Below are 55,455 nucleotides of genomic sequence, written 5' to 3'. Positions count from 1 at the left end.
TGCTGCAGGAAGCCGGTTTCGACCAACATGAACTTGCCGGCTTGCGGGCGTCCGGCGCCGTCGGCTAAGCTGGACCGGTGACACCCACCCACCACACCGTCGCGATCCAGCAGGTCCGCATGATCCTGCAGGGGACGCGGCAGCGCGGTGTGGACGAGGCGAGCGTGCTGGCTCGTGCGGGCATCACCCCGGCGCTGCTGGAGTCTCCCCTCGCCCGCGTCTCCCAGCAGCAGTACGCGCTGCTGATCCGGGTACTGCGCCGGGCCCTGCGCGACGAGCTATGGGGTCTGACCTCGCGCCCGGTACGGCCTGGCAGCTTCGGCCAATGCATGAAGCAGCTGGTGCGCTGCGCCACGCTGGGCGAGGCGCTGCGCAGCGGCTTCGCGTTCTACGACCTGCTCATCGACGATTTCGTGGCGCGCTTGTCCGTGCGCGGCGAACTCGCGCAAATCCAGTTCGTGCTGCGGCGCGAGTCCGACGAGCGGCTGGACTACGCCATCAAGGCCTTCATGCTGTTCACGTTCGGGGCTGCCTCATGGCTGGTGGCACGCCGGGTCCCGGTGCTGGGCGTGGACTACACCGCAGCGCAATTCGGCACGGACACCTCGCGCGTCTACCAGGCCCCGATCCGCTACGGCCAGCCCCACGTGGGGCTGTCGTTCGAGGCCCATTGGCTGGACTTGCCGGTGGTGCAGACCGTGCAGAGCGTGCGCGAGTTCCTGGCCGGCGCGCCCGCCAATCTGATCGTCAAATACCGCGACACCAGCAGCCTCACGGACCGCATCCGGCGGCTGCTGCGCAGACGGCTGGGCGAGGAGCTGCCTTCATTGGAGGAAGTCGGTGACGCATTGGCCGTGACGCCGCAGACCTTGCGGCGGCGCCTGCGTGAAGAGGGCCGCGGCTTCCAGCAGATCAAGGATGAGCTGCGCCGCGATGCCGCGATCGAGTTCCTCACCAACACGCGCCTGCCGCTGCTCGACATTGCCAACGAAGTGGGCTTCTCCGAGGCCAGCACCTTCCACCGCGCCTTCAAGAACTGGACCGGTGTCGCGCCCGGCGAGTACCGCCATTCGCACGGCCATGCGGAAGGGTCTCAGGGTCAACCCTGAGCTGTAGCCTTTCGCCAATCGCTTTGGCCTTTCCCGCCATTGGTGTCGCGGGACCCAGCACCTAAGCTGGCCGCATCTTTCACTCTTGCGGCAAGTCATCGTGTACCTCACCCAGGGCCTGCACCGTTCCCTGCAGCGCCACTCCGGCAAGACCGCGCTCGTGCATCTGGCTGACGGCATCGAGCGGCGGCACAACTTCGCCGAGCTGCTGAGCAACGTGGCTCGGCAAGCCGCGGCGCTGCGCCAGTTCGGCGTTGGCAGCGGCGACCGTGTCGCCCTGCTCGCGCCCAATACCGACGAGCTGGTCCAGGCTCTGCTGGCCTGCTGGTGGCTTGGCGCCGTTGCCTGTCCGCTCAACATCCGTTGGAGCGGGCTCGAACTGGCATATGCGCTCACCGACAGCGAGGCCTCGCTGCTGCTGGTGGACGAGTCACTCGAGGCACCGGCGTTGGAAACGGCGACGCCCAAGCTCTCACTGAATGAGTTCGCGGTGGCCGCCCGAGCGCTGCCGCCGCTGGCGGACACGCGCACCGGCGGCGATGCGCTGGCGGCTATCCTCTACACCGGTGGCACCACCGGCCGCTCCAAGGGCGTGATGCTGTCGCACGCCAATTTCTGGACCGCGTCGATGACGCGAGGCGCCGAGTTGAACAACTCGCCGGAATCCGTGACCTTGCTGGTCGCGCCACTGTTCCACGTGGCGGGCCTGGGCCGGCTGATCGGGCAGATGGTGGTGGGTGGCGGCTGGGTGACCATGCCACAGTTCCGCGCGCCGCGCGTGCTGGAGGCCATCGAGCGCTACGGCGTGAGCGACATCATCGCCGTGCCCAGCATGCTCCAGTCACTGCTGGACGACCCGGCCTTCAATGCCGGCCGCCTGCAGGGCCTGGCCCGCATCGCCTTCGGCGCCGCGCCGATGCCACCGGACCTGCTCGACCGAGCGCTCGCCGCCTGGCCGCAGGCCGAATTTTTCCAGGCCTATGGCATGACGGAGACGGCTGGCGCGCTGTGCATCAACCTGCCGGCCAACCACCGGCCCGAAGCACGGGCGCTGGGGCGGCTCAATTCGGTGGGGCGCCCCGGACTGGGCGCGGAAATTATCATCTCCGATGAGCACGGCCGCGAGCTGCCGCGCGGCGAAGTCGGCGAGATCCTGGCACGCGGCCCGATGGTGATGCAGGGCTACTGGCGCCAGCCCGAGGCCACGGCCGAAACGCTGCGGGACGGCTGGCTGCACACCGGCGATGGCGGCCGGATGGACGCCGACGGCTACCTCTTCATCGTGGACCGCATCAAGGACATGATCATCAGCGGCGGCGAGAACATCTACAGCGCCGAGGTCGAGGCGGCGCTGCGCAGCCATCCCGCCGTGTCGCAGGCCGCCGTGATCGGCGTGCCCGATGCGCGCTGGGGCGAGGCCGTGCACGCGGTCGTGGTGCTGCAGCCCGGCACCTCGGAGCAGGCATCCGAGCTGGTCGAAACCCTGCGAGCCTGGTGCAAGACGCGCCTGGCGGGCTACAAGTGCCCGCGCAGCATCGCGTTTGTCGAGTCACTGCCGATGTCGGCCGCCGGCAAGGTGCTGAAGAACGCCCTGCGCGAGGCGCACCGCGCATGAAGCCCGTGGCCGCCAGCGCGGACCCGCGCAACGTCTTCGCCGCCGTGCCCTTCATGCAGATGCTGGGCGTGCGGCGCGAGTTCTCCGAAGGCGGACGGGCGCGGCTGGTGCTGGAGGCGCGGCCGGAGTTCGGCAACGTGATCGGCGCGGTGCACGGCGGCGTCATCGTTACGCTGCTCGACGTGGTCATGGCCAGCGCCGCCGTTTCCCGCCGCAACTTCGAACGCACCGCCGTCACGCTCAACCTGGATTCCAGCTTCATCGAGCCGGGCCGCGGCACGCTGACGGCCGACGGCGAAGTGATCGCCCACGACGACGGTGTCGCCTGGTGCCGCGCCACGGTCACCGATGCCGGCGGGCGCGCCATCGCCCTGGCGCACGGCTCGTTCCGCTACCTGCCGCTTCCCTGAACTTCATTCCACCCACAGGAGTATCTATGAGCCCCCACGTTCACCTTCGTTCACTGCCCCCCGAGGGGGCGCATGCCTCCCTAGAGGCGGCTCGTCGGGAGGCATGACCATGCCCATCACCTCACCTCTGCGCCGCCGCGAAGTCCTGGGCGGCCTGCTCGCCATCGGCGCCGTGGTCGGGGCCGGTTCCGCGCTCGCAGCGGACCCGTTCCCCAGCAAGCCGATCACCTTGATCCTGCCCTTCCCCGCCGGCGGCTCCTTCGACCCGATCTTCCGGTCGCTGGCCAACGCGGCTTCACAGGACCTCGGCCAGCCCGTGGTCCTGATGCACAAGCCCGGCGCCGGCGGAGTCACCGGCACCGCGGGGCTCGCGACGATGAACGAAGCCGATGGCTATACCCTGGCCGTGATGCACAACTCGGTGATCCGCGCGCCCCTGGTGCAGAAAGTGACTTGGGATCCGCTGCGCGACTTCACTTACCTCATCGGCCTCGCCGGTCTGACCACCGGCGTCACCGTCGCCGCGGACGCACCCTGGAAGAGCTTGCCGGAATTGCTGGAGGACGCGAAGAAGCGTCCCGGCGCGCTCAGCTGGGGCAACGTGGGCGCCATCAGCGTCAACCGGATCTATGCCGAGCGGCTGGCCAAGATGGCGGGCACGAAGTTCAACATGGTCCCGTTCAAGGGCGGCAGCGAAAGCTTCCAGGCGCTGATCGGGCGCCACCTGGACGTGTACGGCGACCCCGGCTTCGGGCCCCAGGTGCAGGGTGGCAAGGCCCGCCTGCTGGCGACGTTCACTGCGCAGCGCCTGAAGCGCTACCCCGATGTGCCGACGGTAAAGGAGCTAGGCTGGGACCTCGTCATCGAATCGCCGGTGGGGCTGGTGGCGCCGAAAGGCCTCGACCCGAAAATCACCGCACGCCTGCAGGCCGCATTCAGCAAGGCTGCATCGGACCCCGCCTACCTGCAGCAGCTCGAATCCTTCGACATGCAGCCCAACGTGATCAGCGGCCAGGCCTACGCTGCCTATGCGCGCGGCCAGTTCGAGCGCGAACAGAAGATGCTGGCGGAAATCGGCTTCAAGCCGGAATGAGGACTGGAAGCATGGATTTCTCCGCCTTCAACTTCAGCGGCCGCCACCTGTTCGTGGCCGGCGGCTCCAGCGGCATCAACTTCGGCGTGGCCCAGGCCTTCGCCCGGGCCGGCGCGCGCGTCAGCCTGATCAGCCGCTCGGCCGACAAGGTGGCCGCGGCGGCGGCCCAACTGGAGACGCTCGGCACGCAGGCCCTGGGCATCGCGGCCGACGTGCGCCAGCCCGACGCGGTGGAACGCGCGCTGGCCGCGGCACGCGAGCGCTTCGGCCCGATCGACGTGCTGCTCTCCGGCGCCGCAGGCAACTTCCTTGCCCGCGCACTGGACATGTCGCCGAACGCCTTCAAGACCGTGGTCGACATCGACCTGCTGGGCAGCTTCAACGTGGCTCGCCTCGCCCATGCGCACCTGCGCAAGCCGGGCGCCTGCGTCATCCAGATTTCCGCCGGACAGGCTTTCACGCCCACGCCGTTCCAGGCGCACGTGTGCGCCGCCAAAGCGGGCGTGGACATGCTCACTCGGGTGCTGGCGCAGGAATGGGGTGCCGAGGGCATCCGCATCAATTCCATCGTGCCCGGCCCCATCGCCGACACCGAGGGGCTGCAGCGCTTGGCTCCCACTCCGCAAACCATGGAGGCCATGGCGCAGCGCGTGCCCCTCAAGCGCCTGGGGCGCATCGAGGACATCGCGCGCATAGCCATGGTGCTGGCCAGCGACTGGGGCTCCTATATCACCGGCGCGGTGATCCCGGTGGACGGCGGCCTGGCACTCACCGGCCCGCGCGACTTCACGGCGGCGGCGGAAGCCAGCCGCAGGACCGGCACATGAGGGCCTTGGTCGAGCCATCGCCGCGGCCCGGCTCCGAACTGCCGCGCAGCGGCCGCAACCGCCATGTGCCGTTCACCGCCCACTTGGGCATCCGGGTCGACAGCGCGCAGGATGGCGAAGCGCGGGTGTCCATGGACCTGGCACCCCACCTGCTGAACAACCATGGCGCGGGCCATGGCGGTGTGCTCATGACGCTGCTGGACATTGCCATGGCGAACGCCGCGCTATCGAAGATCGACTACGCGCGCGAGGTTGTCACGGTGGACATGCACGTGGGCTTCATGGCGGCCACATCCGGATCGCTGGTGTCCATAGGCCGCGCTTCGGGCGGTGGCCGCTCGATCTGCTTTTGCGAGGCTTATGTGGAGGACGGCGAGGGCCGGCGGGTGGCCCAGGCCATGGGCACTTTCCGTTACCGCGATCCCGAATCGAAATAGACACCATGGGCGCGGCAGAGATCGGCGTGATTTCCCGCCAATCCGATTCATCATTTCTGCCATTCGCGCCCGCAATCCCGCGGCCTAGACTCCGCCGAATCGAGACAGGCGCGCCCACATGCGGCAGCGCGATGCACAGGAGACACGATGAAATATGACGGGTCGAGCGGGCCGCCGCGAGCGGTGACACTGCTGCAGGTGCAGGACGTGACGCTGCGCTTCGGCGGCGTCATCGCGCTCGACGGCGTGTCGTTCAATGTCGAGCAGGGCCAGATCTGCGGCCTGATCGGTCCCAATGGCGCCGGCAAGACGTCGCTGTTCAATTGCCTCTCGCGCCTGTACGCCTGCGAGGGCGAAATCCGTTTCGCGGACCAGTCTCTCGCGCAGCTGCCGCGGCACCGCATGGCGGGCGTGGGCATCGGCCGCACCTTCCAGAACCTAGCGCTGTTCCGCAGCCTCACGGTGCGGCAGAACGTCCTGATGGGCAGCCATTGCCGCCGGCGCGCGGGCTTCCTGGCGCACGCGCTGCGCCTGCCCGCCGTGGCGCGCGAGGAAAGGCTTGAGGGACAGCGCGCGGACGAACTGATCGAGCTGCTGGCGCTCGGGGACGTCGTTCATGTACCGGTGGCGCAGCTGCCCTTCGGAACGCAGAAGCGAGTCGAGCTCGCGCGTGCATTGGCGGCCTCGCCTAAGCTGCTGTTGCTCGATGAACCGGCATGCGGGCTCAATCACGAGGAGGTGGAGCAGCTGGCCTCGCTGATCCGCCGGCTGCGGCAGCGCTTCGCGCTCACGGTGCTGCTGGTGGAGCACCACATGGGCCTGGTGATGGCCCTCTCGGACAAGATCGTCGCGTTGAACTTCGGCCGCAAGATCGCTGAAGGCACGCCCGCCGAAGTGCGCCGCCAACCCGAGCTGATCGAAGCCTATTTAGGAACGAAAGCATGAGCGAAATTCTGCTTGACGTGCGTGGGCTGGAAGCGGGCTACGGCGCCACCCGCGCGCTGTTCGGCATCGACGTGCAGGTGGGCGCGGGCTCGATCACGGCGCTGCTGGGCGCCAACGGCGCGGGCAAGACGACGACGCTGCGCGCCCTGTGCGGCCTGATCCGCCGGCAGGGCCGCATCACACTCGCCGGCCAGCGCATCGACGGCATGGCCACGGAGGACATAGTGCGGCTGGGCGTCGCGCATGTGCCCGATGGGCGCGGCACCTTCACCGGGCTCACCACCGAGGAGAACCTGCGCATGGGTGCCTGCACGCGGCGCGACAAGGCAGGTGTGCGTGAAGACTTCGAGCGCTTCTACGAATACTTTCCACGGCTCAAGGAGCGACGCCACCAGCAGGCAGGCACGCTGTCCGGCGGCGAGCAGCAAATGCTGGCCATCGCGCGTGCGCTGATGCTGCGGCCCCGGCTGCTGTTGCTGGACGAGCCTTCCTTCGGGCTGGCGCCGCTGATGGTGCAGGAGATCTTCCGCATCATGCGACGCATCCGTGAAAGCCAGAACGTCGCGATCCTGCTGGTGGAGCAGAACGCCGCCCTCGCGCTGGAGCTGGCCGACACCGCCTATCTGCTGGAGACCGGCCGCATCGTGCTCGCCGGGCCGGCCGCCGCGGTGCGCAGCAACGACGCCGTGCGCAACGCCTACCTGGGTGGAGAACAATCCCTATGAACGCATTCGCCTCGCAGCTGCTGGCGGGCCTCGCCACCGGCGGCATCTACGCCAGCATGGCGCTGGCCCTGGTGATGATCTACCGCAGCACGCACCACGTGAACTTTGCGCAGGGCGAGATGGCGATGTTCTCCACCTTCATCGCCTCGATGCTGATCCAGGCCGGCTGGCCGTATTGGGCAACGTTCTTCGCGACGGTGGTGTTCGCCTTCGCCATGGGCGCGGTGATCGAGGCGGTGCTGATCCGGCGCCTGCGCGATGCGCCGGTGCTGTCGATCGTGGTCGTGTTCGTCGCGCTGCTGGTCATCCTGCACAGCCTGGCGGGAGGGCTGTTCGGCTACGCGATCCGGTCGTTTCCGAGCCCATTCGCGGAGACGGCCTGGTACGGCAGCAGCCTGCTGTCGCCGCACCAGATCGGCGCCATCGGCGTCACGCTGCTGATGCTGGCACTGGTGTACGTTTTCTTCCGCTATTCCCCGCTGGGCCTTGCCATGCGGGCCACGGCAGAGAATCCAGTCTCCAGCCGCCTCGTCGGCGTGCGGGTCAACCGCATGCTGGCACTGGGCTGGGGCCTGGCCGGCGCCATCGGCGCGGTTGCCGGAATGATGATCGCGCCGGTCGTGTTCCTCGATGTCCACATGATGTCCGGCGTATTGCTCTATGCATTCGCCGCGGCCGTGCTGGGCGGCGTCGGCAGCGCGCCGGGTGCGGTGGTTGGCGGCTTCATCGTCGGCGTGCTCGAGAACCTGCTGGGCACCTATGTGGTCGGGGCGGAGCTCAAGCTCTCGGTCGCACTGGTACTGATCATCGGCGTGTTGGTAGCGCGCCCGTCCGGCCTGTTCGGCAAGGCCATCGTGGTGAGGGTCTGAACATGGGACAACGAACGCTCCTGGCCGCGTTGGTCGGCGCCGCCTGCGCGCTGCCTTTCATCCTGCCCAGCTATATGGTGTTCCAGCTCACCATGGTGCTGGTCTATGCGCTGGCCCTACTGGGGCTCAACCTGCTGATCGGGTTCAACGGCCAGATCTCGCTGGGGCACGGCGCTTTCTTCGCGCTGGGCGCCTATACGGCGGCCATGCTGATGGAACACGCGGGCTGGCCTTACTGGGCAACCCTGCCCGCCGCGGCCCTGCTGGGCGGCGTGCTCGGCTATCTGTTCGGCCTGCCCGCGCTCAAGCTCGATGGCGTGTACCTGGCACTGGCCACTTTCGCGCTCGGCGTGGTCACGCCGCAATTGCTCAAATACAAGGGCGTGGAAGCCTGGACCGGCGGCTCGCAGGGCCTGGTGCTGCAGAAACCCGACGCCCCGTTCGGCCTGCCGCTGGACGCGGACCAATGGCTGTACTTCTTCTGCCTGAGCGTCGCGCTGGCCCTGTTCGCCGTCGCCCATAACCTGCTGCGCGGCGCCATGGGCTTGAACCTGGTCGCGGTACGCGACCACCCGATTGCAGCCGAGGCCATGGGCGTGGACAACGCGCGCATCAAGTCCATCACCTTCGGCATCTCGGCGCTGTACACGAGCGTGGCCGGCGCGCTCTCGGCGATAGCGGTGCAGTTCGTGGCACCCGACAGCTTCAATGTCTTCCTGTCGATCACGCTGCTGGTGGGTGCCGTGGTCGGGGGGCTGACTTCGCTGTCCGGCGCGCTGTTCGGCGCGGTGTTCATCCAGTTCGTTCCGCGCTTCGCGGAAGAGATATCCAAGGCCGCGCCCTGGGCCGTGTACGGCGCCATCCTGGTGGCGCTGATGCTCGTGTGGCCGGCCGGCGTGGCCGGCGGCATTGCGCGGCTGCGCGCCCGGTATTTTTCAAGGAGACAAGCATGAAGACCATTGTTCTCGCACTCACGGCGGCCCTGGCTCTGGCCTGCGGCAGCGCCGCGGCCCAGAAGAAATACGATCCCGGTGCCTCGGACACCGAAATCCGCATCGGGCAGACCATGCCCTACAGCGGGCCGGGTTCGATCTACGGTGAAGTGGGCAAGACCCAGGCGGCATACTTCCGCATGGTCAACGACCAGGGAGGCGTCAATGGCCGGAAGATCAACTTCCTGAGCCTGGACGACGGCTACTCGCCGCCCAAGACCGTCGAGGGTGTGCGCAAGCTGGTGGAGCAGGAGCAGGTACTGCTGCTGTACGGCATGTTCGGCACGGCCACCAACAGCGCGGTGCATCGCTATCTGAACACCAAGAAGGTCCCACACCTCCTGCTGCTGACCGGCGCCTCCAAATGGAACGACCCGAAGAAGAACCCCTGGAGCATGAGCTTTTACCCGGACTACTCGTCCGAGGCGAGGGTCTACGCACGCCAGGTCCTGGAGACCAAGCCGAACGCCAAGATCGCCGTGCTGTACCAGAATGACGACTACGGGCGCGACTACCTCAGGGGCTTCAAGGAAGGCTTGGGAGCCAAGGCCAAGGCGATGATCGTGGCCGAGGCCTCGTACGAGCTCACCGACCCCACGGTCGACTCGCAGATCGTGCAGCTGCGCGGATCCGGCGCGGACGTGCTGGTCAGTTTCAGCACCGCCAAGGCCGCAATCCAGACGCTGCGCAAGGTGCACGACACCGGTTGGAAACCGACCCACTACCTGGCGCAGGGCGCCGCGCTGATCGGTGCGGTGTTCAATCCGGCGGGCCCGGAGAAGGCTGTCGGCGTCATCTCCACCGCCTATTCCAAGGACCCGAATGACAAGCAGTGGGAAAACGATGCCGCTTACCAGGAGTGGCTGGCCTTCATGAAGAAGTACCGGCCCGAGGCCGACTTGCGCCTGGGCTCGCATGTCTATGCCTACTCCAGCGCGCGGCTGATGGCGGAGATCCTGCGCGCCTGCGGCGACAACCTCACGCGCGACAACGTGCTGAAACAGGCCGCTTCGATCAAGGCCGTGCAGCTGCCGATGTTCCTGCCCGGCGCGGTTGTGAGCAGCGCGCCGGACGACTACCGCCTCATCAAGTCCCTGCAGCCGGTCGTCTTCGACGGCAAGCGCTGGAACAACCTGGGCAGCTTTGTCTCCATTTTTTAGGACAGCATCATGCATCCCTCGTTCAAGAAGCTGCGCTTGCCGGTCATCGCCGCGCCGCTGTTCATCATCAGCACGCCGCGCCTGGTAATCGCGCAGTGCAAGGCCGGCATCGTCGGCTCGATGCCGGCGCTGAACGCGCGTCCCGCCGAGCTGCTGGACGAGTGGCTGGCCGAGATCACCGAAGCGCTGGCCGCGCACGACCGCGCCCATCCGGAGTCGCCGGCAGCCCCTTATGCCATCAACCAGATCGTGCACAAGAGCAACGACCGGCTGGACCGCGACATGGAAGTCTGCGCCAGGTACAAGACGCCGATCATCATCACCTCGCTGGGCGCGCGCCCCGAGATCAACGATGCGGTGCACGGCTGGGGCGGCATCGTGCTGCACGACGTGATCGATGACCGCTTCGCCCGCAAGGCCGTGGAGAAGGGCGCCGATGGCCTGGTCGCGGTGGCCGCGGGTGCCGGGGGGCACGCGGGCACCACCAGCCCGTTCCCGCTGGTGCAGGAAATCCGCCGCTGGTTCCAGGGGCCGCTGGCCTTGAGCGGTGCCATCGCGTCGGGCGACGCCATCCTGGCCGCGCAGGCGGCAGGGGCGGACTTCGGCTACATCGGCTCGGCCTTCATTGCCACCGAGGAGGCCCGCGCCGACGAGGCGTACAAGCAGATGATCGTGGAGAGCAGCAGCCGCGACATCGTCTATTCCAACCTGTTCACCGGCGTGCACGGCAACTATCTGCGAGGCTCCGTCGTGCGGGCGGGGCTGGATCCCGACGCGCTGCCGCACAGCGACGCCAGCAAGATGAATTTCGGCACCGACCGCGTCAAACCCTGGAAGGACATCTGGGGCTGCGGCCAGGGCATAGGCGCGATCGACGAAGTGCTGCCCGCCGGGGCGTTGGTGGCGCGGCTGCAGCGCGAATACCGGGCGGCGCGCGAACGCCTGAGCCTGGAGGCACTGGCATGTACCTGACGCAGGGCCTGCACCGCGCGCTCCAGCAGCATCCGGGGGCCGTGGCCACCGTCTTCGGCCAGCGCCGCACCAGCTTCTCCGTACTGGCGGGCCGCGTCGCCCGGCTGGCCGGCGCGCTGGCGCGGCTCGGCGTATCGGGCGGCGACCGCGTCGCGCTGCTGGCGCAAAACAGCGACCGCTATGTCGAAGGCCTGCTCGCCGCCTGGTGGCTGGGAGCGGTGGCCTGCCCTCTGAACACGCGCTGGAGCGCGCCCGAGATCGCCTATGCGCTCAACGACTGCGGCGTGCGCGCGCTGGTCGTTGACGACACTTTCGTGCCTTTGGTACCCGGGCTGAAGACCTTGGCGCCGGAGCTCGGCCCGATCATCCACGCCGGTGAACAAACCACGCCTGCCGGACTGCTGGCCTGGGAAGACCTGATCGCCGATGGCGAGCCACTGGAAGACGCCCGCCCCTGCGGCGAAATACTGGCTGCAATTCTCTACACCGGCGGCACGACCGGCACGCCCAAAGGCGTGATGCTGTCGCACGCGAATTTCTGGATCTCGTCGGTGGCGCGCATGGCCGAAGTGCCGAACCCGGCCCGCGCCGCGACCCTGCTGGTGGCGCCGCTGTTCCACGTCGCGGGGCTGGGGCGTGTGGTATCGCAGTTCGTGACAGGATCGACCAGCGTGCTGCTGCCGGCGTTCCGCCCCGAGGCCGTGCTCACAACGCTGCAAGACGAGAAGGTCACGGACGTTGTGCTGGTGCCCAGCATGCTGCAGATGCTGCTGGACCACCCCTCCTTCCCGTCGTGCAACCTGCGCCACCTCGACCGCATCATCCACGGCGCGTCGCCGATCTCGCCCGGGCTGCTGGAGCGCGCGATGAAGGCGCTGCCGGACTGCGGGTTCCAGAGCGCCTACGGCATGACCGAAACCGCAGCCACGGCCTGTAGCAACGGGCCGTACCGCTGGCGCGACGGCATTTCGCTGGGACCGCGTGAGCTGGCCGCGGGGCGTGTGTGCTATGGCAACGAAGTGCGCGTGGTCGATGCCGACGGCCGCGAAGTTCCGCGCAACACGGTGGGCGAGATCACGATCCGCGGCGCCAACGTCATGCAGGGATATTGGAGCAAGCCAGCAGAGACCCGCGCCGCCTTGCGCGATGGCTGGCTCGTCACGGGCGACGGCGGCTTCATGGACGACGCCGGTTACGTGCACATCGTCGACCGCGTCAAGGACATGATCATCAGCGGCGGCGAGAACGTGTATTCCGCCGAGGTCGAGGGGGCGTTGTCGCGCCATCCTGCGGTGGCAGCCTGCGCCGTCATCGGCATCCCAAGCGCCGAATGGGGCGAAGCGGTGCACGCCATCGTCGTGCTGCGACCGGGCGAGTCGACCAGCGACGAGGTGCTTCGCGCGCATTGCCGCGGCAGCCTGGCCGGCTACAAATGCCCCAAGAGCATCGAGTTTCAAGATGCCCTGCCGCTGTCGCCGGCAGGCAAGGTGCTGAAGACCGTGCTGCGCGAGCCGTTCTGGCGCGGCAGTGCGCGACAGGTCAACTAAAGAGCCGGGCCGCAGCGCTGCACGGCCTGATTGTTTCTGCCAATCGCTTTGGTCCGTTCCGCGATTGAGCCATCGAGGCCAAAGACGGAGACTTCTTCCCATCGGCCACACCCTTTCAGGAGTATCGAATGACACGTATGCAGCGCCCCGTCCACGTGGTCGGCGTGGGCATGATCCCCTTCACCAAGCCGGGCGCCAGCGATCCGTACACGGTCATGGGCGCGCGGGCCGCCAAGCTGGCGCTGGATGATGCCGGTGTGGACTACTCCCTCGTCCAGCAGGCCTACGTCGGCTACGTCTACGGCGACTCGACCGCTGGCCAGGCCGCCATCTACGGCGTGGGCCTGACCGGCATCCCGGTCTTCAATCTCAACAACAACTGCTCGACCGGGTCCAGTGCGCTGTTCCTGGCGCGCCAGGCCGTCGAGAGCGGCATGGTGGAATGCGCCATCGCGCTGGGCTTCGAGCAGATGCAGCCGGGCGCGCTGAAAGGCGCCTACGACGACCGGCCCTCGCCGATGGCCCGCTTCGCCGAAGTGATGAAGGACAAGCAAGGTTTCGATCCCGCCACGCCACGTGCCGCGCAGTTCTTCGGCGGCGCCGGCCGCGACTACATGGCGCAGTACGGCATCCGCAAGGACACCTTCGGCCGCATCTCGGTCAAGGCGCGCCAGCACGCCGCGCGCAACCCGCTGGCGGTGTTTCGCCAGACGCTGACGCTGGACGAAGTGATGGCCTCGGCCCCGGTGTTCGATCCGCTCACCCGCTTCCAATGCTGCCCGCCGACCTGCGGCGCGGCCGCCGCCATCGTCTGCTCGGCGGAGTTCGCGAAGAAGCACAACCTCGACATGCGCGTCGTCATCGCGGCACAGGCCATGACCACCGACACGCCCTCCACCTTCGAGAGCGGCGACATGCGCAAAGTGGTGGGCTACGACATGACGGTAGCGGCCGCGAGGCAGGTGTATGAAGCAGCCGGTATCGGGCCCGAGGAGCTGGATGTGGTGGAACTGCACGACTGCTTCACCGCCAACGAGCTGATCACCTATGAGGCGCTGGGCCTGACACCCGAGGGCACGGCCGAGCGCTTCATCATCGAGGGCGACAACACCTACGGCGGCCGCGTGGTCACCAACCCCTCGGGCGGGCTGCTGTCCAAGGGCCATCCCCTGGGCGCAACCGGCCTGGCGCAGTGTTCGGAACTCGTGTGGCAACTGCGCGGCCAGGCCGAGCAGCGCCAGGTGGAAGGTGCGCGGTTGGCGCTGCAGCACAACCTGGGCCTGGGCGGCGCCTGCGTGGTGACGCTGTACCAAGCCGTCTAGAGGTCCGCGATGATCGACAAGCAGTACATCGGCCATACGCTGCCACCGTTCCAGGTCAACGTGGAACCAGGGCGGCTGCGCTTCTACGCCAAGGCCACAGGCCAGACCGACCCCATCTACCTCGACGAGGAAGCGGCGCGCGCCGCCGGCCACCCTGGCCTGCCGGTGCCGCCCACGTTCCTCTTCTGCCTGGAGATGGAGTCGCCCAACCCCGCAGCCATTCGCGAATTGCTGGGCATGGACTATCGCCGGCTGCTGCATGGCGAGCAGGGCTTCAGCTACTACGCCATGGCCTACGCCGGCGACAAGCTGAGCTTCAGCCAGCAGATCGCCGACATCTACGACAAGAAGGATGGCGCGCTGGAATTCGTGGTGCGCAAGACCCGCGTGACCAACCAACGCGCTGAACTGGTCGCGGAACTGCGCTGCGTATCGGTGGTGCGCAATGGCTAATCCCATCCAACGACTCCCCTCGTGGGACGCCCTGCAAGCCGGCGATGCATTGCCGCCGCTGGAGCTGCCGCCCATCTCGCGCCTGGACCTGGCGCTGTATTGCGGCGCCTCGGGTGACCACAACCCGATCCACGTGGACATCGACTTCGCGAAAGCCGCCGGCATGCCCGACGTGTTCGCGCACGGCATGCTGTCCGCGGCCTGGCTCGGGCGATTGCTCACCAACTGGGTCCCGCAACAGGCCATCCGTTCGCTGGCCCTTCGCTTCGTTGCCATCACCCATGTGGGCGAACGCATCACCTGCACCGGCACTGTCGCCGAGAAATTCGCGCAGGACGGACAACCTTATGTGCGCCTGCGCCTGGCCACCACCAGCCAAACCGGCGTCCAGAAACTCACCGGCGAGGCGCTGATCGCCTGGCCGCAACACTGAAAGTAGCATCCCATGGACAGAAAACTCGAAGGCAAGGTGGCGCTGGTCTCCGGCTCCGGCCGCGGCATCGGCCGCGAGATCGCCCTCAAGCTGGCCGGCGAAGGCGCCCGCCTCGTCATCAACGACCTGGATGCCGAACCGGCGTCGCAGGTCGTGGCCGAGATAAAGGCCGCGGGCGGCCAGGCCGTCGCGTGCGCCGGCAGCGTGACCGACAGCGGTTTCGCCGATCGCTTCGTCGCCACTGCCCTGGAGGTTTTTGGCGGGATCGACATCGTCGTCAACAACGCGGGCTACACCTGGGACAACGTGGTGCAGAAGATGACCGACGAGCAGTGGGAAGCGATGCTGGCGGTGCACCTCACGGCGCCGTTCCGCATCCTGCGCGCCGCCTCGGCCTTCATCCGCGACGCCGCGCGGCGGGAATCCGAGGCAGGCCGCGACGTTTTCCGCAAAGTCGTCAACATCTCCTCGACCTCGGGCGTGTACGGCAACGCGGGCCAGGCCAACTACGCGGCGGCCAAGGCCGGCATCAACGGCCTGACCAAGGCCATGGCCAAGGAATGGGGCCGCTACAAGGTCAACGTCAACAGCGTCGCCTTCGGGCTGATCAAGACGCGTTTGACCGAGGCAGACGCCGAGGCGGGGGCCAGTATCGACATCGCCGGCCAGCAGATCCGCGTGGGTGTGAACCCGCAGATCCTGAAGAATGCCGAGGCCATGATTCCGCTGGGCCGCGGCGGCACGCCCGAGGAAGCCGCGGGGGCGGTGTACCTGTTCTGCATTCCCGAATCCAACTACGTCAGCGGCCAGGTGCTGGTCTGCGGAGGCGGGCGGCCGTGACTGGAGTGACGCGCGCGTGGATGAACGAAGAGCTGGAGATGCTGCGCGACAGCGCGCGCCGCTTCTTCGAGCGCGAGTGCGTGCCCAACGAGATGCGCTGGCGCGCGCAGCACCATGCCGAACGCGAGATCTGGAACAAGGCCGGCGCGGCCGGCCTGCTCTGTGCGGCCGTGCCGGATGAGTTCGGCGGCGGCGGCGGCAACTTCCTGCACGAGGCGGTGATCTGCGAGGAGCAGATGTACACCATGTCGCAGGCCTTCAGCAACAACGTGCACAGCGGGATCGTCGCGCACTACATCCTGGCCTATGGCACGCAGGCGCAGAAAAAGCGCTGGCTGCCGAAGATGGCCACGGGGGAGCTGGTCGCCGCGATCGCCATGAGCGAACCCGGCACGGGCAGCGACCTGCAGCGCATCCGCACCCAGGCCACGCTCGAAGGCGAGCATTGGCGCATCCGGGGCGCCAAGACCTTCATCACCAATGGCCTGCACGCCAACCTGATCGTGGTGGCTGTGAAGACGGGCAGCGAGGCGGGCGCCAAGGGCATCTCGCTGCTGGTGCTGGAAGCCGAGGGCGCCGAGGGCTTCCGCCGCGGGCCGCTGCTGGACAAGCTGGGGCAAAAGACACTGGACACCTGCGAGCTGTTCTTCGACGACGTGAAGGTCCCGGCGAGCCACCTGCTGGGCGAGGAAGGCCGGGGCTTCGTGCAGCTGATGCAGCAGCTGCCGCGCGAGCGCATGCTGATCGCCGTGGGCGCGGTGGCGACGATGCGCCGCGCGCTCGACGAAACCCTCGCGTATGTGCGCGACCGCCAGGTATTCGGCCAGCCCCTGATGGCGCTGCAGAACACGCGCTTCAAGCTCGCCGAATGCGAGACGCAGGCACGCGCCGCGCAGGCCTTCGTGGACGACTGCATCGCGCGCCTGATGAAGGGCGAGCTGGACGCCACCACGGCCGCCATGGCCAAGTGGTGGACCACGGACACCTGCTGCCGGATCATCGACGAGTGCCTGCAGCTGCACGGCGGCTACGGCTTCATGAACGAGTACCCCATCGCCCGCCTGTACGCCGACATGCGCGTGACACGCATCCTGGGCGGTGCCAACGAGGTGATGAAGGAACTCATCGCCCGGGCTTTGGAGAAGAGATGACGACTCGGGCCGGCGCCCCTCATTTCCGCTTCTGGCCCAAGGGCGTGGCCCGCGATCTGCTCGTGCCTCGGACCACGTTGCCCGAGTACCTGGACGTGGCGGCGCGACGTTACCCGGACAAGCCCGCCATCGTCTATTGCGGTTCCAAAACCACCTACGCGCAGCTCAAACAGCAGGTGGACGCGGTGGCTGCGTTCTTGCAGCGATGCCTGGGCGTGGCCCCGGGCGATCGGGTGCTTCTGGCCAGCCAGAACTGCCCGCAGTTCGTGGTCGCCTTCTATGCCATCCTGCGCGCCGGAGCGGTCGTCGTGCCCGTCAATCCGATGAGCAAGGCGGCTGAGGTGCGCTACTACGCGCAGGACAGCGGTGCGCGCGTCGCATTCGTCGCGCAGGAGCTGCTGCCGAACCTGGACCCCGACGCGTTCGAAGTCGCCATCGTCCACGCCTACAGCGATGCCTTGGGGCCCGATCGCATGGCGGACGAAGTACCCGAATGGGTCGCGATCCCGCGCCAGCCATTGCCCGGCCCGCGGTTCCATGGCTTCGATGAAGCCCTGGCCTGCGTGCCCATCGGCGCGGCGTTGCAGCGCGATCCCGAGGACTTGGCAGTCCTGCCGTACACCTCCGGCACCACCGGCCATCCCAAGGGCTGCATGCACACGCACGCCACGGTGCTGGCCTCCCTCGCCTCCTCGCAGGTGTGGAAGGGCTTGAACGCCGAGACAGTGGTGCTCGCCGTGGCGCCCCTGTTCCACATGCTGGGCCTGCAGAACGGCATGAACATGCCCATCGTGCTGGGCGCGACGGCTGTGATGATGCCGCGCTGGAACGCGGCCGTGGCGGCACGGCTGATCGAGCGCCATCGCGTCACGGTCTGGACCGCGCCACCGGCGATGGTGTTGGACTTGTTCTCACAGCCCCAGACGCAGCAGCGCGATCTCTCCAGCCTCGCCCTGCTATCCGGCGGAGGTGCGGCCATGCCCGAGGCGGTATCGGCCATGCTGGCGCAGCGCTACGGCCTCTCGTACAACGAAGCCTATGGACTCAGCGAAACCGCCGCCTTCCTGCATGCGAACCCGCTGGCGCGCGGCAAGCGCCAGTGCCTGGGCATTCCCACGCAAGGCGTTGATTCACGCATCATCGATCCCGCCACGTTGAAGGAATTGCCGCAAGGCGAAGTAGGCGAGCTGGTGACCCACGGCGAGCAGGTCATGAAGGGCTACTGGAACAAACCCGAGGCGGACCGGGAGTCCTTCGTCGAGATCGAAGGCAAGCGCTTCTTTCGCACCGGTGACCTGGCCATGATGGACGAGGAAGGCTACTTCTTCATGCGCGACCGCTTGAAGCGGATGATCAACGCATCGGGCTACAAGGTCTGGCCGGCCGAGGTGGAAAGCGCCATGTACGAACACCCCGCGATCCACGAGGCCTGCGTCATCGCCGTGCCGGACGGCAAGCGCGGCGAAACGGTGAAGGCGCTGGTGGTGCTCAAGCCCGCTTTCCGCGGCAACGTCAGCGAGCACCAGCTCGTCGATTGGGGCCGCGAGCGCATGGCCGTCTACAAGGCCCCGCGCATCGTTGAATTCATGGACGCCCTGCCGAAATCCGGCACCGGCAAGATTCTTTGGCGCGAATTGCAGGAGGCGCAGCAGCGCGCCGCCCAGGAGGCAACAACATGAGCGACAACCCCTTTCGTTTCGAGCGCCATGGCGCCACCGCGCTGGTCACCCTCGACAGCGCGGCCAGCCGCAACGCCCTGACCAAGCCCATGCGTGAGGGCCTCGCGCAGGCTGTGGCGCAGGTCAAGGCCGATCGCGACATCCGCGCGCTGGTGCTCGCAGGCGCCAACGGCTCGTTCTGTGCCGGCGGCGACTTGCGCGGCATCTCCGCGGCCTCGCAACTGGAGAGCGACGGCTGGCGCGAGCGCATGTACGCCACGCAAGGCATCTTCCGCGAGCTCCTCACGCTCGATCGCCCGGTCATCGCAGCCGTGGACGGCGCCGCCTATGGCGCGGGTTTCAGCCTGGCGCTGACCGCGGATTTCGTTCTGGCGACCCCACGGGCGCGCTTCTGCCTCTCGTTCATGCGGATTGGGCTGGTGCCGGACTGTGGCGCCACCTACACCTTGCCTCGCATCGTTGGCGCCCAACGCGCCCGGGAGCTCATGTTGTCCGCTCGCGAGGTGACTGCCCGGGAGGCGATGCAACTGGGCATCGCGATGGAACTGCACGAAAGCGCTGAGCTGCTGCCGCGCGCGCTGGCGCTGGCGGGCAGTTTCGCCGCGGCCTCACCGCTTGCCGTGAGCCTCGTCAAGCGCATCGCCGCCGACCCGGGCGCCATGGAAGCAGCTTTCGAAGCCGAGGCCAACGCCCAGGCGCTGTGCTTCCAGACTACGCCGCACCGCGAGGCGGTACGCCAATTCCTGGACAAGCAACCTCCTGCATTCCAGTGGCCGAACCCTCACCCCAATCCTCTCCCGCAAGCGCGAGAGTGAGCAAACAAGGAGAAATGAAATGAGCAGCAACACCCCCATGCTGGACGGCAAGGTCGTCCTGGTCACCGGCGCCGGCGGCGGCATAGGCCGCGACATCGCGCTGGCCATGGCGCGCGAAGGCGCGAAGGTCGTCGTCAACGACATCGGCGCATCGGTCGCCGGCGAAGGCAGCGACACCGGGCCGGCCCAGGCCGTGGTGAATGAGATCAAGGCGGCTGGCGGCAGCGCCGTCGCCAACACCGACAGCGTGTCGGAAGCGGCGAGCGCGGCGCGCATGGTAGGCACGGCGCTCGAAGCGTTCGGCCGCCTCGACGTGGTCGTCAACAACGCCGGGATCCTGCGCGATCGTATCTTCCACAAGATGAGCCCCGAGGAATGGGATGCGGTCATCAGGGTCCACCTGTACGGCAGCTTCCATGTCAGCCGCGCCGCGGCCACGCATTTCAAGGAACAGGAAAGCGGCTGCTACATCCACATGACGTCCACCTCGGGCCTGGTGGGCAACCTGGGCCAAGCCAACTATTCGGCGGCCAAACTGGGCGTCGCGGCGCTGTCCAAGTCCATCGCCCTGGACATGCAGAAGTTCAACGTGCGATCCAACTGCATCTCGCCCTTCGCCTGGAGCCGCATGATCGGCTCGATCCCGACGGAAACGCCGGAAGAGCAGGCGCGGGTGGATCGTTTGAAGCAGATGACGCCGGCCAAGATCGCGCCCCTGGCGGTGTGCCTGGCCAGCGATGCGGCAAGCGACGTCAATGGCCAGATCTTCGCCGTGCGCAACAACGAGATTTTCCTGATGAGTCAGCCCAGGCCGGTGCGTTCGGTGCATCGCAGCGAAGGCTGGAGCCCGCAGACCGTCGCCAGCCACGCGCTGCCGGCGCTGAAGGCCAGCTTCTACGACCTGGACCGCTCCGCCGACGTGTTCAGCTGGGATCCGATCTGAAGCGAGCACACCATGACTGAACCCCAAGGCGTACAAGCCTTTCACCAACTCGAGCTGGACGCCGGCCGCTTCCTGATCCAGCGCTGCGGCGGCTGCGGCAAGCATGTGTACTTTCCACGTGAACTGTGCCCCCACTGCGGCGGCAGCGCCCTGGAATGGGCGCTGCCGCAAGGCAGCGGGACCGTGTATGCCGTCACAACCGTCCGGCGCAAGCCCGCCGATGGCGGCGACCTCAACGTGTCGCTGATCGACCTGGACGAAGGCGTGCGCCTGATGAGCCGCGTGGACAACCTGCCCGCGGACCAGGTGCGCATCGGCCAGCGCGTGAAGGCGCGCGTACAGGTCAAGGACGGCCGCGGCTTGGTGCTGTTCGACGCCGTTGGAGCCGCATCATGACCAACGACTTGAAATCGCTGCGCGGCGGCGCCGCCATCACCGGTGTGGCCACCTTCGGCTGCGGCGAAACACCCGGCTTCACCGACATCGAACTGCTCGCCCGCGCCGCGCGCGCCGCCGTCGCCGATGCCGGCCTGAAGATGAGCGACATCGACGGCCTGTGCACCGCCAGTGCTTCATCCACGATGTGGGGCTTGCCGGTTGTGGAATACCTGGGCCTGAACCCGCGCTACATCGACACCACCATGCTGGGCGGCAGCAGCTTCATCGCGCATCTGCTGCCCGCCATGCAGGCGGTCCGCTCGGGGCAGTGCAATGCAGTGCTGGTCTGCTACGGCAGCGCGCAACGCAGCGCTACCTTCGGCCGGCGCGAGATCGTCGCGGCCCGCCGATTCCTGGACCCGCAGCCCTACGAGCATCCGTATGAGCCGATGTTCCCGATCTCGGCCTATGCGCTGGCCGCGTCGCGCCACATGCACGAGTTCGGCACCACGCGCGAGCAACTGGCGCAGGTGGCGGTCGCCGCGCGGGCCTGGGCCCGCCTGAACCCGGAGGCTTTCATGCGCGATCCGCTCAGCGTCGGAGACGTGCTCGCGTCGCGCATGGTGTCGGACCCGCTCACGGTGCGCGACTGCTGCCTGGTCACCGATGGCGGCGGCGCCTATGTGCTGGTCAGCGCCGAGCGCGCCAGGCATCTGCCGCGCAAGCCGGTCTACGTGTTGGGCAATGCCACCGCCGTCTGGAACCGCCAGATCTCCTCGATGCCGGACCTCACCGTGACGGCCGCCTGCCAGTCCGGCCGCGAAGCCTTCGCGATGGCCGGACTGTCGCCGAGCGACATCGACGTGGTCCAACTCTACGACGCCTTCACCATCAACACCCTGCTGTTCCTGGAAGACCTGGGTTTCTGCCCCAAAGGCGAAGGCGGGCGCTTCGTCCAGGACGGCGCCATCGCGCCCGGCGGCAAGCTGGCGGTGAACACCAATGGCGGAGGCCTGTCCTGCGTGCATCCAGGCATGTACGGCATCTTCGCCCTGATCGAGGCTGTGCGCCAGCTGCGCGGCGAGGCCGGCGAGCGTCAGGTCCGGAATGCGCGCACGGCGCTGGCCCACGGCAACGGCGGCATGTTGTCCAGCCAGGCGACAGCGGTGCTGGGCACCGAAGAAGTACTGTGAAGACCAACCCTGTCATCCCGGGCTTGACCCGGGATCCATCGTGGAGTGCCAGGCACGCCGCTGTGGATTGCGGATCGAGTCCGCAATGACAAACCCGAGGAGCACAAATTGATCCGCGACCCCGACACCCTCAACGCGCTGCTCGACGCCGTCAACCGCTTCGTGCGCGAGCGCCTCGTTCCCGCCGAAGCCGAAGTAGCCGAAACCGACGAGATTCCCGCCGACATCGTGCGCGAGATGAAAGAGCTTGGCTTGTTCGGCCTGACCGTGCCCGAGGAGTACGGCGGGCTGGGCGTGACCATGGAGGAAGAAGTGATGGTGATGCTGGCCATGGGCCAGACCTCGCCCTGCTTCCGCTCCTTGTTCGGCACCACGGTGGGCATCGGCTCGCAGGGCATCCTGTTCGATGGCACGGAAGCGCAGAAGAAGAAGTACCTGCCGCGCCTGGCTACCGGCGAACTGATCGCCTCGTTCGCGCTCACGGAGCCGGACGCGGGTTCTGACGCGGCCTCGCTGCGCACCACCGCCATCCGCGATGGCGATCACTACGTGGTCAACGGCACCAAGCGCTTCATCACCAACGCACCGCACGCCGGCATCTTCACGCTGATGGCGCGCACCGACCTTGAGGACAAGGGCGCCGGCGGCGTTTCGGCCTTCATCGTGGAAGCGAGCACGCCCGGCATCAGCATCGGCAAGAAGGACAAGAAGATGGGCCAGCGCGGCGCCCATACCGCCGACGTTATCTTCGAGAACTGCCGCGTGCCCGCCAGCCAGCTGATCGGCGGCAAGGAAGGCCAGGGATTCAAGACGGCGATGAAGGTGCTGGAGAAGGGCCGTATCCACATCGCCGCCATTTGCGTGGGCGTGGCTGAGCGCATGCTGCGTGACGCGCTGAACTACGCCATCGAACGCAAGCAGTTCGGCCAGCCCATCGCCGAGTTCCAGCTGGTGCAGGCCATGCTGGCCGACAGCCAGGCGGAGCTCTATGCCGCGCGCAGCATGGTGGTCGACGCCGCGCGCAAGCGCGACGAGGGCCTCAACGTGGCCACCGAAGCGTCCTGCTGCAAGCTGTTCGCGTCGGAGATGTGCGGCCGGGTGGCCGACCGCGCCGTGCAGATCTTCGGCGGCGCCGGCTACATCAGCGACTACGGCATCGAGCGCTTCTACCGGGACGTTCGCCTGTTCCGCCTCTACGAGGGGACCAGCCAGATCCAGCAGGTCGTGATCGCCCGCAATATGGTGCGCGAGGCGACACGTTGACCTTCCAACCACAGAGGAGACAAGCCATGGGAATTTCCCGCATCCGCCGCGCCTGCGCCATAGGCGCCCTGGCCGCGCTCGCCCCTTTCGGCGGCGTATTCGCGCAAAGCACTCCCTACCCCTCCCAGGCCATCAAGTTCGTCGTGCCGTACCCGGCCGGTGGCGCCACCGACACGCTGGCGCGCACCGTCGCCCAGAAGCTCCAGGAGGCCTGGGGCCAGCCCGTGGTGGTGGAGAACCGCGCGGGCGCCGCCGGCACCATCGGCAACAGCCTCGTGGCGAAGGCGAATCCCGACGGCTACACCGTGCTGGTGGCCATCACCGCCCTGATCCAGCAGCAGTCGTTGATGGACAAGCTGCCGTACGACCCGCTGAAGGACTTTGCTCCCGTGACGCTCATCGCGCGCAGCCCCAGCATGTTCGCCGTGCCGCTGGACTCGCCGGCCAAGAGCCTGAAGGAATTCATCGCGATGGCGAAAGCCAGCCCGGGCAAATACAGCTATGGCACTTATGGAGCGGGCACCTCGTCCCACATCCAGGGATCGCTCCTGAACATGCAGGCGAGCCTGGACCTGGTGCACGTGCCGTTCAACGGCGCGGCGCCGCTGGTGACCAACCTGGTGGGCGGCCAGCTTCCGTCCGCCTTCATCGACAGCGCCTCGGCGCGGCCGCACCTGAAGTCGATCCGCCCCCTGGCCGTCACCGGCACGCAGCGCATTCCCGGCATGCCGGACGTGCCGACCTTCGCCGAGCTGGGCTACCATTCTTTCGATCCGTATGGCTGGTTCGGCCTGTTCCTGCCCGCCGGCGCGCCGGCGCCGGTGGTGCAGAAGCTGTCCGACGAGGTCAACCGCATCCTGCGGCTGCCGGACGTGACCGCGAAGATCGAGGCCCTGGGCTTGCAGGTCGCCGGCGGCAAGCCGGAGGAAGTTCAAAAGATCGTGCGCAGCGACGCCGGGGTCTACGCCAAGATCATCAAGGACGCGAACATCCGGCTGAGCCAGTAGCCTCGTCAGAGGTTCATCTGGCGAGCCGTGCCGCGATTGACGCGACATGGCCCCCCTGGAAGCGCGCCCGGCCAGGAGGGCGCAGGGGGAAGGCGCAACCGCTGAGATCCTGGCCATCCGACACAACCGTGCCTGGTGCCATTGCTTTCATCTGCCCCCTTGAAAGCCGGCCAAAAGCCCTTATCATTAGCACTCGCTGGAGAAGAGTGCTAACAACACCTCCTCCTCGACAAGTTATTAAGCGCTAACTTCGTTGGCGCTTTTTGATGTCCCTCAGTTTCAAGTCAAGGAGATGCAATGAAACTTCGCCCCCTGCACGATCGCGTGATCGTCAAGCGTATCGACAGTGAAACCAAAACCGCCTCGGGCATCGTCATCCCCGACGCTGCCGCCGAAAAGCCCGACCAGGGTGAAGTTGTGGCCGTGGGCCCGGGCCGCAAGACCGACAAGGGCGACCTGATCGCTCCGAACGTCAAGGTGGGTGACCGCGTCCTGTTCGGCAAGTACAGCGGCCAGACCGTCAAGGTCGAAGGCGACGAACTGCTGGTCATGAAGGAAGATGACCTGTTCGCGGTCGTCGAAGGCGCTCCCGCCGGCCTGAAGAAGGTCGCCTGATTCCCTTTCGAATCCGCGATCCGTTCAACAATTTTTGAGGTAGCAACATGGCAGCAAAAGACGTAATTTTCGGCGGCGACGCCCGCGCGCGCATGGTCGAGGGTGTGAACATCCTGGCCAACGCAGTCAAGGTGACCTTGGGCCCCAAGGGCCGCAACGTGGTGCTCGAGCGCTCCTTCGGCGCCCCCACCGTGACCAAGGACGGCGTGTCCGTGGCCAAGGAAATCGAGCTGAAGGACAAGCTCCAGAACATGGGCGCGCAGATGGTCAAGGAAGTCGCTTCCAAGACCAGCGACATCGCCGGTGACGGCACCACCACCGCCACCGTGCTGGCCCAGGCCATCGTGCGCGAAGGCATGAAGTACGTGGCCGCCGGCATGAACCCGATGGACCTGAAGCGCGGCATCGACAAGGCTGTGACCCAGCTGGTCGACCAGCTGAAGAAGGCCTCCAAGGCCACGACGACCTCCAAGGAAATCGCCCAGGTCGGCTCCATTTCGGCCAACAGCGACGAAGCCATCGGCAAGATCATCGCTGACGCGATGGACAAGGTCGGCAAGGAAGGCGTGATCACCGTCGAAGACGGCAAGTCGCTGGAGTCCGAGCTGGAAGTCGTCGAAGGCATGCAGTTCGACCGCGGCTACCTGTCGCCCTACTTCATCAACAACCCCGAGAAGCAATCGGCGCTGTTGGACAACCCCTTCGTGCTGCTGTACGACAAAAAGATCAGCAACATCCGCGACCTGCTGCCCATCCTGGAGCAAGTTGCCAAGGCCGGCCGTCCGCTGCTGGTGATCGCCGAGGAAGTCGAAGGCGAAGCCCTGGCAACCCTGGTGGTCAACACCATCCGTGGCATCCTGAAGGTCGTGGCCGTCAAGGCTCCGGGCTTCGGCGACCGCCGCAAGGCCATGCTGGAAGACATCGCCATCCTGACGGGCGGCAAGGTCATCGCTGAAGAAGTGGGCCTGACGCTCGAGAAGGTGACCCTGGCCGACCTGGGCCAAGCCAAGCGCATCGAAGTGGGCAAGGAAAACACCACCATCATCGACGGCGCCGGCGCCGGCGCCGACATCGAAGCGCGCGTCAAGCAGATCCGCGTCCAGATCGAGGAAGCCACCAGCGACTACGACCGTGAAAAGCTGCAAGAGCGCGTGGCCAAGCTGGCCGGCGGTGTTGCGCTGATCAAGGTCGGTGCCGCCACGGAAGTGGAAATGAAAGAGAAGAAGGCTCGCGTGGAAGACGCGCTGCACGCCACCCGCGCTGCAGTTGAAGAAGGCATCGTGGCCGGCGGTGGCGTTGCGCTGCTGCGCGCCAAGCAAGCTGCCGGCGCCATCAAGGGCGACAACCCCGACCAGGACGCCGGTATCAAGCTGGTGCTCAAGGCCATCGAATCGCCCCTGCGCGAAATCGTGGCCAACGCCGGTGGCGAGCCGAGCGTGGTGGTCAATGCCGTGCTGAACGGCAAGGGCAACTACGGCTTCAACGCCGCCAACGACACCTATGGCGACATGATCGAAATGGGTATCCTGGACCCGACCAAGGTGACCCGTACGGCGCTGCAAAACGCCGCATCCGTCGCTTCGCTGATGCTGACGACCGAAGCCATGGTGGCCGAGGCTCCGAAGGACGAAGCCGGCGCGGGCGGCATGCCTGGCGGCATGGGCGGTATGGGTGGCATGGGCGGCATGGATATGTAAGCCCAGTTCACTGCAAAAACGCTACGCGTTTTTGCAGTGGCTAGTCAGTGAAAAAGGCCGGGAGACCCGGCCTTTTTCATTGGCGGGGGCGCTGCATGTTATTGCGCGCCCCGAAGACAAGAAGGGCCGCTTTGCGGCCCTTTTTTATTGCTGGCCGGGGGCGACGGCCGCGGTCACTGGTGCGTCGGCGGGCGGGGGGCCGTACTGGTTGCTTTCAGGCTGGCCGGGTTGCGCCGCCCAGTAGATCAGGATGGCCCAGCCGATGAGGGGGATAAAGCCCAGCAGTTGCAGCCAGCCGCTCTTGCCGATGTCGTGGAGGCGGCGCGAACCCGCGGCCAAGGTGGGCACCAGCATGGCCAGCGAAAACAGGCCGCCGAGAACCGGGACGATCATGTTGAGGATGATGCCCACCACGACCTGCGCGAGGATGAACCACCAGAATTCGGGCCGCGCTGCCCGTCCGTTGAAATCGGCGTACTTGGTCAGGCAGGTCCGGACCGCTTTTTGAATGTCTTCCATTTCCAATGCTCCTCATGTCAGGCGAATCGCCCGCCTGCATGATATGCAGAAGCGGTGACTAGCGATAGAGCCGGCGCAGCAGCCCGGCCGTCGATGCATCGAGCCCGGAGACATCCCCGCTGTCCAGCCGCGGCGCGATGTCCTTGGCCAGCACCTTGCCGAGCTCGACGCCCCACTGGTCGAAGCTGTTGATGCCCCAGAGCGATCCGCTGACGAAAACGCGATGCTCGTACAAGGCCAGAAGCGCGCCCAGGCTGCTGGGGTCCAGCCGTTCCAGCAGGAAGAAGGTGCTGGGCCGGTTGCCGGGAAAGTGCTTGTGGCCGCCCTCGGTCGCCTTGCCGCTCATCAGCGCCTGGGCCTGCGCCAGCACGTTGGCCAGCAGCTGCGAGTGATGGCCGGGCAGGTCGTGCAGCGCCTGCTTCACGGCGATGAACTCCACCGGCACGACGTCCGTGCCCTGGTGCAGCATCTGGAAATATGCATGCTGGCCATTGGTGCCGGGCTCGCCCCACAGCACCGGCGAGGTCGCCATGGAAAGCAATCCGCCTTGCGCATCGACGCGCTTGCCGTTGCTCTCCATTTCCAGCTGCTGCAAGTAGGCCGGCAAGCGGCGCAGCGCACTGTGATACGGCGCGATGCTGCGGCTGGTGAAGCCGTGGAAGTTGCGGTACCAGAGGTCGAGCAACCCGAGGCGCACCGGAAGATTGCTGGCCAGCGGCGCGGTGGCGAAGTGCCGGTCCATCTCGTGGGCGCCCGCCAGCAGCTGGCGAAAACCGGCAGCGCCGATGGCGATCGCGATGGGCAGCCCGATGGCCGACCACATCGAATAGCGCCCGCCCACCCAGTCCCAGAAGCCGAAGGTGGTGGCGATGCCGAACTCGCGCGCCGCGGCCACGTTGGTGGTGAGCGCCGCGAAATGTCGCGCGACGTCCGTCCCGCCCTGGCCCTCGAACCAAGCGCGTGCCGACCGCGCGTTGGTCATCGTCTCGATGGTGGTGAAGGTCTTGGATGCAATGAGGAATAGCGTGCTCTGCGGCTGCAACTGGCGCAGCACGCCGGCGAGTTCATGGCCATCGACGTTGGAGACGAAGTGGAACCGCTTGCCCGGCAGCACGAATTCGGCCAGCGCGGCCACGGCCATCTGGGGACCCAGGTCGGAGCCGCCGATTCCGATGTTGACGATGTCCGTGATCGCCGTGTCGCCGCGCACCTGTTCGGCATAGGCCAGCATCGCGTCCAGCGTGGCATGGACCTCCGCCGCATCGGCGTCGCGGCTCGCACCCTTGGGCACGCGCAGCAGCCAATGCTTGACGGCTCGCTGCTCGGTGTTGTTGATGGGCTCGCCGGCGAACATGGCGTCGCGGTGGTCCTCCAGCCGGCACTCGCGCGCCATGTCCAGCAGCAAGGCCTGGGTCGCGGTGTCCACCAGGTTCTTGGACAGGTCGGCGAACACGTGGGGCGCTTGCTGGCTCAGGGCCTCGAAGCGGTCCGCGTCGGACCGGAACGCTTCGCGCAGGTCCAGTCGCCCGCCTTTGCTTTCGAAATGCTGCCCCAATGCACCCCACGCCGCCGTCTGGTCGCAGCGCGGCCGCGTCATAGCTGCCACCATGGTCAGGCCCCCTTCATCAGTTGTTCGAGTTTCACGGCATCCGCGGCGAAGGCGCGTATGCCTTCCGCCAGTTTGTCGGTCGCCATCGCGTCCTCATTCAACGCGTAGCGAAAACCGGCTTCGTCGTAGTTGACGGGCTCCAGCGCCATCGCGCGGGCCTGCTCAGGAACGAGTGCGCGGCTCACGGGGTCATCGGACGCGGCCAGCTGGGCCAGCAACTCCGGGCTGATCGTCAGCAGGTCGCAGCCGGCCAGCGCCAGGATCTGCTGGACGTTGCGAAAGCTGGCGCCCATGATCTCGGTGGCAATGCCGAAGTGCTTGAAGTGCTGGTAGATCTGGCGCACCGAGCGCACACCGGGATCGTTGGCGCCCGCGCTCGCCGCTTCGTCCCAGGCGCTGCCGGCGGATTTCTTGTACCAGTCGTGGATGCGGCCCACGAAAGGCGAGATGAGCTGCACCTTGGCCTGTCCGCAAGCCACCGCCTGGCAAAAAGAAAACAGCAGTGTCAGGTTGGTATGGATGCCGCGCTGCTCGAGTTTTTCCGCCGCCTGGATGCCTTCCCAGGTGGCGGCCACCTTGATCAGCACGCGGTCGACGTGCACGCCCTCGGCCTGGTACAGCTCGATGATGCGTTCGGCCCGGGTCAGCGAGGCCATGGTGTCGAAGCTCAGGCGCGCATCGACCTCGGTCGAGACGCGGCCGGGAATGATCGAAAGGATTTCGCAGCCGAAGCGCACCAGCAACCGGTCCATCGCTTCGTCGAGCGGCCGGTTGCCGAAGCGGGCCATGGTGTCCTTGAGCACAGGCGCGTAGTCGGCCTTCTGCACCGCCTTCAGGATCAGCGAGGGATTGGTCGTGGCGTCCTGCGGTTTGAACTGGGCAAGCTGCTTGAAATCGCCGGTGTCCGCCACCACGGTGGTGAACTTCTTGAGCGCATCGAGTTGATTCATGGCGCCCATTATCGGCGCGGCTGCCCGGCCGGCGCGCGGTGCATTCAGACACGTTAAGCGTAATCCGATTACGCGACCCGCTTGCCGGGCACCGTAAGCTGCCTTGGTTGAGCTGATTGGAATTCTCCAACGACTGAAACTAAGTTACATTACCGCTTCACCTTTCGCATCCGACCATGAGCTTTGACCTTGTCCTGTTCGGCGGCACCGGCGACCTCGCCTGGCGCAAGCTGATGCCCGCGTTGTTCCAGGCCTTTCGGCATGGAACGCTGCCCGAATCCGGCCGCATCATCGGCGTCGCGCGCGACGATTTGAGCGACCAGCAATACCGCGCGCTGATCCGCACGCGTTTCGACGAGGTCGATCTGGCCAAGCGACCCTCCCCCGAGGAATTCGATCGCTTTGCCGCACTGCTGCATTTCCTGCGCATGGATTTGTCGCGGCCCGATGACTACCAGCGGCTGGCGAACACCTTGCGCCAACGCCAGGCCGATACGGTGGTCATGTATGTCGCCACCGCTCCCTCGCTTTTCACGGCGGTGTGCGAGCAGGTTGCCGCCGCCGGGCTGAACACGCCCAACACCCGGATCGTGCTGGAAAAGCCCCTGGGCCACGACCTGGCGTCCAACCGCGCGATCAACGAGACCGTGCGCCACGTGCTGAGCGAAAAGCAGATCTTCCGCATCGACCACTACCTGGGCAAGCCCTCGGTGCAGAACCTGTTCGCGCTGCGCTTTGGCAACGCCCTGTTCGAGCCGTTGTGGCGGCGCGAGAACATCGCCAACATCCAGATCACCATCGCCGAGGACCTGGGCGTGGAAAACCGCGGGGCGTTCTACGACCAGACCGGAGCATTGCGCGACATGGTGCAGAACCATGCACTGCAGCTGGTCTGCGCCCTGGCCATGGAGCCGCCCATCAACGCCCACGCCGACGCGATCCGCGACGAGAAGCTCAAGGTGCTGCGGTCGCTCAAACCCTGGACCAGCGAGACGCTGGACCAGAACGTCATCCGCGGCCAGTACACGGCCGGCGTTGTCGCGGGCGAAGTGGTGCCCGGCTATCGCGAGGAGCCGGGCGTCAATCCGCAGAGCACCACCGAAACCTTCGTTGCCCTGCGGGCCGAGATCGCCAACTGGCGCTGGGCCGGGGTGCCGTTCTATATCCGCACCGGCAAGCGGCTGGCAGGGCGCGACGCGCGCATCGTGGTGAACTTCCGGCCCGCGCCGCATGCGATCTTCCGCACCCCGAACGGTGCGGCCAACCGGCTGGTGATCCGCCTGCAGCCCAAGGATGGACTCGAGTTGCACCTGCTGGCCCAGGGACAGGACAACCGCCAGCATTCGCGGAGTGCGATCCAGTCGCTGACACCCGTCCACCTCGACCTCGATTTCGACAAGCGTTTCGGCTCCGAACGAGTCGGCGCCTATGAGCGCCTGCTGCTCGACGTGATCGATGGGCGCCTCAACCTGTTCGTGCGCAGCGACGAGCAGGAAGAGGCCTGGCGCTGGGTCGAACCCATCCTGGAGCACTGGCGCGCCGATGCCTCCGGCCCGCGCCCTTATGCCGCGGGCACCTGGGGCCCGGCCGCGGCCAGCGCGATGATCGCGCGCGACGGCCATTGCTGGAGCGAAGAGTGCTAGACCGCATCAAGGCTTCGCTGCCTTCCCTCGCCCCTGCGGAGCAGCGCGTCGGCCGGCTGGTGCTGGGTGACCCACGCGCCTTCGCCAACCTTCCCGTCAGCGAACTCGCCGAACGGGCCCATGTGAGCAAACCGACCGTGGTGCGCTTTTGCCGCAGCATCGGCTACGACGGGCTCTCGGATTTCAAGCTCAAGCTGGCCGGCAGCGTGAGCGAGGGCGTGCCCTTCATCCACCGCAGCGTGGACGCCGACGACAAGACCAGCGACGTGCTGGTGAAGGTCGTCGACAACACGGTCGCCGCCTTTCTGAAGTATCGCAACGATGCCTCGAGCTTTGCGATCGAGAAGGCGGTGGAAGCGCTGGCAGCCACCTACAAGACCGGGCGGCGCATCGAGTTCTACGGCGTCGGCAATTCCGGCATCGTGGCGCAGGACGCCCAGCACAAGTTCTTCCGCCTGGGCGTGAACACCATCGCCTACAGCGACGGCCACATGCAGGTGATGAGCGCCTCCATGCTGGGCCCGGGCGATTGCGTGGTGGTCATTTCCAACTCGGGCCGCACCCGCGACCTGATGGACGCCTGCGACATCGCGCGCAAGAACGGCGCGACGACCATCGTGCTGACCGCCACCGGCTCGCCGCTGGCCTCGGCCGGCCACATCCACCTGGCAGCCGACCATCCTGAAGGCTACGACCGCTACAGCCCGATGGTTTCGCGCCTGTTGCATCTGGTGATCATCGATGTTCTGGCCACCACGGTGGCGCTGCGCATCGGGCCGCGCCTGCAGCCTCTGCTGCGCGAGATGAAGAACAACCTGCGCAACAAACGCTACGCCTAGGTCTGCCGCTTGGGATCGAACGAGATGCGGTAGCAGCTGCTGAAGCCGGCCTGTCGCACCAGCTCGAACCGGGCCCCATGAATGGCGGCGATCTTTTCCACCACGCGATGGCCCAGGCCCAAGCCCAGGGCGCGGATCGGGCCGGCCTGGCGGTCCTTCGGTGGTGCCGGTCCGGTCTCTTGGGCATCGTCACCGACCTGGAGCCAGCGCTGCTGCGCGTCCAGCTGAACTTCCACATGCGTGCCCCGCGGCGTATGGCTCACCGCGTTCTCCACCAGGTTTCGAACGGCCAGTTCCAGCAGCAGTGGATGGCCGGTCATCGGAAACCGCTCCGGGCCGGCCAGGGCCAGTTCGTGGCCGCTTTCGTGGGCGCTCGGCGCGAAATCGGCCACCACACGGCGAGCCACTTCCACCAGGTCCAGCTCTTGCGCCGACTCGTCCCATTCGGCCCTGCTCGCGCGAGCCAGCGCCAGCAGGTCGGACATGACTTGTCCGGCACGCAAGACATCGCGATCCAGTCGGGCCAGCAGCTGGTCGCGGTCCGGCCCCTCGGCGGCGGCCTTCAACGCGCGTGCGTGCAATGACACTGCCGCCAGCGGAGTTCGCATCTCGTGCGCGAACTCGTTGGCCAGGGCGCGCTCTCGCGTCAGCGCAGCCTGATAGCGCTCCATCAGCGTATTGATCGCCATCACCGTGGCCCGGAACTCGCGATGACGCCACCGGTCCACCAACGGCCCGGCCTGCCGAACATCGAGTGAATGCACGTCGCGCGAGAGTTCGTACAGGGGCCTCAGGCCGCGGCGGATGGCCAAACCCAGCGCGAGCGCGACGACCGGCAGCAGCCACAAGCCCGGCTCGGCGATCTGTTCGGCAATGTCCGCCGCCAGTTCGTCGCGCTCGCGCAGCGAAAGCAGGACCATCACCTTGCGCCCCTCCGCCTCGTCCCAGCGCGAGAACACCCGCCAGGGTTCGGGCGGCTGGCCGAGGTTGAGCGTGGCGAAGCCTTGGCCGTGCTCGAATTCGGGAACGGGCGCTGTACCGGAACGGGTGAGGACCTTGCCCGAGCGGTCCCAGACGACCACGCTCATGGACTGCTGGTAGTCGTGGGCTTTGAATGCCGGCGCCAGCATGGGCGTGCGGCCTGGTTGCTCTGGAATGAATTCACCGCCCCGGAACGAGAGCAGCAGCGAGCTGGCGCTGGCCAGGTGGCCGTCGGTCAACTCGTCGGCCTCGTGCTGACCGGTGCGGTAGCCCAGGAAGATGAAGGTGCCCCACACGGCCAACAAGGCGCCCAGCGTCCAGGCGAGCAGGTGGCGTGTGAGAGACGGCTGGTTCAAGCCGCGCTTTCCGCCGGGGCGAAGTATCCGACACCGCGAACGGTACGGATCACCTCCTCGCCCAGCTTGCGGCGCAACCGGTGTACGTGCACCTCGATGGCATTGCTGTCCAGCCCGCTTTCCCAGTTGTAGAGTTTGGCTTCGATCTGCGCGCGCGAGAGCACGCGCGGACTCGCCTCCAGCAAGACCAGCAGCAGGTCGAACTCGCGTGCCGAGAGTTCCACCGGGCTGCCGCCGTGCAGCACCGTACGGGCGGCCGGATCGATCACCAGTTCCCCATGTTCCAGCCTGGCCTGGGCGCGGCCGGCCGCCCGGCGCCGCAACGCCCGCATCCGCGCCGCCAGTTCGCCGGCGTCGAAAGGCTTGGTCACATAGTCATCGGCGCCGAGGTCCAGGCTTTCAATTCGCGAAGCGACCTGGTCGCGAGCGGTCATGATCAGCACCGGCGTGGCCGGGTCGGGCAACCGGCCTTGCGGCGCGCCGCGCAAGCGCCGGAGCAGCTCGGTGCCATCGGCGTCCACCAAGCCCAGGTCGAGCAGCACCAGATCGAACGGCTCGGCGCACAGCGCGGCCCAGGCCAGGTCCACCCGGCCCATCGTATCGACGGCCCAGCCATAGTCGCGCAGGTTCGCCCGCAAGCCCTCGGCAATTCCCTCGTCATCTTCCACCACCAGGACACGCATGCCGCCATTGTGCTTGCAGCGGCCTTAAGGTTCCCTTAATGCGTGGCGGCCAAGCTGCCGCCCAATGCGCATCCCATCGTTTGCCCCACCGCCGCCTTTGCTCTTGCCAACCGCGGCGGCGCTGGCCCTGGTATTTGCCTGGGACCTGTCGGGCCTCGATCTGGCGCTGGCCGGGCTGGCCGGTGGCCCGGGCGGCTTTGCCCTGCGCCATGATTGGTTGCTCACGGTGCTGTTGCACGACGCCATGCGCCACGCTTCGTGGCTGCTGGTAGTGCTGCTGTGCTTGGGGGTGTGGTGGCCCATGGGTCCGCTGGCCCGATTGGACTTCTCCGCCCGGCTGCAGCTGGCCGTGATGACACTGGCGGCGGCTGCGACGGTCGCGTTGCTGAAGGGGTTCAGTGCGACCAGCTGCCCCTGGGACCTGAGTGCCTACGGCGGCGCAGCGCCGTATGTCCCGCATTGGTCCGCCAGTTCGGACGGTGGACCCGGCCATTGTTTCCCGGCCGGGCACGCATCGTCCGGATTCGCCTTCCTGGGTGGCTTCTTCACCTTTCGCGCAACGCCCGGGCTGGCGCGGGCCTGGCTGGCCGCCGCCCTGGCTGCGGGGCTGGTGCTGGGTATCGGCCAGCAACTGCGCGGCGCCCATTTCATGAGTCACACCCTGTGGACCGGCTGGCTCTGCTGGTTGGTGGCGCTGTGCATCGATCGCGTCTGGCCGCAGGGCCTGGCTGAACAGCCATGAACGGGACCGCGGGAATCCGCCCGCTGTGGCTGGTGATCGGGGCCAGCCTGTGGATGGCAACCATCGGCAACGCGGCCTTGTGGGGCGAGATGCGCGCGCACGAGGCACTGCAGGGGCCTGCGGGCTGGGCGTTCGGCGCCGGTCTGGCCTTGATGGTCGCTGCCTGCCTCAGCGCGATCCTGAGCCTGCTGGCCTGGCGCTGGACCCTCAAGCCGGCGCTGATCCTTTTGCTGGCGGCTTGCGCCGCTGCGACCCATTTCATGCTCGCCTACCATGTGGTCATCGACAGCAGCATGGTCGTCAACGTGCTGCAAACCGACACCCACGAGGCCTTGGCCCTTTTCGACTGGCACCTGCTGGCGACGCTCGGGCTCCTGGGCCTGCTGCCCGCAGCCGCTGTCTGGCGAATACGGGTGCGCCATGGCGGCTGGCCGGCGCAGGCCGGGCGCAATCTGGCCATGCTGGCAGCGTCGCTAGCGCTGGCGGCGTTGCTGGCATTGCTGAGCTTCCAGCCGCTGTCCTCCACCATGCGCAACCACAAGCAGCTGCGCTACCTGATCAACCCGCTGAACACGATATACGCCCTTGGCCACGCCGCCAGCAAGCCGCTGCGGCGCCCGCCCGGCGTTGCGGTGCTGGGTGCCGACGCCCATGTGCCGGACGGGCGGAGCCGTCCGCCCCTACTGGTCCTGGTGCTGGGGGAAACAGGCCGCAGCGGCAATTTCGGCGTGAACGGCTACGACCGGCCCACCACACCAGAACTCGAGCGGCATGGCGTCGCCAGCGCGCTGCACGCCACCTCTTGCGGCACCAGCACGGCGGCATCGGTTCCGTGCATGTTCTCGCACCTCGGCCGCAACGGCTTCGATGGCCGCGACCGGGATTACGAAACGCTGATGGACGTGCTTCAGCATGCCGGCCTGGCCGTGCTGTGGATCGACAACCAGTCCGGATGCAAGGGCGTGTGCGATCGCATTCCCCACGTCGACACTGCCGCCCTGAACCATCCCCACTTGTGCGCGGCAGGGCAGTGCCTGGACGGGATCATGCTCGAGGGGCTGGATCAGCGGCTCGCGGCGTTGCCCCCGGAGCGCGTTGCGCGCGGAGTGGTGCTGGTGATGCACCAGATGGGCAGCCACGGACCGGCCTACCACCTGCGCTCGCCACCGGCCTTCAAGAAATTCCTGCCGGAATGCACCAGCGCGAACCTGCAGGACTGCAGCCGGGCGGAACTGGTGAACGCCTACGACAACTCGATTGCCTACACCGATCATGTCCTGGGATCCACCATCGACTGGCTCGAGCGGCAACAGGGCTTCGATACCGCCATGCTCTACGTTGCCGACCACGGCGAATCCCTGGGAGAGAACAATCTCTACCTGCACGGAATGCCCTTCAGCATCGCACCCGAGGTGCAAAAGCATGTGCCCTGGATCACCTGGCTTTCGCCGGGCTTCGAGCAACGCAGCGGGATCGCCACCGAGTGCCTGCGCGGCAGACGCGATCTGCCGCTGACACACGACAACTACTTCCATGCCGTGCTCGGCCTGATGCAGGTGAGTACCGCCGTCTACGATCGCCAACTCGACGCCTACGCGCCCTGCGCCGCCCATTGAGCGCCGCTCAGATTCGACCTTCCTCGACGGCGTGGCAGGCGATCTTCACGCCCTGGATTTCCAGCAGCGCCGGTCGCTCCGCCTTGCAGCGGGCATTGGCGTGGGGGCAGCGCGGATGGAAGGCGCAGCCCGTGGGCGGGCTCAGCGGGTTGGGCACCTCGCCCGACACCGGCGTGCGCGAGCGGCCGGTGTCGTGCATCTTGGGGATGGCATCGAGCAGCATGCGCGTGTAGGGGTGGCGCGGATTGCCGAACAGCTGGTGCTTGCCGGACAACTCCACCAGGCGCCCCAGGTACATCACGCCGACCTGATCGCTCACATGCCGCACCACCGCCAGGTTGTGCGAGATGAAGAGGTAAGTGAGGCCGCGCTGGCGCTGCAGGTCCTTCATGATGTTCAGCACCTGGGCCTGCACGCTCACGTCCAGCGCCGAGGTCGGCTCGTCGCACACCAGGAACTCGGGCTCGGTGGCCAGGGCCCGCGCGATGGAGATGCGCTGCCGCTGCCCGCCGGAGAACTGGTGCGGGTACTTCACCATGTCCAGCGGCGACAGGCCGACCGACTTGAGCAGTTCACCCACCCGCTCTTTCAGCTGGTCGCGGTCGGTGATGATGCGGTGTTCCTTGAGGGGCTCGCCGACGATGTCTTCCACGATCCAGCGCGGATTCAGGCTGGCATACGGGTCCTGGAAGATCATCTGGATGCGCCGGCGCAGCTGGCGGCCCTGCGGGGTCTTGAACGCGGCATGGGCGTCCTGGCCGTCGAAAGTGAGGCCACCGCGCGTGGGCTCGTACAGGCCCACCAGTAGCCTGGCGACGGTGCTCTTGCCGCAACCGGACTCGCCCACCAGCGCCAGGGTCTGGCCTTGCTGGATGTCGAAGCTGACGCCGTCCACCGCATGCAGCAGCTGGCGCGGCCGCCGCTCGATCACGCGGTTCAGCCAGGGCACGGAAACGTCGAAGACCTTGGCTAGGTCGCGCGCCTGCACCAGAGGCGCAATGATCTTGGCCCCTGGTACCGGGCCGGCCGCGTTGAGTAAATCGTTGGCGCTCATACCGTCGCCCCCGCATGGGCGTCGTGCAGCCAGCAGGCAGCGCGGGTAGCGCCGGCATTCAGAAGATCGGGGCGCTCGACGGTGCAGCGATCGAAGGCGCGCGGGCAGCGCGGGTTGTAGGCGCAGCCGGGCGGGATCGCGTTCAGCCGGGGCATGGCGCCATCGATCTGGTTCAGGCGCTCGCGCTCCACTTCCATATCGGGAATCGCCGCCATCAGGCCCACGGTGTAGGGATGCGCGGGCTGGTTGATGACCTCGTGGACCGGGCCGATCTCGGCGATGCGGCCGGCGTACATCACGGCCACGCGGTCGCAGGTCTCGGCGATCACGCCCATGTCATGGGTGATGAGCATCACGGCTGCGCCGCGGTCCTTGCAGATGCGCTTGAGCAGCTGGATGATCTGCGCCTGGATGGAAACGTCGAGCGCCGTGGTGGGCTCGTCGGCGACGATCAGCTTGGGCTCGGCCGCCAGGGCCAGCGCAATCACCACGCGCTGGCGCATGCCGCCGGAGAACTGGTGCGGGAAATGGTCGATGCGCTCAGCCGCGGCCGGGATGCCGGTGTCTTCCAGCAGGCTGATGGCGCGGCGCTGCGCCTCCTTGTCGTCGACCGGCAGGTGGGTCTGGATGGTCTCCCGCAGCTGCCTTCCAATCGTGTACAGCGGATTCAGCGAGGTCAGCGGATCCTGGAAGATTGCGCCGATCTTGCGGCCGCGGATGTGGCGCATCTTGTCGTACGGCAGGTTGTCGATGCGCTGGCCTTCCAGCAGGATCTGGCCCGAGGCGACGCGCCCGGGCGGCTCGAGCAGGCCGATGATGGCGGCGCCGGTGAGTGACTTGCCGGCACCGGATTCACCGACGACGCCCAGGATTTCGCCGGGCGCGATGTCGAAGGAAATGTCGTCCAGGGCGCGCAGCGTGCCGCGGCGGTTCGGAAACTCGACGATGAGATTTTTGACTTGTAGGAGACTCATGGGGCACTAGCGAAGGCGCGGGTTGAGCGCATCGCGCAGCCAATCGCCCAGCAGGTTCACCGACAGGGCGATCAGGATCAGCATCAGGCCGGGGAAGATGGTGATCCACCACTCGCCGGAGAAAAGATAGTCGTTGCCCACCCGGATCAGGGTACCGAGGGATGGGGAAGTGGGCGGCACGCCAACGCCGAGGAAGGACAGCGTGGCCTCGGTGATGATGGCCGTGGCCACATGGATGGTCGCCAGCACCAGGACCGGGCCCATCACGTTGGGCAGCACATGGCGCGCCATGATGCGCAGCGGCGCCACGCCGGTCACCCGCGCGGCCTGCACATATTCCTTGTTGCGCTCGACCAGGGTGGACCCGCGCACGGTGCGGGCGTATTGGACCCAGCCTGTCAGCGTGATCGAGACGATCAGCACGCCGAAGGCGACGGTGTCATGGGCGTCGGGGAAGAGCGCGCGGCCCACGCCGGCGATCAGCAGCGCCACCAGGATGGAGGGGAAGGACAGCATGACGTCGCACACGCGCATCAGGAAGGTGTCGATCCATCCGCCGCGGAATCCGGCCAGGAGACCGAGCGCAACGCCGATGACCATGGAGAGGATCACCGAGGCCACGCCGACCACCAGCGAAATGCGCGCTCCGTAGATCAGCGCCGACAGGATGTCGCGGCCCTGGTCGTCGGTGCCCAGCAGGTACTTGGTACTGCCCTCGGGCTCCCACGCCGGCGGCAGGCGCGCATCGCTTAGCACCAGTGTCGTGAGATCGAACGGGTTATGGGGCGCGATCCAGCCGGCGAAGACCGAGCAGATAAAGCAAACGAGCGCAATCGCCGCCGCCAGGATGGCCACGGGCGACGTGCGGAAGCTGTACCCGATGTCGCTGTCGAGCCAGCCAAATAATGTTTTTTTCATCTCGGAGAATTGTCGAGCGCCGCCCGGGCCCTCCCGCAGCGGCGCTCATCCCATCAGGGGCTTACCTTCTTGATCGTCATCCACTTGAAGAACATGAAGTTGTCCGGCAGCTGGACCAGGTCGAGCTTCTTGCTCACGCCCCAGGCCAGCGCCTGCTGGTGCAGCGGCAGGTGGCCGATGTCGTCCGCATGGATCTGGAAGGCTTCCTTGATCATGCCGTTGCGCTTGGCCTTGTCGGTTTCCGACTGGATGGCCTTGGTCAACTGGTCGACCTTGGGATTGCAATAGCTGCCCAGATTGAACTGGCCGGCGCCCTTGTCGTCCACGCAGGCCATCAGCGCATTCAGCGCGTTGTGCGCGTCGTAGGTGCCCGGCGTCCAGCCCAGCAGGTAGAAGCTGGTGTCGCGGCGCAGGATCTTGGGGAAGTAGGTGCCCTTGGTTTCCGCCGCCAGGTTGATCTTGACGCCGATGCGCGAGAGGTTGGCCGCCACCGTCTGGCAGATGCGCGCATCGTTGACGTAGCGGTCGTTGGGGCAGTTCAGCGTCACCTCGAAGCCGTTGGGATAGCCGGCGTCGGCCAGCAGCTTCTTGGCGCCCTCCGGGTCCTGAGGCAGCCGCTTGTTGAGATCGGGCTGGAAGCCATTGATGCCGGGGCCCACCATGAGCGCCGTGGGATTCGATGCCCCGCGCATGACGGTGCGCTTGATGCCTTCGATATCGATCGACTGGTAGAAGGCCTGGCGCACCCGCTTGTCCTTGAACGGGTTCTTGCCCTTGACGCTGGAATACTGCAGTTCGTCGCGCTTCTGGTCCATGCCCAGGAAGATGGTGCGCAGCTCGGGCGCGACCAGGGCCTTGGTGTTGGGCGAACCATTGACGCGTTCGATGTCCTGCACCGGCACGGGTTCCATCACGTCGACCTCGCCGGACAGCAGGGCGGCCACGCGGGTCGCGTCGTTGCCGATGGGCGTGAAGATCACCTCCTGCACGTTGCCTTCGATCTTGCCCCAGTAGCTGCCGTTGCGAACGAAGGTCGTGCGCACGTTCGGCTGGCGCTCACGCAGACGGAACGGGCCGGTGCCGTTGGCGCGGAAGGAGGCCGCGTTCTCGATGCCCTTGCGGCGGTCCACCGGGCGCGCGGCCTGATTGGTTTCCGCCCACTTCTTGCTCATCATGTACACCAGCGTGATCACGTCCGGCAGGATGGGGAACGGTGCCTTGGTCTCGATCTCGACGGTGTGGTCGTTGATCTTGCGCACTTCCTTGAAGTCGTTGGTGTAGCTCTTCATGTCGGAGCCCTCGACCTGGGTGCGCGCAAAGGAGAACACCACGTCGTCGGCCGTGAACGGCGTGCCGTCGTGGAACTGCACGCCTTTGCGCAGCTCGAAGCGCCACACGGTCGGTGAGGTCTGCTTCCACGAGGTGGCCAGGCCCGGCGCCAGGCTCAGGTCCTTGTTGCGGTTGATCAGGCCTTCATAGACGTTGCCGGTGACGCTCAGCTGCAGCGACTCGTTGAGCGAGTGCGGGTCCATCGAGAGCGCGTCGCCCTGGTTCGCGATGCGCACGGTCTGGGCCTGGGCGCCGGCGGCTGCAACCGCGAGGACCGAGGCGCAGAGCAGGTTGTACTTGTGTTTCATCGATGGCTCCTGTTGAAAGATATGGGAGGGAAAGCTTGGGCGCCGTTCACGGGCGCGGCAGGGGCAGGGAGTGCTCGACCAGCCCGGCGTGCAAGGCCGAGCCCAGCGGAAGGATTTCATCGTTGAAGTCGTAGCGGCTGTTGTGCAGGAAGCAGCTGCCCTCGCCGCCCTGGCCGATGCGCATATAGGCGCCGGGCTTGACTTGCAACATGAAGGAGAAGTCTTCGGCGCCCATGCTGGGCTCCATGTCCTGGACCACGTGGTCGGCGCCCACCAGCGACTGCGCGACGCCGGCGGCGAACGCGGCTTCGCGGATCGAGTTCACAGTGGCCGGATAAACGCGCTCGTAGCGGACGCTGGCGGTCGCGCCAAAACCCAGGGCCACGGCGCTGCACAGCTCATTGAGGCGGCGCTCCACCAGGGTCTGCACCTCGGGCCGGAAAGTGCGCACCGTCCCGACCAGCGTGGCCTTGCCCGGGATGACGCTCATGGCGTGCAGGTCGCCGGCATGCATGGCGCACAGGCTGATCACGGCGCCTTCGACCGGCCGCACGTTGCGCGACACGATGCTCTGCACCGCGGTGATGATGTGCGCCGCCACCAGCACCGGATCGACCGCGAGGTAAGGATGGGCGCCGTGTCCGCCCTTCCCGGTGATCTCGATGGTGATGCGGTCGGCGGCCGCCATCAGCGGCCCGGGCGTGATGCCGACCATCCCCGGCTTCATGCCCGGCCAGTTGTGCATGGCATAGACGGCTTCGACCGGGAAGCGGTCGAACAGGCCGTCCTCGATCATGGCTTTGGCGCCGGCGAAGCCTTCCTCGCCGGGCTGGAAGATCACCACGGCCGTGCCATCGAAATTGCGGGTTTCAGCAAGATACCGGGCGGCGCCCACGAGCATCGCCGTGTGCCCGTCGTGGCCGCAGCCGTGCATCATGCCGCCGCGGGTGGACTTCCAGGCGAACTCGTTGTCCTCGCACATGGTGAGCGCGTCCATATCGGCGCGCAGGCCGACCATGCGTCCGCCGGTGTCCTGGCGGCCCTTGATGACGCCCACGACGCCGGTCTTGCCGATGCCGGTGTGGACCTCGTCCACACCGCACAGCTTGAGCGCCTCGCGCACGCGGCCCGAGGTGTAGATTTCCTCGAAACCCAGTTCGGGATGGGCGTGCAGGTCGCGGCGCAGCGCCGTCAGTTCCGGGTGGAACTGGGCGATGTGGGCGAATGCCCGCCCGTTGACTTTAAGACGACCGGATTGCATCAGTGGCCTCCCGCGGTGCTCACGCGCAGGCGCGGATCGACGGCGAAGTACAAGAGGTCGACGATCAGGTTGATCACGACGAAGATCAGTGCGATGAGGCACAGGTAGGCCGCCATCACGGGGATGTCGGCGAAGGTGACGGCCTGGATGAACAGCAGCCCCATGCCGGGCCACTGGAACACCGTCTCGGTGATGATGGCGAAGGCGATCAGCCCGCCCAACTGCAGGCCCGTAATGGTCATCACCGGCACCAAGGTGTTCTTGAGGGCGTGCCCGAAATGGATGGCCCGGTTGGAAAGGCCGCGGGCCCGGGCGAACTTGATGTAGTCGGTGCGCAGCACTTCGAGCATCTCCGCGCGCACCAGACGCATGACCAGCGTGAGCTGGAATATCGCGAGCGTCACCGCGGGCAGCACGATGTGGTGCCAGCCCTTGGCCTTGAGCAGGCCCGTGGACCACCAGCCGATCTGCACGGTCTCGCCGCGGCCGAAACTGGGGAACCAGCCGAGCGTGACGGCGAAGACCAGGATCAGCAGGATGCCGATCAGGAAGGTGGGCAGCGAAACGCCCAGCAGGGAAATCGTCATGAAGACCTGGCTCAGGAACTTGCCGCGGCGCAGGGCCGAGTACACGCCCATGGGGATGCCGATCACCAGCGCCAGCAGCGCGGCGATGAGGGCCAGCTCCAAGGTGGCCGGGAAGCGTTCCGCAATCAGGCGGGAGACCTTGGCGCCCTGGCGCAGGCTCAGGCCGAACTCGCCCTGGGCCGCATTGACCAGGAAATGCCCGAACTGCACGACAAAGGATTTGTCCAGCCCCAAGTCGGCGCGCAGTTCGCGGATCTGCTGCGGCGACGCGTCCTGCCCCAGCAGGAAGACAACCGGGTCGCCCACGTACTGGAAAAGCAGGAACGCGATGAACGCGACTGCAACCATGACAACCACCGCCTGGATCAGGCGGCGCAGGATAAAGGCGAACATTCGTATTTACGCGTGCTGAGGGTTGCCGATGCTAGCAGAATTCTTTAAGCCTAAAGCAATTGCCGGGCCATGGTGACAAGGAACAAGGCCGCCCAGGCGGCCTTGTTCTCGTCCTTTAGTTCACCTTGATCAGGCGCCAGTCCAGGCGGTTGTCGGGGCGATGCACGAGGTCCACATTCCTCTTCATGGCCCAGGGAATGATCTGGTTGTGCAGCGGGATGTGCGACACGGTGTCATTGCTCAGCTGCAGTGCCTCGGTGAGGAAGCGGTTGCGCACCGGCAGGTCGGTTTCGACCTTGACGCGGTCCACGATCACGTCCATGCGGGGGTTGCTGTAGCGGCCCACGTTGTAGTTGCCGTCACCGCCGGCCCCAACCGTGCGCGCGAGTGATTGCAGGCTGTAGAGCGAGTCGAAGGTGGGAACGCCCCAGCCCAGCATGTAGATGCTGGCCTCGAAGCGCTGGATCATCGGGAAGTAGGTGACCAGCGGCAAGGTGCGCAACTTGGCCCGCACGCCGATGCGCGACCACATGGCCGTGACCGCCTGGCAGATTTCCTCGTCGTTGATGTAACGGTTGTTGGGGCAGGCGAAGTCGACTTCGAAGCCCTGGGGATACCCGGCGTCCGCCAACAGCTTCTTGGCGCCTTCGACGTCGAAGGGGAAGCGCTTGTGGACGCCCTCGGTCCAGCCGTTCACCTGGGGCGCGACCAGCGTGCCGGTGGGCTGGGACAGGCCGCGCATGGTGACCTTGTGCAGGCTGTCGCTGTCGATGGCCTGGTACAGGGCCTTGCGCACACGCACGTCCTTGAGCGGATTCTTGCCCTTGATGTTGGAGCCGGGCAACTCGTCCCGGAACTGGTCCATCCCGAAGAAGATGGTCCGGTTCTCGACGCCGTCGATTACCTTGAGGTTGCCGCTGGTGCGCAGGCGAGCCAGGTCCTGCGGGCTGGGGTCGAGGACGAAGTCGACCTCGCCGGACAGCAGCGCGGCGATGCGCGTGGCCTCCGACTTGATCGGCGTGTAGATGATTTCGGTGACGTTGCTCTGCGCGTTGCCCCAGTAATTCGGGTTCTTCACCAGCACCAGCCGCTGGTCGGGCTGCCATTCCTTGACGGTGTACTGGCCGGTGCCCATGGCGTTGCGGTGCGAGAAGGTCTCGTCCTTGGTGCGGATGTCCTTGGGCTCGAGGGCCTTGTTCTTGTCCGCCCAGGCCTTGCTCATGATGCGCAGCTCGGTGAGCTGGTTCAGCAGTACCGGGTTCGGGCCCTTCATGATGAAGTCGACCGTGGAATCGTTGACCTTGACTACTTTTTCGATGCCCTGCGTATAGACGGCGTAGTTGGAGGTCTTGACCATCGCGCGGTGGATGGAGAACACCACGTCATCGGCGGTGAAGGGCGTGCCGTCGCTGAACTTGACGCCGCTGCGCAGGGTGAACCGCACCTGCGTCGGCGTGACTTCGCGCCACGCTGTTGCCAGCTGCGCCTCGGGCTTGAACGTCTGGCTGTTGTAGTAAACCAGGGAGTCGAAGATGGCGGCGTGGACCCCATTGCCCAGCGCATTGTTCTGGGAATGGATGTCCAGCGTCGGGATGTCGCTGGCGCTGGACCATTTGAAAGGCTTGGCTTGGAGCGCCGGCGTGGCGCCCAGGGCCGCGAAAATGGCCGCGCCCAAAAGTGCAGTCTTGAGTTTCATTGAACCCTCTGTATGAAAGAGAGCCGACTATGCAACAGCCGCGCCAGCGGCGTCAAAAGGGGTTTCCCGCAAGCTTTGTGCCGCCCGCGACAAGCGGCAGGGGTCAGGCCGGTGGGAGGGTCGCGGCCGGCGCGAGCCGCACCGGGCCATACCAGGCCTTGGCCGCCGAGCGCGTGTTGTCGCTGTCGCTCATGATGCCGATACCCACCAGGGCGCCCGGCTTCTCGCCAAACGCGCGTTCGAAGTCGGCGCGGATATTTCGCTCGTAGTCCAGCCATTGGTTGAGCTTCCGGCTGCCGGACTCCACCACCAGCTTGCGCACGCGCTCGGTGCGCGGACTCTTGATGATCGTGCCCGGCTCGCGCTTGCCGCACCACACGTACATCAGCGTGGCGTAGGGCATCTTCTCGCCGGTCAGTGTGTGCGCCAATTCGGAAAGCGCGGCGTCGCGGATGGAAAACCGGGACCGGTCGCCCTCGAACACCAGCACGATGCGCACCGGCGAATCGTCGGCGTCGCGCAGGGCCATGTCCGCCCCCGCAATGAGCTGGGGGACCTTCCAGGAGAACCGCACGCTGCCCAATTCCGCAGGTTCGATGCGGATCTTGCTGCGAAGCATGCTGGCCGACGAAGCGGTTGCCACGGCAACGGAATTCCGCCCGTCCTTGCGGTCGTATTTGAATTGGTTGGGCGATTTCCCGGGGAAGATGAGGTGATCCCAGCCGGCAGGCGCGGGCACGGATTCGACGGCCCACGGGCTGCCGCCGATCTCAGCCGGGTCCTTGTCCGCGGGTACGGCGGAACAACCGGCGAGCAGCAGCGCAAGCAATAAGGGGCCTGCCCGGCCCCGGTGATCTTTCATCGAATAGCCCAACGTTCTTGTGGCGCCGACAGTAGCGCAAACTCGGGCGTTTGATGCGATCGCCCATAAAAAAAGCCGCCCGAAGGCGGCTTTTCAAGTTTCTTCGTCCTGGGCTGGCACAAGGCCAGCCTTGGAATTAGAAGCTGTGGCGAACGCCGATGTCCAGGCCGCTGGACGACGTACCGAAGCCGGTGGTCGCGCCGTTCAGGCTGAAGGCAGACAGGTCGTTGTTGCGCACGCGTGCATACGTCGTGTAGACGGCGGTACGCTTGGACAGGTTGTGCACGTAGCCGATCGCGAGCTTCTTGGCTTCGGAGTCGCCGATGGCGCCCAGATCCAGGGTGTAACGCGAGAAGGCAACGCGGATTTCGCCAGCGCCGACCGGCACCAGGGCGCCAATCAGCCAGCCCTTGCCGTCCACGGTACCCAGCTTGTCACGGCTGATGTGACCCATCAGCTTGGCCATGCCGAAGTCCCACTGGCCGCCCAGGTTGTTCTGCTTGAAGTCGCCGGCAGCGTAGTCGGTGCGGCTCACAGCCAGGGCCACGTTGAAGGGACCATTGGCGAAGCCGAGGCGCACGCCCAGGCCACGGCCGTCGTCTTCGGTAGCAGCGCCGTTTTCGGGGTTCTCACCCAGGTAGTACTGGACTTGGCCGTAGAAGCCGCCCAGGTTGCCCGGCAGGAAGTAGCCGATGCCGTTCGAAGCGCGGACAGCGGTGGGCATGCCGGAAATCGCGTTCAGGGTCTGGGTGGTGCCCACACCGTTCGTGCCGAACGGATCGAACACGGTCAGGTTCCAGAATTGCGGGGTGTAGTCACGACCCAGGCGCAGTTCGCCCCAGCCGCCGGCCAGGCTGACGGTGGAACGACGATTGAACGTCAGGCCTTGCGTGCCAGCGCGAACCGGTGCGTTGGCGCCAGTCGCGGCGTTGAAAGCGCCGACGAGTTGGTTGTTGGAGTTGGTGGCGGTGCCTTGGCCGTTGTCGTTGTTAACGCCAGCTTCGAGCCAGAACGAGGCAGACATGCCGCCGCCCAGGTCTTCAGTGCCACGGAAACCCAGACGCGAGCTGTTGTAGCCCGAATTCGTCAGTTGGGTGCTGTCGGTCAGCGAGCCGCGGCCGAAGGCCAGCGTGGCGTCAACAACGCCGAACAGCGTGACGGACGATTGGGCAGAAGCCGCGCCGGCAGCAGCCAGAACAGCCAGAGCAATCAGGGACTTTTTCATTTGCAAGTTTCTCCAAGGTTAAACATAGGGCTCCGGTGCGAAGGGGTCACGAAATGCAGGCACTTTTGTGCTCCCGCCGGATCCCCGGGCCAACCTCCTTTTGGGAAGTTGTTGTTATTGCACCAGAGCGGCCTTTCTTTCGCAAAGCATTTAGCCTTCAGAAAGCCGATTCGTTGCACGAGGACAACAGGACGAAACTGCTGAGTGGATTCGGCGCAACACCCCTCTTTTTCTTTTCGGCGCCTTAAACTGGCCGCATGGACCGTTTTCTTGGCGCCGCCGACAGCGCACTCAGAACCCTTTTTGCCAAACATCGGCCGGTGCGGCCCTGTCCCATCGTGCCCGGGGACGAGACCCATCTCGCAGCCGGCGAGCGGCGCGAAGCAGCGGCGCTGATGCGGGTCAACCACGTGGGCGAGGTTTGCGCCCAGGCCCTGTACACGGCCCAGGCCCTGGCCACGCCCGATGCGGCCCTGCGCCAGCATTTCCAGCAGGCCGCCGCCGAAGAAACCGACCACCTGGCCTGGACTGCGGACCGGCTCGCGGAGCTGGGGGACCGGCCGTCGCTGCTGAATCCACTGTGGTATGCGGGCGCGTTCGGGCTGGGCCTGCTGGCCGGCCGCCTGGGAGACCGCATCAGCCTCGGCTTCGTCGTCGAAACCGAAATGCAGGTCGAGGCCCACCTGCAAAGCCATCTGGAGAGGCTGCCGGCGGGCGACCACGCCTCGCGGGCTATCGTGGTGCAAATGAAGAACGACGAGGCCGCGCACGCCGCCCAGGCCTTGGGGGCCGGCGCTGTCGAACTGCCTGCGCCCGCCAAGGCGCTGATGCGCGCCGCGGCCAAGGTCATGACCACGACGGCCCACTACATCTGATCAGGCGGGCAGAACCTCGAAGCTGGTGGTGATTTCGGCCGTCTTGGCCAGCATGATGCTCGCCGAGCAGTACTTCTCATGGCTCATCGCGATCGCGCGCTCCACGGCGGGCGCCGGGACGCCGTTGCCCGTCACGGTGAAGTGCATGTGGATCTTGGTGAACACCTTGGGGTCGTTCGGGGCCCGGTCGGCGGCGAGCTTCACGGAGCAGCCCTGCACGTCGTGGCGCCCGCGCTTGAGGATCAGCACCACGTCATAGGCGGTGCAGCCCCCGGTGCCGGCCAGCACGGTTTCCATGGGCCGGGGCGCCAGGTTCTGCCCGCCGTTCTCGGGTTTGGCCGTGTCCGGCGCGCCATCCATCATCAGGACGTGCCCGCTGCCGGTTTCGGCGACGAATCCCATTGCCGACCGCGCCCCTGTGGCGCCAGTCCAACTCACCGTGCATTCCATCGTTTTATTTCCTGTCCAGAGGCTGACCAAACGGCCCACAGGCCGCGCCGGTTTGCTGCAACGCAACAAAAGCCGGGCTATACTGGATTCGCAGCATAACGATTTTGTTGTGCCCCGATTGTCTCCTCCACCTCCCTTTGGTGGATTTAGCCCCCGAGCCGCAAGGTTCGGGGGCTTTTTTCATGCCGCTTATGATTCTTTGGTTATGAAAAAGCATCTCAAGCCCGCCGATTACCTCAAGAAGATCCTCACGGCGCGCGTTTACGACGTGGCGGTCGAGTCGGCCTTGGAACCCGCCAAGAACTTGAGCCGGCGGCTGCACAACAAGGTCCTGCTCAAGCGCGAGGACCAGCAGGCTGTCTTCAGCTTCAAGCTGCGCGGCGCCTATAACAAGATGGCGCACCTGTCGCCCGAACAGCTGCAGCGCGGCGTGATCTGCGCCTCGGCCGGCAACCATGCCCAGGGCGTGGCCATGTCGGCCCACCGGCTGGGGGCGCGGGCCGTGATCGTCATGCCCGTCACCACGCCGCAGGTGAAGATCGACGGCGTCAAGTCGCTCGGTGGCGAGGTGCTGTTGCACGGTGAAAGCTATTCGGACGCCTATCTGCACGCGGTCGAACTCGAGAAGAAGCAGGGCCTCACTTTCGTCCACCCCTTCGACGATCCCGACGTGATCGCCGGCCAGGGGACGATCGCCATGGAAATCCTGCGGCAGCACCAGGGACCGCTGGACGCCGTGTTCGTCGCCATCGGCGGCGGCGGGCTGGTTTCGGGCGTTGCCAATTACATCAAGGCCGTGCGGCCCGAGATCAAGGTCATCGGAGTCCAGATGGCCGATTCCGACGCGATGATGCGCTCGGTGACGGCCAAGAAACGCGTCACGCTGTCCGACGTCGGCTTGTTCTCCGATGGTACGGCGGTGAAGCTGGTGGGAGAGGAAACCTTCCGCGTGGCGCGCGAACTGGTCGACGAGTTCATGACGGTGGACACCGACTCGGTCTGCGCCGCCATCAAGGACATCTTCATCGACACGCGCAGCATCGTCGAGCCCGCGGGCGCGCTGGCGGTGGCGGCGATCAAGCAATACGTTTCGGCCAACAAGACGCGCGGCGAGACTTACGCCGCCATCCTGTGCGGGGCCAACATGAACTTCGACCGCCTGCGCTTCGTCGCCGAGCGGGCCGAGGTGGGCGAGGAGCGCGAGGCGCTGTTCGCGGTGACCATCCCCGAGGAGCGCGGCAGCTTCAAGCGTTTCTGCGAACTGATCGGCGCCTTGCCCGGCGGACCGCGCAACGTCACCGAATTCAATTACCGCATCAGCGACTCGGACAAGGCGCATGTGTTCGTGGGCCTGACGACGCATGGCAAGGGCGAGTCGGTGAAGATCGCCGCCAATTTCAGCCGGCATGGCTTCGAAGCCCTGGACCTGACCCACGACGACCTGGCCAAGGAACACATCCGCCACATGGTGGGCGGGCGCTCGGCACTGGCGCGCGAGGAGCGGCTGCTGCGGTTCGTGTTCCCGGAGCGGCCCGGGGCCCTGATGAAGTTCCTCTCGCACATGCGGCCCGGCTGGAACATCTCGCTCTTCCACTATCGCAACCAGGGCGCCGACTACGGGCGAATCCTGGTGGGCTTGCAGGTGCCCAAGTCCGACAACAAGGCGTTCAAGGCCTTCCTGGACACATTGGGTTACCCGTATGTAGAGGAAACCGACAACCCGGTTTACCAATTGTTCCTGCAAGCTTGACTACTATGGGCCAGTGAGCTTCCTGCGCCAATACCTCATCGCCCTCCAGTTCTTCACCCGAATGCCGGTGGCGGGCGCGCTCGCCCAATGGACCGGCTTCAGCCCGGACGTATTGCGTGCCAGCGCGGCCCACTTCCCGGGTGTCGGGTGGCTGGTGGGGCTGCTGGCGTGCACGGTCTTCGCGCTGCTGGGCCTGGCCCTGCCGGACAGTCCTTTCGCACCCCTGGTCGCGGGCGTCGGCTGCACGATCGCCACGATCTGGCTCACCGGCGGATCCCACGAAGACGGCCTGGCGGCCGTGGCGGATGGCCTGGGCGGAAGCGCCGGCCGGCTCGAAGCGCTAGAAATCATGAAAGACTCGCGCCTGGGCACCTATGGCGGGCTGGCCCTGGCCACGGCGTTGCTGGCCAAGGTGTCGCTGCTGGCCGTGCTGGCCGCACATTCGCCCACCGCCGTGCTGGCCGCGTTGCTGGGCGCCCATGTGGTGTCACGCTTCTGGCCGCTGGTGCTGGTGCGCACGATGACTTACATCGGCGAGGCCACCGCCGCCAATGGCAAGCCGCTGGCCGATCGCATCGATTCCCGCGCCCTTGGCATCGCCGGCGCCTGGTGCGTCCTGCCGCTGGCCGTCGCTTTGCTGGTGCAGGGCTTGGCGTTCGCAATGATCGCCCTCCTTTTCAGCGGCCTCGTCCTGCTATGGATGCGAAGGCTGTTCGTGCGGCGGCTGGAGGGATTCAACGGCGATTGCCTGGGTGCGGCGCAGCAGGCCTGCGAGCTTGCCTTCTACCTGGGCGCGGCCGTGGCGCTCCGCGTGGCCTGATGCGGCAAGCTCAGGCGTGCGCGATCCAGCGGTGGCGCGCAGCCAGTCGCTCCACGTCGCGCCAGCTGTCGCATTCCGCGGCCACCTTCGGCCATATCCTCAGCAGCAGTTCGCATTCGGCCAGGGTGTCCGCCGCGGCTTGGTGGCGCACGGCGCAGCGGATCGAAAAATGATCCAGCCACTCGTCGAGCGAACGGGCCGGCACGTGTTCATGGGTGGCCGCGCACAGGTGCTCGAGGTCCACCCAGCGATGGGGCACGACTGTATGCAGCTGCGAGCGGGCGTGGCGATCGATGATGACCCGGTCGAACGCGGCGTGGAATGCCAGCAAGGGCGAAGCCCCCAAGTAGGCTTCGAACGCCCGTAGCGCATCCCCTGGGGGCGTGCCCTCTCGCTGGCGTTGCGCGCCGATACCGTGCAGCAGGATGTTGCCGCGTTCCGACGCGACTTCTTGCCGCAGCACCACCTCGAAGCTGTCGGCGGGGTGGATGGCCAGCCGCTTGCGTGGCCAGTCCACCCGCAGGGCGATCGCGGCGATTGCCAGCAAGCGGTCGCGCGATGCGTCGAGCCCGCTGGTTTCCACGTCCAGCATCACCCAGCGCGACTCGTCGACGGCCTGCGGCCGGGCGCCGAGCCAGTCGCGCCATCCCACGGCTATCTCTCGTAGTCCAGCCGCAGGCGCTGCTGCAGCGAACGTGCGACCCTCAAGGACTCCTTGAGGATTCGGCGGTCGATGTCGTTCAGGCCGGCCACGGCGATGCGATTGGGTTCGGCCTGGGCGCCGCCGCCCTCCAGCTGCACGCGAAGGCGCAGCATCTGCAGGAACTCGAAAGCGCCGGACCAGGCCTGGTATTCGGCAGGCGCCAGCCCCATGCGCACCCCCGCACTCTCGAACCGTTCCCGCGTCGACGTGAGCGTGCTGCCGTGCGCCAGGCTGTACAGGCGCGCCGCGTCGACGAAGATGGCCGTGCCTCTGAGCTTCAGGTCGATCTTTCCGTCATCGTCAACATCGACGGCGCCCACCCAGTTCAGCGGCGGCGTGCGCTCCAGCGCGTTCAGTGCCATCTGCTTGAGAAAGCGGGGCGTGCGCCTTGCCGCGCCGTACACCTCGGCCTGCAGCTGGCGGGCCAGGTCCGCGTTGCCGGCTAGCGCGCGCAGATCGAAATAGATGCTGGCTTGGAGCAGATCACTGGGCGCTCCGTGCTCGATCCAGCCCGCAAAGCGCTCGCGCCATTCGCGCAGCGTCAGGCAGCAACCCTGCTCGCCGGCCATGACGCGGCCGCGGCACAGCGGATAACCGCAGGCATCGAGCGCCAGATTGACGTCGCGGGCGAACGCCAGGATGTCGTTGCGCTGTCCATCCATTGTGTCGTCGGGCAGGATCAGTGCGTTGTCCTGGTCGGTCGCCACGGTCTGCTCGGCGCGGCCTTCCGATCCCAAGGCCAACCAGCAGATCGCGCCCAGTGCGATGCCATGTTCCGCTGCCTTGAGTTCCAGCAGCCGATGCGTCAGCCCGTCGTTGAGGTGGCTGGTCAGCGCCGTCAGCTGCCGCGCCTGCACGCCCTGGCTCAGCAGGCTGCGGGCAAACCGGCGGATATCCTGCGCCACCAGCTTGAGGGTATCGATGTCGGCTGCTGCGCGAATCGACGTGCCGACCTGCTTGAGCGAAAGGCGCTGCATCGCGAACAAGTCCCGCTCGGACACCAGCCCCACGGCCACGCCATCGCGGGTGACGGGCACGTGGCGGATGCCATGGCGCGACATCAGCAGGGCCGCGTCTTGCGCCGTGTCCGCAGTGGTCAAGGTGTGCACGGGCTGGACCATCACCTCGCTGATGGGGGAATCCATGGGCACCTGGGCCAGCGCCACGCGACCGAGCACGTCGTAACGCGTGAGGATGCCGATCGGCCGCCCTTGCGGGTCGGCGACCAGCATCGAGCCGATGCGGCCGCGATGCATTTGCGCCAGGGCTTCTTGAAGCGGGGTGCCGGGGCTGCAGCTGACCGGCGCGCGCTTGATCAGGTCGCCCAGCGGCGTTTCCAGCGATTGCTCGGCCAGCGCCTGCGAGGAGTAGACCGCCTGAAGCGCCTGCTTCGACAGCTCGAGGAACTGCGCGATGCGGCGATTCAGGAAATCGGCGAAGGGCTGGCTGCGCTGCGCGAGCTGCCACATTGGCTCGCACGGTAGTGCCAGTACGAAGGTGTCGGCCGCGGCGCTGTATGTGGCCGTGACCGCGCGGCGCGCGACGGCCGCACTGAGCGGGAACAGGTCGCCAGATTCGTACGCGAAGGCCCCGCCCGAGAGCTCCGCGATCCCCCGCACGGCGGATACGGAACCCTGACGGATGAAAAAAATCCGTTTGATCACCCCATCGGCGGGCTGCGCCAGTACTTCCCCCGGCGCGTAATAACGCTGCTCGCAATGGGTCAGGAAAAAATCCAGCGCGGCCCCATCCATCTGGGCGAACGGCGGATAACGCGTGAGTTCCTGGCGGAAATTCGCCAGCAGGCTGGGCGACGGCATCTGCGCGGCGGCGGCCGGCGCGGATGCGGTCGGGGCCGACGGCATGGCTACTTGCGCACGGGCAATTCGAGCGCCACTGCCGGCGGGCCTTCCGCGCTGGCGGCCAGCACCGCCCGGCGGCCCTCCACCGACTGCAGAATCAGGCCTTCATCCACGGCGGAGCCGACGCGATAAGGCTTGGCGGGTTTGCCATCCACGGCGATCAGCGCCGTCCCCTGGCGATTGGGGCTGGCTACTATGCCCATCAGGTTGAAGCGGCTGGCTAGACTGGCGACTGGCGCTGCCGTGCCGGCTTGCGGACTGGATCCCAGCAGGCGGGCCACGGCCGCAGGGTCAGCTGGCGCGGGCGTGCGCGCCGCCACCAGCGCCGTCGTAGCTGCGGCGCGGCTGGTAAGCTTGAGGCCCCAATACACGGCACTGCCCGCCACCAGCGCCCACAGGACGAAGGTAGAGCCGGCCACGGCCCATCTGCTGTGCAAGTTGCTCACCATACGGCGATTATCATTGAAGCGATTGGACCCCTACACCGCATGAAGCAACTTCACACCCACTTGCGCCGCGCCGCCCAGGCCGGCTTCACCCTCATCGAGCTGATGGTGGTGCTTGTCATCATCGGCGTGCTGGCCGCACTGATCGTTCCGAACGTGCTCGACCGGGCGGACGACGCGCGCGCCACGGCAGCCAAGACCGACGTCAACAACCTGATGCAGGCGCTCAAGCTCTACCGGCTGGACAACCAGCGCTATCCGACCGGAGAGCAGGGCCTGCAGGCGCTGGTCAGCAAGCCCACGGCCGGCCCCACGCCTCCCAACTGGAAGCCCTACCTGGAAAAACTGCCGAACGATCCCTGGGGCCGTCCCTACCAATACCTCAACCCGGGCGTCAAGGGCGAGATCGACGTGATGTCGTTCGGCGCCGACGGCCAGGCCGGCGGCGAGGGCAAGAATGCGGACGTCGGCAGTTGGCAATAAGTGGGCCCCCACGCTTGCGGCTAAAGCCGCTGCGCTGCCCCCCGAGGGGGCGCGTTCGCCTTGGGGCGGCCTGGCGGCGAACGGTCGCCGACTGATGCCCCTGCGGCTGGCGAGCCGGCGAGGTTTCACCCTGCTGGAACTGCTGGTCGTGGTGGCGATCATCGCCATCGCCACGGCGGGCGTGAGCTTCGCGCTGCGCGATTCCGAGGCCACCCAACTCGAACGCGAGGCGCAAAGGCTGGCGGCTTTGCTGGAATCGGCCCGCGCCCAATCGCGCAGCACCGGCGTGCCGGTGCGTTGGCACGCCACTCCGGGGGGCTTCCAGTTCGATGGCGTGCCGCCCAAGGCACTGCCCAACCATTGGCTGGTGGAAACTACCCAGGTCAGGGGTCCGACGGCGGCCCTGCAGTTGGGCCCCGAACCCATCATCGGCAGGCAGGAGGTGGTGTTGCAGTCGGCCACCCACCCCGAGCGCAGCCTGCGCATCGCCACCGATGGCTTGCGCCCGTTCACCGTGACGAGTGGGGAATCCCAGTGAGTGCCGCCGGGCCGCCCCAAGGCACGAAGGCCCCCTCGGGGGGCAGCGCAGCGGCCTTGGCCGCAAGCGTGGGGGCTCCATCCTTAGAGCGCGGCTTCACGCTGATCGAGGTCCTGGTGGCGCTGGCCATCGTGGCCATCGCGCTGGCCGCTGGATTACAGGCGACCACGGCCCTCACGAACAATGCCCTGCGGCAGTCCAGCGTGCTGCTGGCCCAGATCTGCGCCGAGAACGAATTGGTGAAAGCGCGCCTGTCCCAGCAGATGCCCGACATCGGCGACGCCACCCTGAGCTGCGAGCAGGGCGGGCGCAGCTTTCCGGTGACGGTGTCCGTGCTGCCCACGCCCAATCCGAGCTTCAGGCGCGTCGATGCGCAGGTGTTCGACGGCGACTCGCCGGTGCTGCGCCTCTCCACCATCGTGGGGAAGATCTGATGAAGAATTCCCGCAAGCAGCGCGGCTTCACGCTGGTGGAATTGCTGGTGGCGTTGTTC

General features: G+C 66.7%; 57 protein-coding genes (2 of these 57 running past the window's edge). 39 read left to right on the top strand and 18 right to left on the bottom strand.

Annotated elements, in window-relative coordinates; translation table 11 throughout:
* From HNE04_RS20615 to groL, 28 genes are all read left to right on the top strand, one after another.
* Window positions 1–68: the final stretch of a CaiB/BaiF CoA transferase family protein gene (locus HNE04_RS20615; RefSeq protein WP_172223416.1), read on the top strand. It extends 1,114 nt beyond the left edge of the window; 68 of the gene's 1,182 nt are visible here — the last part of the coding sequence; its start codon lies off the left edge, out of view; the stop codon is at window positions 66–68.
* A gap of 9 nt (window positions 69–77) precedes the next feature.
* Entirely contained in the window at window positions 78–1,109 is a 1,032-nt protein-coding gene (locus HNE04_RS20610; protein WP_172223414.1) for an AraC family transcriptional regulator, read from the top strand.
* Window positions 1,110–1,194: 85 nt separating this feature from the next.
* The gene (locus HNE04_RS20605; protein ID WP_207717655.1) at window positions 1,195–2,724 is read left to right on the top strand and encodes a class I adenylate-forming enzyme family protein; all 1,530 of its coding nucleotides are present in this window, start codon (window positions 1,195–1,197) and stop codon (window positions 2,722–2,724) included.
* Complete coding sequence (locus HNE04_RS20600; protein ID WP_172223412.1) at window positions 2,721–3,134, top strand: PaaI family thioesterase; 414 nt, start codon at window positions 2,721–2,723, stop codon at window positions 3,132–3,134. Before HNE04_RS20605 ends, HNE04_RS20600 begins: the two co-directional genes overlap by 4 nt.
* Before the next feature lie 109 nt (window positions 3,135–3,243).
* Entirely contained in the window at window positions 3,244–4,227 is a 984-nt protein-coding gene (locus tag HNE04_RS20595) for a tripartite tricarboxylate transporter substrate binding protein (RefSeq protein ID WP_172223411.1), read from the top strand.
* A gap of 11 nt (window positions 4,228–4,238) precedes the next feature.
* Window positions 4,239–5,054, top strand: a complete 816-nt coding sequence (locus HNE04_RS20590) for an SDR family oxidoreductase (protein ID WP_172223409.1) — start codon at window positions 4,239–4,241, stop codon at window positions 5,052–5,054.
* Entirely contained in the window at window positions 5,051–5,491 is a 441-nt protein-coding gene (locus HNE04_RS20585; RefSeq protein WP_172223407.1) for a PaaI family thioesterase, read from the top strand. Before HNE04_RS20590 ends, HNE04_RS20585 begins: the two co-directional genes overlap by 4 nt.
* A gap of 147 nt (window positions 5,492–5,638) precedes the next feature.
* Entirely contained in the window at window positions 5,639–6,436 is a 798-nt protein-coding gene (locus tag HNE04_RS20580; protein WP_172223404.1) for an ABC transporter ATP-binding protein, read from the top strand.
* Window positions 6,433–7,161 carry an ABC transporter ATP-binding protein gene (locus HNE04_RS20575; protein WP_172223401.1) on the top strand — a complete coding sequence of 243 codons (729 nt, stop codon included), beginning with the start codon at window positions 6,433–6,435 and terminating at the stop codon, window positions 7,159–7,161. The genes HNE04_RS20580 and HNE04_RS20575 overlap by 4 nt, the downstream gene beginning before the upstream one ends.
* The gene (locus tag HNE04_RS20570; protein ID WP_172223398.1) at window positions 7,158–8,030 is read left to right on the top strand and encodes a branched-chain amino acid ABC transporter permease; all 873 of its coding nucleotides are present in this window, start codon (window positions 7,158–7,160) and stop codon (window positions 8,028–8,030) included. The genes HNE04_RS20575 and HNE04_RS20570 overlap by 4 nt, the downstream gene beginning before the upstream one ends.
* 2 nt (window positions 8,031–8,032) lie before the next feature.
* The gene (locus HNE04_RS20565; protein ID WP_172223395.1) at window positions 8,033–8,983 is read left to right on the top strand and encodes a branched-chain amino acid ABC transporter permease; all 951 of its coding nucleotides are present in this window, start codon (window positions 8,033–8,035) and stop codon (window positions 8,981–8,983) included.
* Window positions 8,980–10,182 (top strand): ABC transporter substrate-binding protein, encoded by a 1,203-nt coding sequence (locus HNE04_RS20560; protein ID WP_172223392.1) that lies wholly within the window; start codon window positions 8,980–8,982, stop codon window positions 10,180–10,182. Before HNE04_RS20565 ends, HNE04_RS20560 begins: the two co-directional genes overlap by 4 nt.
* A gap of 9 nt (window positions 10,183–10,191) precedes the next feature.
* The gene (locus HNE04_RS20555; protein ID WP_172223389.1) at window positions 10,192–11,154 is read left to right on the top strand and encodes an NAD(P)H-dependent flavin oxidoreductase; all 963 of its coding nucleotides are present in this window, start codon (window positions 10,192–10,194) and stop codon (window positions 11,152–11,154) included.
* Entirely contained in the window at window positions 11,145–12,701 is a 1,557-nt protein-coding gene (locus tag HNE04_RS20550; protein WP_172223386.1) for a long-chain-fatty-acid--CoA ligase, read from the top strand. Before HNE04_RS20555 ends, HNE04_RS20550 begins: the two co-directional genes overlap by 10 nt.
* Window positions 12,702–12,838: 137 nt before the next feature.
* Window positions 12,839–14,023 (top strand): lipid-transfer protein, encoded by a 1,185-nt coding sequence (locus tag HNE04_RS20545; protein WP_172223537.1) that lies wholly within the window; start codon window positions 12,839–12,841, stop codon window positions 14,021–14,023.
* Window positions 14,024–14,032: 9 nt separating this feature from the next.
* Window positions 14,033–14,476 carry a MaoC family dehydratase N-terminal domain-containing protein gene (locus HNE04_RS20540; RefSeq protein ID WP_172223384.1) on the top strand — a complete coding sequence of 148 codons (444 nt, stop codon included), beginning with the start codon at window positions 14,033–14,035 and terminating at the stop codon, window positions 14,474–14,476.
* Entirely contained in the window at window positions 14,469–14,909 is a 441-nt protein-coding gene (locus HNE04_RS20535) for a MaoC family dehydratase (protein WP_172223381.1), read from the top strand. The genes HNE04_RS20540 and HNE04_RS20535 overlap by 8 nt, the downstream gene beginning before the upstream one ends.
* A gap of 12 nt (window positions 14,910–14,921) precedes the next feature.
* On the top strand, window positions 14,922–15,749 hold the full coding sequence (locus HNE04_RS20530; protein ID WP_172223378.1) for an SDR family NAD(P)-dependent oxidoreductase: 828 nt from the start codon (window positions 14,922–14,924) through the stop codon (window positions 15,747–15,749).
* 20 nt (window positions 15,750–15,769) lie between these two features.
* Window positions 15,770–16,900, top strand: coding sequence for an acyl-CoA dehydrogenase family protein (locus HNE04_RS20525; protein WP_172223375.1), 1,131 nt, complete (start codon window positions 15,770–15,772; stop codon window positions 16,898–16,900).
* The gene (locus tag HNE04_RS20520) at window positions 16,897–18,579 is read left to right on the top strand and encodes a long-chain-fatty-acid--CoA ligase (RefSeq protein ID WP_172223372.1); all 1,683 of its coding nucleotides are present in this window, start codon (window positions 16,897–16,899) and stop codon (window positions 18,577–18,579) included. The genes HNE04_RS20525 and HNE04_RS20520 overlap by 4 nt, the downstream gene beginning before the upstream one ends.
* Window positions 18,576–19,394, top strand: coding sequence for an enoyl-CoA hydratase/isomerase family protein (locus HNE04_RS20515; RefSeq protein ID WP_172223369.1), 819 nt, complete (start codon window positions 18,576–18,578; stop codon window positions 19,392–19,394). The genes HNE04_RS20520 and HNE04_RS20515 overlap by 4 nt, the downstream gene beginning before the upstream one ends.
* Before the next feature lie 37 nt (window positions 19,395–19,431).
* Window positions 19,432–20,337, top strand: coding sequence for an SDR family NAD(P)-dependent oxidoreductase (locus HNE04_RS20510; RefSeq protein WP_172223534.1), 906 nt, complete (start codon window positions 19,432–19,434; stop codon window positions 20,335–20,337).
* A gap of 12 nt (window positions 20,338–20,349) precedes the next feature.
* A complete protein-coding gene (locus tag HNE04_RS20505) occupies window positions 20,350–20,733 on the top strand; it encodes a Zn-ribbon domain-containing OB-fold protein (RefSeq protein WP_172223366.1) in 384 nt (127 codons plus the stop codon).
* Window positions 20,730–21,908: a thiolase gene (locus HNE04_RS20500; protein ID WP_172223363.1), complete on the top strand. Its 1,179-nt coding sequence runs from the start codon at window positions 20,730–20,732 to the stop codon at window positions 21,906–21,908. Before HNE04_RS20505 ends, HNE04_RS20500 begins: the two co-directional genes overlap by 4 nt.
* Window positions 21,909–22,016: 108 nt before the next feature.
* Window positions 22,017–23,171: an acyl-CoA dehydrogenase family protein gene (locus HNE04_RS20495; protein WP_172223361.1), complete on the top strand. Its 1,155-nt coding sequence runs from the start codon at window positions 22,017–22,019 to the stop codon at window positions 23,169–23,171.
* A gap of 26 nt (window positions 23,172–23,197) precedes the next feature.
* Window positions 23,198–24,178 carry a Bug family tripartite tricarboxylate transporter substrate binding protein gene (locus HNE04_RS20490; protein ID WP_172223358.1) on the top strand — a complete coding sequence of 327 codons (981 nt, stop codon included), beginning with the start codon at window positions 23,198–23,200 and terminating at the stop codon, window positions 24,176–24,178.
* 297 nt (window positions 24,179–24,475) lie between these two features.
* Complete coding sequence (gene groES / locus HNE04_RS20485; protein WP_172223356.1) at window positions 24,476–24,793, top strand: co-chaperone GroES; 318 nt, start codon at window positions 24,476–24,478, stop codon at window positions 24,791–24,793.
* Window positions 24,794–24,840: 47 nt separating this feature from the next.
* Window positions 24,841–26,490: a chaperonin GroEL gene (gene groL / locus HNE04_RS20480; protein ID WP_172223354.1), complete on the top strand. Its 1,650-nt coding sequence runs from the start codon at window positions 24,841–24,843 to the stop codon at window positions 26,488–26,490.
* A gap of 144 nt (window positions 26,491–26,634) precedes the next feature.
* On the opposite strand, the gene HNE04_RS20475 is transcribed toward groL, so the two are convergent.
* Genes HNE04_RS20475 through tal form a run of 3 tightly spaced genes read right to left on the bottom strand, consistent with a single transcriptional unit; the run spans window position 26,635 to window position 29,568 of the window.
* Window positions 26,635–27,009 carry a DUF805 domain-containing protein gene (locus HNE04_RS20475; RefSeq protein WP_172223351.1) on the bottom strand — a complete coding sequence of 125 codons (375 nt, stop codon included), beginning with the start codon at window positions 27,007–27,009 and terminating at the stop codon, window positions 26,635–26,637.
* A 58-nt stretch (window positions 27,010–27,067) separates the two neighbouring features.
* Window positions 27,068–28,606, bottom strand: coding sequence for a glucose-6-phosphate isomerase (pgi, locus tag HNE04_RS20470; RefSeq protein ID WP_172223532.1), 1,539 nt, complete (start codon window positions 28,604–28,606; stop codon window positions 27,068–27,070).
* A 14-nt stretch (window positions 28,607–28,620) separates the two neighbouring features.
* A complete protein-coding gene (gene tal / locus HNE04_RS20465) occupies window positions 28,621–29,568 on the bottom strand; it encodes a transaldolase (RefSeq protein WP_172223348.1) in 948 nt (315 codons plus the stop codon).
* Between the two features lie 176 nt (window positions 29,569–29,744).
* Between tal and zwf the strand changes: the two genes are divergently transcribed.
* Entirely contained in the window at window positions 29,745–31,211 is a 1,467-nt protein-coding gene (gene zwf, locus HNE04_RS20460) for a glucose-6-phosphate dehydrogenase (protein ID WP_172223345.1), read from the top strand.
* Window positions 31,205–32,050, top strand: coding sequence for a MurR/RpiR family transcriptional regulator (locus HNE04_RS20455; protein WP_172223342.1), 846 nt, complete (start codon window positions 31,205–31,207; stop codon window positions 32,048–32,050). Before zwf ends, HNE04_RS20455 begins: the two co-directional genes overlap by 7 nt.
* On the opposite strand, the gene HNE04_RS20450 is transcribed toward HNE04_RS20455, so the two are convergent.
* Entirely contained in the window at window positions 32,047–33,387 is a 1,341-nt protein-coding gene (locus HNE04_RS20450) for a histidine kinase dimerization/phospho-acceptor domain-containing protein (RefSeq protein WP_207717654.1), read from the bottom strand. The two genes, HNE04_RS20455 and HNE04_RS20450, sit on opposite strands and share 4 nt — an antisense overlap.
* Window positions 33,384–34,070, bottom strand: a complete 687-nt coding sequence (locus HNE04_RS20445; protein WP_172223339.1) for a response regulator transcription factor — start codon at window positions 34,068–34,070, stop codon at window positions 33,384–33,386. Before HNE04_RS20445 ends, HNE04_RS20450 begins: the two co-directional genes overlap by 4 nt.
* Window positions 34,071–34,134: 64 nt before the next feature.
* Between HNE04_RS20445 and HNE04_RS20440 the strand changes: the two genes are divergently transcribed.
* A complete protein-coding gene (locus HNE04_RS20440) occupies window positions 34,135–34,812 on the top strand; it encodes a phosphatase PAP2 family protein (protein ID WP_172223337.1) in 678 nt (225 codons plus the stop codon).
* The gene (locus HNE04_RS20435) at window positions 34,809–36,428 is read left to right on the top strand and encodes a phosphoethanolamine transferase (RefSeq protein WP_172223334.1); all 1,620 of its coding nucleotides are present in this window, start codon (window positions 34,809–34,811) and stop codon (window positions 36,426–36,428) included. The genes HNE04_RS20440 and HNE04_RS20435 overlap by 4 nt, the downstream gene beginning before the upstream one ends.
* Before the next feature lie 7 nt (window positions 36,429–36,435).
* On the opposite strand, the gene HNE04_RS20430 is transcribed toward HNE04_RS20435, so the two are convergent.
* The 9 genes from HNE04_RS20430 to HNE04_RS20390 form a co-directional block, all read right to left on the bottom strand.
* Complete coding sequence (locus HNE04_RS20430; RefSeq protein WP_172223331.1) at window positions 36,436–37,482, bottom strand: ABC transporter ATP-binding protein; 1,047 nt, start codon at window positions 37,480–37,482, stop codon at window positions 36,436–36,438.
* Entirely contained in the window at window positions 37,479–38,456 is a 978-nt protein-coding gene (locus HNE04_RS20425) for an ABC transporter ATP-binding protein (RefSeq protein ID WP_172223328.1), read from the bottom strand. Before HNE04_RS20425 ends, HNE04_RS20430 begins: the two co-directional genes overlap by 4 nt.
* A 6-nt stretch (window positions 38,457–38,462) precedes the next feature.
* A complete protein-coding gene (locus HNE04_RS20420) occupies window positions 38,463–39,374 on the bottom strand; it encodes an ABC transporter permease (RefSeq protein WP_172223325.1) in 912 nt (303 codons plus the stop codon).
* Between the two features lie 53 nt (window positions 39,375–39,427).
* The gene (locus HNE04_RS20415) at window positions 39,428–41,011 is read right to left on the bottom strand and encodes an ABC transporter substrate-binding protein (protein ID WP_172223322.1); all 1,584 of its coding nucleotides are present in this window, start codon (window positions 41,009–41,011) and stop codon (window positions 39,428–39,430) included.
* Window positions 41,012–41,057: 46 nt separating this feature from the next.
* Complete coding sequence (locus HNE04_RS20410; protein ID WP_172223319.1) at window positions 41,058–42,272, bottom strand: M20 aminoacylase family protein; 1,215 nt, start codon at window positions 42,270–42,272, stop codon at window positions 41,058–41,060.
* Window positions 42,272–43,252 carry an ABC transporter permease gene (locus HNE04_RS20405; RefSeq protein WP_172223317.1) on the bottom strand — a complete coding sequence of 327 codons (981 nt, stop codon included), beginning with the start codon at window positions 43,250–43,252 and terminating at the stop codon, window positions 42,272–42,274. The genes HNE04_RS20410 and HNE04_RS20405 overlap by 1 nt, the downstream gene beginning before the upstream one ends.
* A gap of 115 nt (window positions 43,253–43,367) precedes the next feature.
* Window positions 43,368–44,948, bottom strand: a complete 1,581-nt coding sequence (locus HNE04_RS20400; RefSeq protein WP_172223314.1) for an ABC transporter substrate-binding protein — start codon at window positions 44,946–44,948, stop codon at window positions 43,368–43,370.
* Between the two features lie 103 nt (window positions 44,949–45,051).
* Entirely contained in the window at window positions 45,052–45,810 is a 759-nt protein-coding gene (locus HNE04_RS20395; protein ID WP_172223311.1) for a DUF3047 domain-containing protein, read from the bottom strand.
* A 136-nt stretch (window positions 45,811–45,946) separates the two neighbouring features.
* Complete coding sequence (locus tag HNE04_RS20390; RefSeq protein ID WP_172223308.1) at window positions 45,947–47,035, bottom strand: porin; 1,089 nt, start codon at window positions 47,033–47,035, stop codon at window positions 45,947–45,949.
* A 257-nt stretch (window positions 47,036–47,292) separates the two neighbouring features.
* On the opposite strand from HNE04_RS20390, the gene coq7 reads away from it, so the two are divergent.
* Window positions 47,293–47,910 (top strand): 2-polyprenyl-3-methyl-6-methoxy-1,4-benzoquinone monooxygenase, encoded by a 618-nt coding sequence (gene coq7, locus HNE04_RS20385; RefSeq protein WP_172223305.1) that lies wholly within the window; start codon window positions 47,293–47,295, stop codon window positions 47,908–47,910.
* Here coq7 and HNE04_RS20380 read toward each other — a convergent pair whose 3' ends face one another.
* A complete protein-coding gene (locus tag HNE04_RS20380) occupies window positions 47,911–48,360 on the bottom strand; it encodes an OsmC family protein (protein ID WP_172223303.1) in 450 nt (149 codons plus the stop codon). It lies immediately after the preceding gene.
* Between the two features lie 205 nt (window positions 48,361–48,565).
* On the opposite strand from HNE04_RS20380, the gene ilvA reads away from it, so the two are divergent.
* Together ilvA and HNE04_RS20370 are read left to right on the top strand one after the other, a co-directional pair.
* A complete protein-coding gene (ilvA, locus tag HNE04_RS20375) occupies window positions 48,566–50,110 on the top strand; it encodes a threonine ammonia-lyase, biosynthetic (RefSeq protein WP_172223300.1) in 1,545 nt (514 codons plus the stop codon).
* A gap of 13 nt (window positions 50,111–50,123) precedes the next feature.
* Entirely contained in the window at window positions 50,124–50,930 is an 807-nt protein-coding gene (locus tag HNE04_RS20370) for an adenosylcobinamide-GDP ribazoletransferase (RefSeq protein ID WP_172223298.1), read from the top strand.
* A 10-nt stretch (window positions 50,931–50,940) separates the two neighbouring features.
* Here HNE04_RS20370 and HNE04_RS20365 read toward each other — a convergent pair whose 3' ends face one another.
* From HNE04_RS20365 to HNE04_RS20355, 3 genes are read right to left on the bottom strand one after another with little or no spacing between them, the layout of a single operon-like run.
* Entirely contained in the window at window positions 50,941–51,582 is a 642-nt protein-coding gene (locus tag HNE04_RS20365; protein WP_172223295.1) for a 3'-5' exonuclease, read from the bottom strand.
* 2 nt (window positions 51,583–51,584) lie between these two features.
* Window positions 51,585–53,498 carry a DUF294 nucleotidyltransferase-like domain-containing protein gene (locus tag HNE04_RS20360; protein ID WP_172223292.1) on the bottom strand — a complete coding sequence of 638 codons (1,914 nt, stop codon included), beginning with the start codon at window positions 53,496–53,498 and terminating at the stop codon, window positions 51,585–51,587.
* A gap of 2 nt (window positions 53,499–53,500) precedes the next feature.
* Window positions 53,501–53,944, bottom strand: a complete 444-nt coding sequence (locus tag HNE04_RS20355; protein WP_172223289.1) for a type II secretion system protein N — start codon at window positions 53,942–53,944, stop codon at window positions 53,501–53,503.
* A 39-nt stretch (window positions 53,945–53,983) separates the two neighbouring features.
* Between HNE04_RS20355 and gspG the strand changes: the two genes are divergently transcribed.
* From gspG to HNE04_RS20335, 4 genes are all read left to right on the top strand, one after another.
* On the top strand, window positions 53,984–54,424 hold the full coding sequence (gene gspG / locus HNE04_RS20350; protein ID WP_172223286.1) for a type II secretion system major pseudopilin GspG: 441 nt from the start codon (window positions 53,984–53,986) through the stop codon (window positions 54,422–54,424).
* 94 nt (window positions 54,425–54,518) lie between these two features.
* Window positions 54,519–54,962, top strand: coding sequence for a GspH/FimT family pseudopilin (locus HNE04_RS20345; protein ID WP_172223284.1), 444 nt, complete (start codon window positions 54,519–54,521; stop codon window positions 54,960–54,962).
* Window positions 54,963–55,030: 68 nt separating this feature from the next.
* Entirely contained in the window at window positions 55,031–55,396 is a 366-nt protein-coding gene (gspI, locus tag HNE04_RS20340) for a type II secretion system minor pseudopilin GspI (protein ID WP_172223281.1), read from the top strand.
* Window positions 55,396–55,455, top strand: partial view of a PulJ/GspJ family protein gene (locus HNE04_RS20335; protein ID WP_172223278.1) — the 5' portion only. Its footprint extends 639 nt past the window's final position; the window shows 60 of its 699 coding nt (coding positions 1–60); its start codon is at window positions 55,396–55,398; its stop codon lies beyond the right edge, outside the window. Before gspI ends, HNE04_RS20335 begins: the two co-directional genes overlap by 1 nt.

The organism is Caenimonas soli, assembly GCF_013155545.1.
GTDB classification, from domain to species: Bacteria; Pseudomonadota; Gammaproteobacteria; order Burkholderiales; family Burkholderiaceae_C; genus Ramlibacter; species Ramlibacter soli.
This window is presented reverse-complemented; position numbering and strand designations above follow the sequence as displayed.

What these genes read in the sequence shown, in the direction of transcription:
- HNE04_RS20405 (WP_172223317.1), bottom strand. Translation starts at nt 43,252, where the DNA reads ATGTTCGCCTTTATCCTGCGCCGCCTGATCCAGGCGGTGGTTGTCATG.
- HNE04_RS20525 (WP_172223375.1), top strand. Translation starts at nt 15,770, where the DNA reads ATGAACGAAGAGCTGGAGATGCTGCGCGACAGCGCGCGCCGCTTCTTC.
- groL (WP_172223354.1), top strand. Translation starts at nt 24,841, where the DNA reads ATGGCAGCAAAAGACGTAATTTTCGGCGGCGACGCCCGCGCGCGCATG.
- HNE04_RS20565 (WP_172223395.1), top strand. Translation starts at nt 8,033, where the DNA reads ATGGGACAACGAACGCTCCTGGCCGCGTTGGTCGGCGCCGCCTGCGCG.
- HNE04_RS20355 (WP_172223289.1), bottom strand. Translation starts at nt 53,944, where the DNA reads ATGGTGAGCAACTTGCACAGCAGATGGGCCGTGGCCGGCTCTACCTTC.
- HNE04_RS20535 (WP_172223381.1), top strand. Translation starts at nt 14,469, where the DNA reads ATGGCTAATCCCATCCAACGACTCCCCTCGTGGGACGCCCTGCAAGCC.
- HNE04_RS20430 (WP_172223331.1), bottom strand. Translation starts at nt 37,482, where the DNA reads ATGAGCGCCAACGATTTACTCAACGCGGCCGGCCCGGTACCAGGGGCC.
- HNE04_RS20555 (WP_172223389.1), top strand. Translation starts at nt 10,192, where the DNA reads ATGCATCCCTCGTTCAAGAAGCTGCGCTTGCCGGTCATCGCCGCGCCG.
- coq7 (WP_172223305.1), top strand. Translation starts at nt 47,293, where the DNA reads ATGGACCGTTTTCTTGGCGCCGCCGACAGCGCACTCAGAACCCTTTTT.
- HNE04_RS20530 (WP_172223378.1), top strand. Translation starts at nt 14,922, where the DNA reads ATGGACAGAAAACTCGAAGGCAAGGTGGCGCTGGTCTCCGGCTCCGGC.
- zwf (WP_172223345.1), top strand. Translation starts at nt 29,745, where the DNA reads ATGAGCTTTGACCTTGTCCTGTTCGGCGGCACCGGCGACCTCGCCTGG.
- HNE04_RS20510 (WP_172223534.1), top strand. Translation starts at nt 19,432, where the DNA reads ATGCTGGACGGCAAGGTCGTCCTGGTCACCGGCGCCGGCGGCGGCATA.
- HNE04_RS20415 (WP_172223322.1), bottom strand. Translation starts at nt 41,011, where the DNA reads ATGAAACACAAGTACAACCTGCTCTGCGCCTCGGTCCTCGCGGTTGCA.
- HNE04_RS20520 (WP_172223372.1), top strand. Translation starts at nt 16,897, where the DNA reads ATGACGACTCGGGCCGGCGCCCCTCATTTCCGCTTCTGGCCCAAGGGC.
- HNE04_RS20570 (WP_172223398.1), top strand. Translation starts at nt 7,158, where the DNA reads ATGAACGCATTCGCCTCGCAGCTGCTGGCGGGCCTCGCCACCGGCGGC.
- ilvA (WP_172223300.1), top strand. Translation starts at nt 48,566, where the DNA reads ATGAAAAAGCATCTCAAGCCCGCCGATTACCTCAAGAAGATCCTCACG.
- HNE04_RS20445 (WP_172223339.1), bottom strand. Translation starts at nt 34,070, where the DNA reads ATGCGTGTCCTGGTGGTGGAAGATGACGAGGGAATTGCCGAGGGCTTG.
- HNE04_RS20590 (WP_172223409.1), top strand. Translation starts at nt 4,239, where the DNA reads ATGGATTTCTCCGCCTTCAACTTCAGCGGCCGCCACCTGTTCGTGGCC.
- HNE04_RS20475 (WP_172223351.1), bottom strand. Translation starts at nt 27,009, where the DNA reads ATGGAAGACATTCAAAAAGCGGTCCGGACCTGCCTGACCAAGTACGCC.
- HNE04_RS20540 (WP_172223384.1), top strand. Translation starts at nt 14,033, where the DNA reads ATGATCGACAAGCAGTACATCGGCCATACGCTGCCACCGTTCCAGGTC.
- HNE04_RS20550 (WP_172223386.1), top strand. Translation starts at nt 11,145, where the DNA reads ATGTACCTGACGCAGGGCCTGCACCGCGCGCTCCAGCAGCATCCGGGG.
- HNE04_RS20515 (WP_172223369.1), top strand. Translation starts at nt 18,576, where the DNA reads ATGAGCGACAACCCCTTTCGTTTCGAGCGCCATGGCGCCACCGCGCTG.
- HNE04_RS20345 (WP_172223284.1), top strand. Translation starts at nt 54,519, where the DNA reads ATGCCCCTGCGGCTGGCGAGCCGGCGAGGTTTCACCCTGCTGGAACTG.
- HNE04_RS20490 (WP_172223358.1), top strand. Translation starts at nt 23,198, where the DNA reads ATGGGAATTTCCCGCATCCGCCGCGCCTGCGCCATAGGCGCCCTGGCC.
- groES (WP_172223356.1), top strand. Translation starts at nt 24,476, where the DNA reads ATGAAACTTCGCCCCCTGCACGATCGCGTGATCGTCAAGCGTATCGAC.
- HNE04_RS20400 (WP_172223314.1), bottom strand. Translation starts at nt 44,948, where the DNA reads ATGAAACTCAAGACTGCACTTTTGGGCGCGGCCATTTTCGCGGCCCTG.
- HNE04_RS20595 (WP_172223411.1), top strand. Translation starts at nt 3,244, where the DNA reads ATGCCCATCACCTCACCTCTGCGCCGCCGCGAAGTCCTGGGCGGCCTG.
- HNE04_RS20425 (WP_172223328.1), bottom strand. Translation starts at nt 38,456, where the DNA reads ATGAGTCTCCTACAAGTCAAAAATCTCATCGTCGAGTTTCCGAACCGC.
- tal (WP_172223348.1), bottom strand. Translation starts at nt 29,568, where the DNA reads ATGAATCAACTCGATGCGCTCAAGAAGTTCACCACCGTGGTGGCGGAC.
- HNE04_RS20580 (WP_172223404.1), top strand. Translation starts at nt 5,639, where the DNA reads ATGAAATATGACGGGTCGAGCGGGCCGCCGCGAGCGGTGACACTGCTG.
- HNE04_RS20440 (WP_172223337.1), top strand. Translation starts at nt 34,135, where the DNA reads ATGCGCATCCCATCGTTTGCCCCACCGCCGCCTTTGCTCTTGCCAACC.
- HNE04_RS20500 (WP_172223363.1), top strand. Translation starts at nt 20,730, where the DNA reads ATGACCAACGACTTGAAATCGCTGCGCGGCGGCGCCGCCATCACCGGT.
- HNE04_RS20585 (WP_172223407.1), top strand. Translation starts at nt 5,051, where the DNA reads ATGAGGGCCTTGGTCGAGCCATCGCCGCGGCCCGGCTCCGAACTGCCG.
- HNE04_RS20360 (WP_172223292.1), bottom strand. Translation starts at nt 53,498, where the DNA reads ATGCCGTCGGCCCCGACCGCATCCGCGCCGGCCGCCGCCGCGCAGATG.
- HNE04_RS20390 (WP_172223308.1), bottom strand. Translation starts at nt 47,035, where the DNA reads ATGAAAAAGTCCCTGATTGCTCTGGCTGTTCTGGCTGCTGCCGGCGCG.
- gspG (WP_172223286.1), top strand. Translation starts at nt 53,984, where the DNA reads ATGAAGCAACTTCACACCCACTTGCGCCGCGCCGCCCAGGCCGGCTTC.
- HNE04_RS20560 (WP_172223392.1), top strand. Translation starts at nt 8,980, where the DNA reads ATGAAGACCATTGTTCTCGCACTCACGGCGGCCCTGGCTCTGGCCTGC.
- HNE04_RS20505 (WP_172223366.1), top strand. Translation starts at nt 20,350, where the DNA reads ATGACTGAACCCCAAGGCGTACAAGCCTTTCACCAACTCGAGCTGGAC.
- HNE04_RS20435 (WP_172223334.1), top strand. Translation starts at nt 34,809, where the DNA reads ATGAACGGGACCGCGGGAATCCGCCCGCTGTGGCTGGTGATCGGGGCC.
- HNE04_RS20410 (WP_172223319.1), bottom strand. Translation starts at nt 42,272, where the DNA reads ATGCAATCCGGTCGTCTTAAAGTCAACGGGCGGGCATTCGCCCACATC.
- HNE04_RS20600 (WP_172223412.1), top strand. Translation starts at nt 2,721, where the DNA reads ATGAAGCCCGTGGCCGCCAGCGCGGACCCGCGCAACGTCTTCGCCGCC.
- HNE04_RS20380 (WP_172223303.1), bottom strand. Translation starts at nt 48,360, where the DNA reads ATGGAATGCACGGTGAGTTGGACTGGCGCCACAGGGGCGCGGTCGGCA.
- HNE04_RS20420 (WP_172223325.1), bottom strand. Translation starts at nt 39,374, where the DNA reads ATGAAAAAAACATTATTTGGCTGGCTCGACAGCGACATCGGGTACAGC.
- HNE04_RS20395 (WP_172223311.1), bottom strand. Translation starts at nt 45,810, where the DNA reads ATGAAAGATCACCGGGGCCGGGCAGGCCCCTTATTGCTTGCGCTGCTG.
- pgi (WP_172223532.1), bottom strand. Translation starts at nt 28,606, where the DNA reads ATGACGCGGCCGCGCTGCGACCAGACGGCGGCGTGGGGTGCATTGGGG.
- HNE04_RS20575 (WP_172223401.1), top strand. Translation starts at nt 6,433, where the DNA reads ATGAGCGAAATTCTGCTTGACGTGCGTGGGCTGGAAGCGGGCTACGGC.
- HNE04_RS20545 (WP_172223537.1), top strand. Translation starts at nt 12,839, where the DNA reads ATGCAGCGCCCCGTCCACGTGGTCGGCGTGGGCATGATCCCCTTCACC.